Annotated in this window: 51 protein-coding genes (1 of these 51 running past the window's edge); 25 read left to right on the top strand and 26 right to left on the bottom strand. The window is 62.8% G+C overall.

Annotated features, from left to right (window positions below; all coding sequences use genetic code 11):
• Nucleotides 1–487: the end of a pyridoxal phosphate-dependent aminotransferase gene (locus tag NKH57_RS21395; RefSeq protein ID WP_352946988.1), read on the top strand. The gene continues 626 nt to the left of window position 1, outside the view; 487 of the gene's 1,113 nt are visible here — the last part of the coding sequence; the start codon falls outside the window, past its left edge; the stop codon is at nt 485–487.
• 24 nt (nt 488–511) lie between these two features.
• On the opposite strand, the gene NKH57_RS21390 is transcribed toward NKH57_RS21395, so the two are convergent.
• On the bottom strand, nt 512–1,513 hold the full coding sequence (locus NKH57_RS21390; protein ID WP_352946985.1) for a bifunctional helix-turn-helix transcriptional regulator/GNAT family N-acetyltransferase: 1,002 nt from the start codon (nt 1,511–1,513) through the stop codon (nt 512–514).
• A gap of 159 nt (nt 1,514–1,672) precedes the next feature.
• Here NKH57_RS21390 and NKH57_RS21385 point away from each other — a divergent pair, with 159 nt between their 5' ends.
• The 6 genes from NKH57_RS21385 (at nt 1,673) to NKH57_RS21360 (ending at nt 8,216) form a co-directional block, all read left to right on the top strand.
• The gene (locus tag NKH57_RS21385) at nt 1,673–1,957 is read left to right on the top strand and encodes an acylphosphatase (RefSeq protein ID WP_352947002.1); all 285 of its coding nucleotides are present in this window, start codon (nt 1,673–1,675) and stop codon (nt 1,955–1,957) included.
• 73 nt (nt 1,958–2,030) lie between these two features.
• On the top strand, nt 2,031–2,681 hold the full coding sequence (locus tag NKH57_RS21380; RefSeq protein ID WP_352946982.1) for a TetR/AcrR family transcriptional regulator: 651 nt from the start codon (nt 2,031–2,033) through the stop codon (nt 2,679–2,681).
• Nucleotides 2,682–2,747: 66 nt separating this feature from the next.
• Nucleotides 2,748–3,911: an isovaleryl-CoA dehydrogenase gene (locus NKH57_RS21375; protein ID WP_352946979.1), complete on the top strand. Its 1,164-nt coding sequence runs from the start codon at nt 2,748–2,750 to the stop codon at nt 3,909–3,911.
• 1 nt (nt 3,912) lies between these two features.
• A complete protein-coding gene (locus tag NKH57_RS21370) occupies nt 3,913–5,520 on the top strand; it encodes a carboxyl transferase domain-containing protein (RefSeq protein ID WP_352946976.1) in 1,608 nt (535 codons plus the stop codon).
• 1 nt (nt 5,521) lies between these two features.
• A complete protein-coding gene (locus NKH57_RS21365; protein WP_352946973.1) occupies nt 5,522–6,052 on the top strand; it encodes an O-acetyl-ADP-ribose deacetylase in 531 nt (176 codons plus the stop codon).
• Nucleotides 6,053–6,233: 181 nt separating this feature from the next.
• Nucleotides 6,234–8,216: an acetyl/propionyl/methylcrotonyl-CoA carboxylase subunit alpha gene (locus tag NKH57_RS21360; RefSeq protein ID WP_352946970.1), complete on the top strand. Its 1,983-nt coding sequence runs from the start codon at nt 6,234–6,236 to the stop codon at nt 8,214–8,216.
• A 104-nt stretch (nt 8,217–8,320) separates the two neighbouring features.
• Here NKH57_RS21360 and NKH57_RS21355 read toward each other — a convergent pair whose 3' ends face one another.
• Together NKH57_RS21355 and NKH57_RS21350 are read right to left on the bottom strand one after the other, a co-directional pair.
• On the bottom strand, nt 8,321–9,442 hold the full coding sequence (locus NKH57_RS21355) for an ABC transporter substrate-binding protein (RefSeq protein WP_352946967.1): 1,122 nt from the start codon (nt 9,440–9,442) through the stop codon (nt 8,321–8,323).
• Between the two features lie 502 nt (nt 9,443–9,944).
• On the bottom strand, nt 9,945–10,211 hold the full coding sequence (locus tag NKH57_RS21350) for an SEL1-like repeat protein (protein WP_023760434.1): 267 nt from the start codon (nt 10,209–10,211) through the stop codon (nt 9,945–9,947).
• 451 nt (nt 10,212–10,662) lie between these two features.
• On the opposite strand from NKH57_RS21350, the gene NKH57_RS21345 reads away from it, so the two are divergent.
• The 5 genes from NKH57_RS21345 (at nt 10,663) to NKH57_RS21325 (ending at nt 14,432) form a co-directional block, all read left to right on the top strand.
• The gene (locus NKH57_RS21345; RefSeq protein ID WP_352599258.1) at nt 10,663–11,004 is read left to right on the top strand and encodes a DUF2147 domain-containing protein; all 342 of its coding nucleotides are present in this window, start codon (nt 10,663–10,665) and stop codon (nt 11,002–11,004) included.
• 259 nt (nt 11,005–11,263) lie between these two features.
• A complete protein-coding gene (locus NKH57_RS21340) occupies nt 11,264–11,422 on the top strand; it encodes a hypothetical protein (RefSeq protein ID WP_168992200.1) in 159 nt (52 codons plus the stop codon).
• Between the two features lie 39 nt (nt 11,423–11,461).
• Entirely contained in the window at nt 11,462–11,656 is a 195-nt protein-coding gene (locus NKH57_RS21335) for a hypothetical protein (protein ID WP_352599260.1), read from the top strand.
• 175 nt (nt 11,657–11,831) lie between these two features.
• Nucleotides 11,832–13,295 (top strand): AMP nucleosidase, encoded by a 1,464-nt coding sequence (locus NKH57_RS21330; RefSeq protein ID WP_352599262.1) that lies wholly within the window; start codon nt 11,832–11,834, stop codon nt 13,293–13,295.
• A gap of 120 nt (nt 13,296–13,415) precedes the next feature.
• On the top strand, nt 13,416–14,432 hold the full coding sequence (locus tag NKH57_RS21325) for an endonuclease/exonuclease/phosphatase family protein (protein ID WP_352946963.1): 1,017 nt from the start codon (nt 13,416–13,418) through the stop codon (nt 14,430–14,432).
• A 4-nt stretch (nt 14,433–14,436) separates the two neighbouring features.
• On the opposite strand, the gene NKH57_RS21320 is transcribed toward NKH57_RS21325, so the two are convergent.
• Nucleotides 14,437–15,036: a DUF922 domain-containing Zn-dependent protease gene (locus NKH57_RS21320; RefSeq protein ID WP_352829806.1), complete on the bottom strand. Its 600-nt coding sequence runs from the start codon at nt 15,034–15,036 to the stop codon at nt 14,437–14,439.
• A gap of 140 nt (nt 15,037–15,176) precedes the next feature.
• A complete protein-coding gene (locus NKH57_RS21315; protein ID WP_352946960.1) occupies nt 15,177–16,856 on the bottom strand; it encodes an electron transfer flavoprotein-ubiquinone oxidoreductase in 1,680 nt (559 codons plus the stop codon).
• 219 nt (nt 16,857–17,075) lie between these two features.
• On the opposite strand from NKH57_RS21315, the gene NKH57_RS21310 reads away from it, so the two are divergent.
• The 3 genes from NKH57_RS21310 (at nt 17,076) to NKH57_RS21300 (ending at nt 19,549) form a co-directional block, all read left to right on the top strand.
• The gene (locus NKH57_RS21310; protein WP_352946957.1) at nt 17,076–17,720 is read left to right on the top strand and encodes a hypothetical protein; all 645 of its coding nucleotides are present in this window, start codon (nt 17,076–17,078) and stop codon (nt 17,718–17,720) included.
• Nucleotides 17,721–17,770: 50 nt separating this feature from the next.
• Nucleotides 17,771–18,646 carry a uracil-DNA glycosylase gene (locus tag NKH57_RS21305; RefSeq protein ID WP_352946954.1) on the top strand — a complete coding sequence of 292 codons (876 nt, stop codon included), beginning with the start codon at nt 17,771–17,773 and terminating at the stop codon, nt 18,644–18,646.
• Nucleotides 18,647–18,736: 90 nt separating this feature from the next.
• On the top strand, nt 18,737–19,549 hold the full coding sequence (locus NKH57_RS21300) for a helix-turn-helix domain-containing protein (RefSeq protein ID WP_352946952.1): 813 nt from the start codon (nt 18,737–18,739) through the stop codon (nt 19,547–19,549).
• On the opposite strand, the gene NKH57_RS21295 is transcribed toward NKH57_RS21300, so the two are convergent.
• Both NKH57_RS21295 and NKH57_RS21290 read right to left on the bottom strand, forming a co-directional pair.
• Nucleotides 19,550–20,452, bottom strand: a complete 903-nt coding sequence (locus NKH57_RS21295) for a DMT family transporter (protein WP_352947000.1) — start codon at nt 20,450–20,452, stop codon at nt 19,550–19,552.
• 65 nt (nt 20,453–20,517) lie between these two features.
• Nucleotides 20,518–22,824 carry a xanthine dehydrogenase family protein molybdopterin-binding subunit gene (locus NKH57_RS21290; protein ID WP_352946949.1) on the bottom strand — a complete coding sequence of 769 codons (2,307 nt, stop codon included), beginning with the start codon at nt 22,822–22,824 and terminating at the stop codon, nt 20,518–20,520.
• 154 nt (nt 22,825–22,978) lie between these two features.
• On the opposite strand from NKH57_RS21290, the gene pepN reads away from it, so the two are divergent.
• Entirely contained in the window at nt 22,979–25,624 is a 2,646-nt protein-coding gene (gene pepN, locus NKH57_RS21285; RefSeq protein ID WP_352946947.1) for an aminopeptidase N, read from the top strand.
• Between the two features lie 175 nt (nt 25,625–25,799).
• On the top strand, nt 25,800–28,121 hold the full coding sequence (locus NKH57_RS21280) for a PAS domain-containing sensor histidine kinase (RefSeq protein ID WP_023760448.1): 2,322 nt from the start codon (nt 25,800–25,802) through the stop codon (nt 28,119–28,121).
• A gap of 45 nt (nt 28,122–28,166) precedes the next feature.
• On the opposite strand, the gene NKH57_RS21275 is transcribed toward NKH57_RS21280, so the two are convergent.
• The 14 genes from NKH57_RS21275 to NKH57_RS21210 all read right to left on the bottom strand — a co-directional run bounded on the left by NKH57_RS21275 (nt 28,167) and on the right by NKH57_RS21210 (nt 43,752).
• On the bottom strand, nt 28,167–28,646 hold the full coding sequence (locus NKH57_RS21275; RefSeq protein WP_352829821.1) for an EF-hand domain-containing protein: 480 nt from the start codon (nt 28,644–28,646) through the stop codon (nt 28,167–28,169).
• A gap of 58 nt (nt 28,647–28,704) precedes the next feature.
• Complete coding sequence (locus NKH57_RS21270; RefSeq protein ID WP_352829823.1) at nt 28,705–31,677, bottom strand: bifunctional [glutamine synthetase] adenylyltransferase/[glutamine synthetase]-adenylyl-L-tyrosine phosphorylase; 2,973 nt, start codon at nt 31,675–31,677, stop codon at nt 28,705–28,707.
• Complete coding sequence (locus NKH57_RS21265) at nt 31,677–33,149, bottom strand: sensor histidine kinase (RefSeq protein WP_352829824.1); 1,473 nt, start codon at nt 33,147–33,149, stop codon at nt 31,677–31,679. Before NKH57_RS21265 ends, NKH57_RS21270 begins: the two co-directional genes overlap by 1 nt.
• A 7-nt stretch (nt 33,150–33,156) precedes the next feature.
• The gene (locus NKH57_RS21260) at nt 33,157–33,831 is read right to left on the bottom strand and encodes a response regulator transcription factor (protein ID WP_352599287.1); all 675 of its coding nucleotides are present in this window, start codon (nt 33,829–33,831) and stop codon (nt 33,157–33,159) included.
• 315 nt (nt 33,832–34,146) lie between these two features.
• Entirely contained in the window at nt 34,147–35,697 is a 1,551-nt protein-coding gene (locus NKH57_RS21255; RefSeq protein ID WP_352946942.1) for a Do family serine endopeptidase, read from the bottom strand.
• A 132-nt stretch (nt 35,698–35,829) separates the two neighbouring features.
• Nucleotides 35,830–36,297 (bottom strand): cytochrome c-type biogenesis protein, encoded by a 468-nt coding sequence (locus NKH57_RS21250; protein WP_352829830.1) that lies wholly within the window; start codon nt 36,295–36,297, stop codon nt 35,830–35,832.
• Entirely contained in the window at nt 36,294–38,285 is a 1,992-nt protein-coding gene (locus NKH57_RS21245; RefSeq protein ID WP_352829832.1) for a heme lyase CcmF/NrfE family subunit, read from the bottom strand. The genes NKH57_RS21250 and NKH57_RS21245 overlap by 4 nt, the downstream gene beginning before the upstream one ends.
• Nucleotides 38,286–38,317: 32 nt before the next feature.
• Nucleotides 38,318–38,761, bottom strand: a complete 444-nt coding sequence (gene ccmE / locus NKH57_RS21240) for a cytochrome c maturation protein CcmE (protein ID WP_352946940.1) — start codon at nt 38,759–38,761, stop codon at nt 38,318–38,320.
• Between the two features lie 8 nt (nt 38,762–38,769).
• Nucleotides 38,770–39,909: a c-type cytochrome biogenesis protein CcmI gene (gene ccmI / locus NKH57_RS21235; RefSeq protein ID WP_352946937.1), complete on the bottom strand. Its 1,140-nt coding sequence runs from the start codon at nt 39,907–39,909 to the stop codon at nt 38,770–38,772.
• 180 nt (nt 39,910–40,089) lie between these two features.
• Complete coding sequence (locus tag NKH57_RS21230; protein ID WP_352946935.1) at nt 40,090–40,527, bottom strand: RT0821/Lpp0805 family surface protein; 438 nt, start codon at nt 40,525–40,527, stop codon at nt 40,090–40,092.
• Nucleotides 40,528–40,715: 188 nt separating this feature from the next.
• The gene (locus NKH57_RS21225) at nt 40,716–42,149 is read right to left on the bottom strand and encodes an ATP-binding protein (RefSeq protein WP_352599300.1); all 1,434 of its coding nucleotides are present in this window, start codon (nt 42,147–42,149) and stop codon (nt 40,716–40,718) included.
• Nucleotides 42,133–42,798 (bottom strand): response regulator transcription factor, encoded by a 666-nt coding sequence (locus tag NKH57_RS21220; RefSeq protein ID WP_023760459.1) that lies wholly within the window; start codon nt 42,796–42,798, stop codon nt 42,133–42,135. Before NKH57_RS21220 ends, NKH57_RS21225 begins: the two co-directional genes overlap by 17 nt.
• A 72-nt stretch (nt 42,799–42,870) precedes the next feature.
• Nucleotides 42,871–43,170, bottom strand: coding sequence for a hypothetical protein (locus NKH57_RS21215; RefSeq protein ID WP_023760460.1), 300 nt, complete (start codon nt 43,168–43,170; stop codon nt 42,871–42,873).
• Between the two features lie 174 nt (nt 43,171–43,344).
• Entirely contained in the window at nt 43,345–43,752 is a 408-nt protein-coding gene (locus tag NKH57_RS21210) for a DUF3168 domain-containing protein (protein ID WP_023760461.1), read from the bottom strand.
• A gap of 609 nt (nt 43,753–44,361) precedes the next feature.
• Between NKH57_RS21210 and NKH57_RS21205 the strand changes: the two genes are divergently transcribed.
• Nucleotides 44,362–45,429: a glycosyltransferase family 2 protein gene (locus tag NKH57_RS21205; RefSeq protein ID WP_023760462.1), complete on the top strand. Its 1,068-nt coding sequence runs from the start codon at nt 44,362–44,364 to the stop codon at nt 45,427–45,429.
• Nucleotides 45,430–45,501: 72 nt separating this feature from the next.
• Here NKH57_RS21205 and NKH57_RS21200 read toward each other — a convergent pair whose 3' ends face one another.
• The 5 genes from NKH57_RS21200 to NKH57_RS21180 form a co-directional block, all read right to left on the bottom strand.
• Complete coding sequence (locus NKH57_RS21200; RefSeq protein WP_023760463.1) at nt 45,502–46,308, bottom strand: ABC transporter permease; 807 nt, start codon at nt 46,306–46,308, stop codon at nt 45,502–45,504.
• On the bottom strand, nt 46,308–47,141 hold the full coding sequence (locus NKH57_RS21195) for an ABC transporter permease (protein ID WP_352829850.1): 834 nt from the start codon (nt 47,139–47,141) through the stop codon (nt 46,308–46,310). Before NKH57_RS21195 ends, NKH57_RS21200 begins: the two co-directional genes overlap by 1 nt.
• Nucleotides 47,142–47,166: 25 nt before the next feature.
• Entirely contained in the window at nt 47,167–48,282 is a 1,116-nt protein-coding gene (locus NKH57_RS21190) for an ABC transporter substrate-binding protein (RefSeq protein ID WP_352599312.1), read from the bottom strand.
• 68 nt (nt 48,283–48,350) lie between these two features.
• Nucleotides 48,351–49,445: an ABC transporter ATP-binding protein gene (locus tag NKH57_RS21185; RefSeq protein ID WP_352946930.1), complete on the bottom strand. Its 1,095-nt coding sequence runs from the start codon at nt 49,443–49,445 to the stop codon at nt 48,351–48,353.
• Between the two features lie 90 nt (nt 49,446–49,535).
• A complete protein-coding gene (locus NKH57_RS21180; RefSeq protein WP_352946927.1) occupies nt 49,536–50,552 on the bottom strand; it encodes a LysR substrate-binding domain-containing protein in 1,017 nt (338 codons plus the stop codon).
• A gap of 84 nt (nt 50,553–50,636) precedes the next feature.
• Between NKH57_RS21180 and NKH57_RS21175 the strand changes: the two genes are divergently transcribed.
• The 7 genes from NKH57_RS21175 to NKH57_RS21145 all read left to right on the top strand — a co-directional run.
• Entirely contained in the window at nt 50,637–52,268 is a 1,632-nt protein-coding gene (locus NKH57_RS21175) for a zinc-binding metallopeptidase family protein (protein WP_352946924.1), read from the top strand.
• Entirely contained in the window at nt 52,255–53,187 is a 933-nt protein-coding gene (locus NKH57_RS21170; protein WP_023760469.1) for a dimethylarginine dimethylaminohydrolase family protein, read from the top strand. The genes NKH57_RS21175 and NKH57_RS21170 overlap by 14 nt, the downstream gene beginning before the upstream one ends.
• A 161-nt stretch (nt 53,188–53,348) precedes the next feature.
• Nucleotides 53,349–53,963 (top strand): cupin domain-containing protein, encoded by a 615-nt coding sequence (locus tag NKH57_RS21165; RefSeq protein ID WP_023760470.1) that lies wholly within the window; start codon nt 53,349–53,351, stop codon nt 53,961–53,963.
• A gap of 141 nt (nt 53,964–54,104) precedes the next feature.
• A complete protein-coding gene (locus NKH57_RS21160; protein WP_352661968.1) occupies nt 54,105–55,046 on the top strand; it encodes an ABC transporter substrate-binding protein in 942 nt (313 codons plus the stop codon).
• A 96-nt stretch (nt 55,047–55,142) separates the two neighbouring features.
• On the top strand, nt 55,143–55,940 hold the full coding sequence (locus NKH57_RS21155; RefSeq protein WP_352485862.1) for an ATP-binding cassette domain-containing protein: 798 nt from the start codon (nt 55,143–55,145) through the stop codon (nt 55,938–55,940).
• Complete coding sequence (locus tag NKH57_RS21150) at nt 55,937–56,956, top strand: ABC transporter permease (protein ID WP_352728120.1); 1,020 nt, start codon at nt 55,937–55,939, stop codon at nt 56,954–56,956. Before NKH57_RS21155 ends, NKH57_RS21150 begins: the two co-directional genes overlap by 4 nt.
• Nucleotide 56,957: 1 nt before the next feature.
• A partial coding sequence (locus NKH57_RS21145) for a phosphotriesterase family protein (RefSeq protein WP_352946921.1) occupies nt 56,958–57,671 on the top strand: 714 nt, incomplete at its 3' end.

Raw genomic sequence — 57,671 nt, 5'->3', positions numbered from 1 at the left:
CGATATCTCCCGGCCGAACGTCATCCGCATGCGCACCTTCTCGAAGGCTTATGGGCTCGCTGGCATACGCTGCGGCTATGCGGTGGCCGAGGCCCAGGTGATCCGTGACTTCGAGAAGATCCGCAACCATTACGGCGTCAGCCGCATGGCGCAGATCGCCGGCGTCGAGGCGCTAGCCGATCAGGACTATCTGAGGAGCGTGGTGGCGCGGGTGGCTGCCGGCCGCCGACGCATAGCCGGCATCGCCGAGCAGAACGGATTGAAGCCACTGGCCTCGGCAACCAATTTCGTCACCATCGACTGCGGCGGCGATGGCGCCTTTGCGCTGAAAGTGCTGCAAGGCCTGCTGTCGCGCGACGTTTTCATCCGCAAACCGATGGTGCCACGGCTCGACCGCTGCATCCGGGTCAGCGTCGGCCTCGATCACGAGTTGGACATCTTTGCCGAGGAACTGCCGGGCGCACTCGCCGCAGCGCGGGGGAACTAGGATTCGCCAGTAGGCAAAGCGCAATCACAGGGCGCGCTTACAAATCCAGTTCCAGGTCTGGCCGGTTAGGTCCTTGCCGAAACTGTGGTGAGGCTGCTGCGAGACCAGCCTGAAGCCGGCGCGCTCGTAAATCGCACGCGCCGCCACGAGGACGTCGTTGGTCCACAGCACCAGCTTGCTATAGCCGCAGGCGCGGGCCTGGTTCACGCATTCCGCGACCAGGCGTTTGCCGATACCCAGGCCGCGCGCAGACGCCTCGACATGCAGCAGCCGCAGCTTTGCCACCTCGTCGTCCTGATGAACAAGGAACACCGCACCAACTGGCTCCTCGCCACGCTCGGCGATCCAGCAGAAATCGCGGCCGGGCACGAAATTGCGGATGAAATCGGCGCCAATCTCGGCAAGCATGGCCTCGAATTCGATGTTCCAGCCATATTCCTCGGCATAGAGCCGGGCCTGCCGCTGCACGACCCAGCCGACGTCGCCGATGCGGTGCGGCCGCAGCGTCACCTCGCTGCTCTCACAGGCATCGCCTAACAATTCCCCGACCTTGCGCAAGGCGCCACCCAGTTCCTGCAATCTGTGGTCAGGCAAATTCTCGATGAGCCGTGCAGTATCGCGATCCGCCGCAGCCTGGAGCTCCGAAAGGGCTGCCTCGCCTCTTGCCGTGAGCGACAGAATCCGCCGGCGCTTGTCGGCCGGATCGGCCCGCGTCTCGGTCAGTCCCCCACTGGCGAATTTGCGCAGAATTCGTGTCAGATACGCCGCATCGACCCGCAGTTGTCTGGCAATATCGGAAGCCGTTGGGCCCACCTCCAGATGAAAAGCCTTGGCAAGAAAACCCCGCTCCCCAGCGGCCTCAGAAGCTGCCGGACGATTAAGGTGGCCGAGTTCGAAAAGTACGCGCGCCTCGGTCAACGTGAATGCGCTTTGTGTCAGCGTCTCGTCGAGAAGACCGACGGTGCGCGTGTAGAAGCGATTGAAGCGCCTGATATCGGCCACCAAAGCTTTTCGTTCGTCCAACATTTGCGTCCAACTCCCAATAGGCAGCCGCATTTTTCAAAAATTAGTGGACTGAGTCAATTAAATTGCGAAGGCCAGAGAGCACAGCTGTCATGCGCAGTTCTCAGGTTGCCTTCCCGGCGCTGTGCGCCAGATTCCAAGGAGACAGGCTTGGAGATCGTCATGGCTGGTCCTGGCAGGGAAGTGCGGGCGCGCGTCTACGGCAATGTGCAAGGCGTCGGATTCAGAATCTGGGCCCGGGACGAGGCCACAAGCCTCGGTCTTGCTGGCTGGATTCGCAATGAAGCTGACGGGTCCGTAACGACCCGGATTGCAGGCCTCGACGAGGCGGTCTCGACAATGATCGAACGACTGTGGAAAGGGCCGTCCGGGGCTTTGGTTTCCAGGGTCGACGTCGAGGAGTTGGCACCCGGGAACACATTTGTCGAGTTCAGGATTGTTGCATGATGGCGGATTTGATTCAGCGCCCTTGAATTAATTGAACGTTCGTTTTATTATTACCTCGTAAACGAGGCCGACAATGGCACGCACGACTGGATCCGATGGTGAAAAGACCGAGGCAGCCATCCGCGAGGCGGCCGTCAATCTGATTGCGCGTTTCGGCTACGAGGCGATGCCGATGCGCCAGCTTGCCGCCGAAGTCGGCGTCCAGGCTGCCGCGCTCTACCGCTATTTTCCAACCAAGGAAGAGCTTCTGTTCACGCTGATGCGCGAACACATGGAAGGTCTTACAGGCGCGTGGGAAGCAGCCCGCCCTATCGGTGCGGATCCCGCGCAGCGGCTGTCAGCCTTTGTCGAAAACCACATCGCCTTTCATGTCGAGCGTCGGCACGCCACGCATGTGTCGAACATGGAATTGCGCAGCCTGTCGCCCGAACGGCTGACGCAGATCCTGCGCATGCGGACAGCCTATGAAAAGGAGCTACGCACCATCCTGCGCGACGGCGCCGAGGCGGGCGCCTTCAGCATCGACGACACCGGGCTGACGGCCATGGCGCTGATCCAGATGATGACCGGCGTCATCGTCTGGTTTCGGCCGGGCGAACGGCTGTCGATCGCTGAAGTGACGGCGACATATCTGTCGATGACCATGCGGCTCGTCGGCGCGACGATCGACGCCTACAGCGCCGCGCGGCCCTTTGGACGCGCGAAGGACGCTGTAGCACTTTAATTTCGCGCATGATCCCTTCCCAAAATCGAAGTCGATTTTCGGGGTCATGCGGCAGGGAGGAAAAACATGTACACGAACACGCTCAGCTTCGGGCATGACGAGGAGATCGAGGCGCTGCGCGATATGGTTCGGCGCTTCGCCCAGGACAGGATCGCACCGATCGCCGCCGATATCGATCGTTCGAATGAATTCCCGGCGCATCTGTGGGGCGAACTCGGCGCGCTTGGCCTGCTCGGCATCACGGCCGACCCCGATTTCGGCGGCAGCGGCATGGGCTATCTCGCGCATGTGATCGCCGTCGAAGAAATCTCGCGCGCCTCGGCCTCGGTCGGCCTTTCCTACGGCGCCCATTCCAATCTCTGCGTCAATCAGATCAACCGCTGGGCGACGACGGCGCAGAAGGAAAAATTCTTGCCGCCGCTGTGTTCGGGCGAACGCGTCGGCGCGCTGGCGATGTCGGAATCCGGCGCTGGCTCGGATGTCGTGTCGCTCAAGCTGCGTGCCGAAAAGCGCAATGATCGCTACGTGCTCAACGGCACCAAGATGTGGATCACCAACGGGCCGGACGCCCAGACGCTGGTCGTCTACGCCAAGACCGATCCGGAGCTGAAATCACACGGCATCACCGCTTTCATCGTCGAGAACACGATGGCCGGATTTTCCGTGGCGCAAAAGCTCGATAAGCTCGGCATGCGGGGCTCCAACACCGGCGAGCTGGTTTTTTCAGATGTCGAAGTGCCGTTCGACAACGTGCTGCATGAGGAAGGACGCGGTGTCGAGGTGCTGATGTCGGGCCTCGACTATGAGCGCACCGTGCTTGCCGGCGGCCCGATCGGCTTGATGGCGGCATGCCTCGACGTGGCCATCCCCTATGTGCATGAGCGCAAGCAGTTCGGCCAGGCGATCGGCGAGTTCCAGCTGGTGCAGGGTAAACTTGCCGACATGTACACGACGATGAACGCCGCACGCGCCTACGTCTATGCCGTCGCCGCCGCTTGCGATCGCGGCCAGACGACGCGCAAGGATGCCGCCGGCTGCGTGCTGTTTGCCGCCGAGAAGGCGACGATGATGGCGCTGGACGCCATCCAGCTGCTTGGCGGCAATGGCTATATCAACGACTATCCAACCGGCCGCCTGTTGCGCGACGCCAAGCTCTACGAGATCGGCGCCGGCACCAGCGAAATCCGCCGTTGGCTGGTCGGGCGGGAAATCATGGCGGAGGGGGTATAATATGGCAGCACTTCAAACCCAGATATCCCCCTCCTCCGAGACCTTCCGAGCCAATGCCGAGCGGATGAGGGCCCTGGTCGCCGACATCGCCGAAAAAGCCGCGACCGTCGAGCGGGGCGGCTCCGACGAGACGCGTGAGCGCCACGTTTCGCGCGGCAAGCTGTTGCCGCGCGAGCGCCTCGCGCAATTGCTCGACACCGGCTCGCCGTTCCTCGAGATCGGCCAGTTCGCGGCATGGTCGATGTATGGCGAGGAGATTTCTTCGGCCGGCATGATCGCGGGCGTCGGCCGCGTCGAGGGCACCGAGGTGATGGTCGTCGTCAACGACGCCACGGTGAAGGGCGGCACCTATTATCCGCTGACGGTGAAGAAGCATCTGCGGGCCCAGGAAATCGCGCTGCAGAACAATTTGCCTTGCATCTATCTGGTCGACAGCGGCGGCGCCAATCTGCCCAACCAGGACGAGGTGTTTCCCGACCGCGAACATTTCGGCCGTATCTTCTATAACCAGGCCAACATGTCGGCGGCGGGTATCCCGCAGATCGCCTGCGTCATGGGTTCCTGCACGGCAGGCGGCGCCTATGTGCCGGCGATGTCGGACGAGACGATCATGGTGCGCAACCAGGCGACCATCTTCCTCGGCGGCCCACCGCTGGTGAAGGCGGCCACCGGCGAGGACGTCAGCGCCGAGGATCTCGGCGGCGCCGATGTGCACACGCGGCTTTCCGGCGTTGCCGACCACTATGCGCTGGACGACGACCATGCACTCGCCATCTGCCGGCGCATCGTCAAAAATCTGAATCGGAACAAGACTGTAAGCCTGAACTTACAGAAGTCGATTCCGCCACTTCATCCGGCGGATGAACTCTATGGCATCGTGCCGACCGACCTGCGCCAGCCCTATGATGTGCGCGAGGTGATCGCGCGCATCGTCGACGGTTCCGAGTTCGATGAGTTCAAGCAGAACTACGGCACCACGCTGATCACCGGCTTTGCCCACCTCCATGGCATGCCGGTCGGCATTATCGCTAATAACGGCGTGCTGTTTTCCGAAAGCGCGTTGAAGGGCGCGCATTTCATCGAACTCTGTTGCCAGCGCAAGATCCCGCTGATCTTCCTGCAGAACATCACCGGCTTCATGGTCGGCAGGAAATACGAAGCGGGCGGCATCGCCAAGGACGGCGCCAAGCTGGTGATGGCCGTCGCCACCGCCAGGGTGCCGAAGGTGACGATCATCATCGGTGGTTCGTTCGGCGCCGGCAATTACGGTATGTGCGGCCGCGCCTACTCACCACGCTTCCTGTGGATGTGGCCGAATGCGCGTATCTCAGTGATGGGCGGCGGACAGGCGGCGACGGTGCTGGCCATGGTCAAGCGCGAGGGCATCGAGCGCAAGGGCGGGGAGTGGACCGCCGAGGAAGAGGCGAAATTCAAGAAGCCGATCCTGATGAAATACGAGCATGAGGGCCATCCGCTCTACTCGTCCGCTCGCCTCTGGGACGACGGCATCATCGACCCGGCGAAGACGCGCGACGTGCTGGCACTCAGCCTGTCAGCCGCGCTCAACGCCGAGATCGAGGAAACGCGCTTCGGCGTGTTCAGGATGTGAGATGAGCAAGGCGCTGGACAGGATCCGCATCCACACCGGCGACATCACGAAACTGGATGTCGACGCCATCGTCAATGCCGCCAACACGTCGCTTCTTGGCGGTGGCGGGGTCGATGGCGCCATCCACCGCGCCGCAGGCCACGAGCTTGAGTTCGAATGCCGGATGCTGAACGGATGCAAGGTCGGCGACGCGAAGATCACCAGGGGTTACAAACTGCCGGCTCGACACATCATCCATACAGTCGGCCCCGTCTGGCAGGGCGGCGGCAAGGGCGAAGCCGAGTTGCTGGCCTCCTGCTATATCAGATCGCTCGAACTCGCCGCCGCCAATGACTGCCGCACAGTGGCCTTCCCGGCGATCTCGACCGGTGTCTACCGCTACCCGAAAGACGAGGCGACGCGGATCGCCGTCAACACTGTTAACGCGTTCCTCGACGTGACAAGCAGGCCGGAAATCGTCATTTTCTGCTGCTTCGACGAGCAAACAGCTGAACTATACCGGCATGCCGTTGCTGCTCTTCGAGAAGGCTGAACTGTATGGACCAACCAATTCATCAGCATAGACAGACTGGAATCTCCGCCTACGTCAACGGCAAGGCGGCGAAGTCGAAGCTGCCAATCTCCCCCCTTGTGGGGAAGATGTCCGGCAGGACAGAGGGGGGCGCGACGGAGCGCCTGCGTCGCTTCAAGCAAACTGTGTCCCGGGAGGCTCGATGTTCACCAAGATCCTGATCGCCAATCGGGGCGAGATCGCTTGCCGTGTCATCCGCACGGCACGGACGATGGGCGTGCGCACTGTTGCCGTCTATTCGGATGCCGACGCGAAATCCCTGCATGTCGAGATGGCCGACGAGGCCGTGCATATCGGCGCCTCGCCTGTCGGCGAAAGCTATCTGCGCGGTGACAAGATCATCGCGGCTGCCCTGGCGACGGGCGCTGAAGCCATTCATCCCGGCTACGGCTTCCTGTCCGAAAACCCCGATTTCGTCGACCAGGTGGCGGCGGCGGGGCTCATCTTCATCGGCCCGTCGGCAACCTCGATCCGTGCCATGGGGCTGAAGGATGCCGCCAAGCGGCTAATGGAAAAGGCCGGCGTGCCGGTCGTGCCGGGCTACCATGGCGAGGCGCAGGAGATCGTGCTGCTTGCCTCCAAGGCGCGCGAGATCGGCTATCCCGTGCTGATCAAGGCGCGCGCCGGCGGCGGCGGCAAGGGTATGCGGCGGGTCGAGCATCCCGATGAGTTTTCCGAAGCGTTGTCCAGCGCACGGCGCGAGGCGAAAGCCGCCTTCGGCGACGACCGCGTGCTGGTCGAAAAATATGTCGACAAGCCGCGCCACATCGAAGTGCAGGTGTTCGGCGATAGTCTCGGCAATGTCGTGCATCTCTACGAGCGCGACTGCTCGGCGCAGCGCCGCCACCAGAAGGTGATCGAGGAGGCGCCCGCCCCCGGCATGACACCAGCTTTTCGCAAGGCAATGACGGATGCGGCCGTAAAGGCCGCCAAGGCGATCAATTATTCCGGCGCTGGCACCATCGAATTCATCGTCGATGCCTCGCAGGGGCTGAAAACCGACCGCTTCTGGTTCATGGAAATGAACACCCGCCTGCAGGTCGAGCACCCCGTCACCGAAATGGTTACCGGCACCGATCTGGTCGAGTGGCAGTTGCGGGTCGCATCGGGCGAAAAGCTGCCGAAGACACAAAGCGAGATCGCGCTGACCGGTCATGCCTTCGAAGCGCGAATCTATGCCGAGGATGCGCCAAAGGGGTTCCTGCCGGCGACTGGCACGTTGCATCATCTGAAATTCCCGGATGCAACCTCCGAAGGCGCCACGGTGCGAATCGAGACCGGCGTGCGGGCGGGTGATGCGATCTCGCCCTATTACGATCCAATGATCGCCAAGCTTGTCGTCCATGCGAAGGACCGGCAGACGGCACTGGAAGCGCTTGGTGCGGCACTGTCTCGAACCGAGATCGCCGGCTCCACCGTCAATACCGCCTTTCTCGCCGCTCTGGCCGCCGATCCGGATTTTTGCACAGGCGACGTCGACACTGGCCTGATCGGCAGGCACCAGGAGATATTGACGATCGTCCCGCCACCGGGCGGAGAGACCATTGCCGCCGCCGCTGTCGCAGCTTCAGGCGCCGGAGCGTCGCCGCCATCAAACGATCCGTGGTCGTCGCTTGCCGGCTATGCGCATTTCCACAATGTGGCGCGGCGCATACGGCTGAAATTCGGCGATGACGATATCGTAGCAAAGGTTTCGGTGCGGCCGGATGGACGGTTCCAGGTGGCGCTGAATGCCCCCCATGACAGCACAAATTCGCATGATTTTCGCGCTGCACCGCGCATCGCCCGCTGGCCAGGCCACATCACCGTGTTCGAAGGCGCTGTTGGCTACACCTTCGCCGTGCCGGACCCGCTGGCTCGCGCCGATGAGGCAGCCGCAGGCGTCGGCAGCTTGCGCGCGCCGATGCCGGGGCTGGTCAAGCTGGTGCGCGTGACAAGAGGCGATGCAGTGATCAAGGGCCAACCACTGCTGATCCTCGAGGCGATGAAGATGGAGCACACCATCGCCGCGCCACATGATGGCGTGATCGCCGAGATCGCGATAGAGGGCGCGCAGGTCACCGATGGGACGGTGCTGGTGCGGTTCGTGGAGGAGCACAACGCCCCGAGCGCGGTAGCGATCTGACAGCCGAAAGCCGTCGAGGGCGCAAACGAGAAAATGGCCGGGAGGAGCCCCGGCCATTTCGCTATCCTATCCAGTCGCCAGGGCGACGATTACTGGGCGATCGGTTACTGGGCGATCGGTGCGTACTTTCCATTATGCCACTGGTTGATGTCGTAGCTGGCATTCTTGAGGTCGCCCTTTTCGTCGAAGGTGACATTGCCGACGACGGTGCTGACGGGCGTGCCATTCTTCAGTGCTTCGGCAACCTTCGCCGGATCGTCGCTGCCGGCGCGCTTGACGCCCTCGGCGAAGGCCTGGATCACGGCATAGGAGAACAGCGTGAAGCCCTCCGGCACGAAGCCGCCCGCCTTGATCTTCTCGACGGCGGCCTTGGCTTCCGGCTTCGCCTGCGGATCCGACGGGAACACGAACATGGTGCCCTCGCCTGCCGGGCCGGCAACCTGCCAGAATTCCGGCGAAGCAATGGAGTCCGGCATGATCAACTGGAACTTCAGGTTCTGTTCCGCCGATTGACGCAGGATCAGACCAGCCTCAGGATGATAGCCGCCGAAATAGACGACGTCGGCTTTCAAGTCCTTGAGCTTGGTGACGAGAGCCGAATAGTCCTTCTCGCCAGCGTTGATGCCGTCATAATAGACTTCCTTGAGGCCGCCGGCATTCATCGTTGCCTTGACGGCGTCAGCCACGCCCTGTCCGTAGGCACTCTTGTCATGCAGGACGACGACGTTCTTGCCGGCAAACTTCTTGGCGATCCATGGGCCGATGAAGGCGCCCTGCGCATCGTCTCGCGTATAAAGCCGCATGATCGTCGGCCAGCCGGCCTTGGCCGCCGCGTCGGTCAGCACCGGATTGGAAGAAGCCGGGGTCATCATCAGAGCTCCGGCTTCGGCATAGACCGCCGAGGCCGGAATGCTCGAACCCGAGCAAGCATGGCCGTCGATGAATTTGACGCCGTCGGCTACGATGCGGTTGGCGACCGACACTGCCTGCTTGGGATCACACTGGTCGTCTTCGATACTCAGCTTGATCTGGCGGCCCTCGACACCACCCGCAGCGTTGATCGCGTCAGCAGCGGCCTGCGCGCCCTGCTTGAACTGATCGCCGATGGTGGCGAGTTGTCCGGTCATCGGGCCGACCACCGCAAAAGTGATGTCGTCGGCGAATGCGACCGGCGTGCTGATCATCAGGCCGAAAATTGCCGCGTTCAAAATACCCAATTTTTTCATTGCAGTAGAACTCCTCCACTCACGCGCGGCCGTTCCGGCCGCACTTCTTCCAGAGAGCCGGGACAATTTCACCCTTCCTTGGACCTGTCTAGGCGCATTGGCGGCACTCGATTGGGCCTGCAACGCGCCGCGGCAAACAGGGCAAAAGCCGCGCCGGCCTTGTTCCGGCCGGTCGCGGCGTTTTGCCTGTCGAGCTGTTTCCCGAGCGCCCCGCGCCTAAAAATCCCGCTCGCTCTCCCCGTGTCGTGCACGACTGGACCTTGCGGCCTACCGCGTTCTCTTTCTTCAGAGCATGATCCCTGGGCAAACGGTTTCCGTTTGTCGGAGAGAACCGGATTCCACTTTGGGATCGTGCCTATACGCGATTCCGGACGGAAACCCGCTTCACACTTTCCTGGAGGTCATCGACCGTCTTGCGGGGCCTTCTGTAGTGCTGGGTCTGGCCGTCTGTGCGGTCTTGATCCCGGAGCTTCCCTGTCTTCGATAGGTCTGCAGGCAGATCTTAGTGGATGGTCATCCATTCGCGGGCTTCGCGAAGCGCCTTGGCGATCTCGACCTTCGACATTGCCGCCGACAGTTCGGAGCGCAGTTCCGCGGCGCGGACCGAGCCCTTGATCGCGGCAATGTTGAACCATTTGTGGGCGGCAACGACATCGGTCTCGCAATCGCGGCCGGTCGCATACATCATGCCCAGTTCGAAAAGAATGTCGGCCTGGGCAGTTGCCCCCATGGCGCCGAAACCTGCTTCAAGCATTTCAAAACGTGCCATTTCAATCCCCTGTTTCCGGCCCCTGTCAGGCTCCTGAGAGCTGCCTTCTTTCGTGCTTGCGGCTGCTCTTCCGATGCTTTCGAGAATGCCGTGCAGGCTTGAATCCGTCGTTAAATGGCGTGCTTAATTTGAGGAAAACAAAGCTAAAACAAGAGGTAAACGCGGAAATTCGTTAAGGATACAAAGCCAGCAATTCAGCGAGCTTGCGTCAAATTTGACAAAAATCCTCCGCTGCCAAGTCAAGACTTTGCTAACCACGGGAGACAAAGGCGCTGCGCCGGTCATTTCATTTTCTCGCCGATGGGACGCATTCGGACGCCTTCAAGAATCCGAAAGTCTTCCGCAGCGGCACCGCTTTTGTTTTGCCAGGAGCTGGATTAGCTTACGTTAGCGTAAGCGGCAGACCGGCGAGGGGCGGAGCATCCGGTCGGACATCCAAAGGGAGGAAGACATGTTTCGAAAAGTGAGCCTGGCTCTTGCGGCCACATTGATCGTGGCGGGTGCGGCATCGGCCGATCCGATCGAGGGTGATTGGAAGACGCAGGCCGGCGACACTGCGGCCATCGTTGGCGGCGGCTCGTTTTCCATCACGCTCAAGTCCGGCAAGTATGCCGGAAAAACCATCGGCTCGCTCAAGGCGGCTGGCGACAACAAATATGCCGGTAACATCACCGATCCGGCAAACGACAGAACCTATTCGGGCAAGGCGACCCTTTCGGGCAGCTCGCTCAAGATGAGCGGCTGCGTGCTCGGCGGACTGATCTGCAAAAGCCAGACTTGGCACAAGCTCTGATCGACCTATATATATATGTATATATGTATATATATATATATATGTATATGTATATATATCCTTGTGACATGAAGACGGGGCTCTAACGGGCTCCGTTTTCGTTTGTCGCGGGGCAACGCCCTAACCTCGGCATCCTGCCGAAACAGGCGCCGTCGACGCTAAATCCCGCCCATCAGTTTGAACCGCAGATGAACGACGGCATCAGAGCCGGTTCAGTTGCATCAGGGCATTCTCCGGCGTGTTGAAGGAGACCCGACCAATGCTTGCTCGCCGCTTCACCATCGTCTGCCTGCTGATGAGCCTGTTTGGAATGTTCTTCGCCATCCTCGTCGCTGAAGCGGGTCGTCCGGCCCGCGCCTGGGACGAAGCCAGTTCCAGAACCTGCCGCCTCGCCTGCCCCACCCACCTTCGCAACTAAACAAAAGAGCCAGACCTCAAAAAGAAAAGCTGAAACACCATGAACCGCATCGCCGCCACCGCACTAAAGATCCTTCGGCTCCTGCCGCGGGCGGCGCTTATCCTGGCGGTTCTGGCCGCTCCGGTTCTGGCCGTGCCGATGATGCGCGCCGATGCCGGCTCGACGATCGAAGCGCCGGCTTTGAAGAAGTCCGGGATCGGCTTTGTGCTCCTGGTCAGCCTGCAGCGCGGATAAGCACGTTTCGTGCATGTCGCCCAAAATCGCTGCGCTCTTTGGGGCGACATGCAGCGGAAAGAAAAACGACCCTTAAGCCGCCTTCGGTCGCGACACCCCTCCCAAGTGCCGATCCAAATCTCTATATTGAGTCATGGAAAAGCGAATCTACCCTCAGGCCATCGAATCTGTCGTCATGCCGGAGCCTTTTGGCCGGCAAAGCTTTGATCGCGCCGAAAAGGCCGTCGCGGCACTTCGGCTGCTTTACGACCGCAACACCAAGTTCCTGCGCGATTCCTTTGCTGAACTGGCGGCGGCGGGCGGCGACAATGGCAAGCGCTACCGGGCCTTCTACCCGGAGATCGGCGTCACCACCACCTCGTTCACCCAGATCGACTCGCGTCAGGCGTATGGCCATATGCCGACACCTGGGCATTTTTCGACTACCATTACCCAGCCCGCCCTGTTCGAAAGCTACCTTGTCGAGCAGTTGCGTCTGATCATGCGCAATCATGGCGTTGCGGTCTCGGTGTCGGAATCGACTACGCCGATCCCGCTGCATTTCGCCTTTCTCGAAGGCACCCATGTCGACGGCGCGGCGGCCGAACGCATCAAGCGGCCGATCCGCGACCTGTTCGACGTGCCGGATCTCGACGGTACCGACGACCAGATCGCCAACGGGACTTTCGAAGTGGCCTTGGGCGAACCGAGGCCGTTGGCGCCCTTCACGGCGCAGCGCATCGACTATTCGCTGCATCGCCTGTCGCACTATACGGCGACCACGCCACAGCATTTCCAGAATTTCGTGCTGTTCACCAACTACCAATTCTACATCGACGAATTCGTTGCCCGCGCTCGCGACCTGATGGCCGATGGCGGCGGCGGATATACCGAATTCGTCGAGCCGGGCAATGTCATCACCTTGGCCGGACAAAGCGCGCCCGGTCTCGGGGTCGCGCCGCCACGCCTGCCGCAGATGCCGGCCTATCACCTGAAGAAGCCGAACCATGGAGGCATCACCATGGTCAATATCGGCGTCGGGCCTTCCAACGCCAAAACGATTACCGACCACATCGCCGTGCTGAGGCCGCATGCCTGGGTGATGCTCGGTCACTGCGCCGGGCTGCGCAATACCCAGGCTTTGGGCGACTATGTGTTGGCGCACGCCTATGTGCGCGAGGACCACGTCCTCGACGACGATCTTCCGGTCTGGGTCCCGATCCCGCCGCTGGCCGAGATCCAGGTGGCGTTGCAGGAAGCCGTCGCCGAAGTCACCGGCCTGTCCGGCTACGACTTGAAGCGCATCATGCGCACAGGCACCGTCGCCACCATCGACAACCGAAACTGGGAACTGCGCGACCAGCGCGGCCCGGTGCAGCGCCTGTCGCAGTCGCGGGCGATCGCGCTCGACATGGAATCTGCGACCATCGCCGCCAACGGCTTCCGTTTCCGCGTTCCCTACGGCACGCTGCTGTGCGTTTCGGACAAGCCACTGCATGGCGAGTTGAAGCTGCCCGGCATGGCGACCGAATTCTACAAGCGCCAGGTGGCGCAGCATCTGACCATCGGCATCAGGGCGATGGAAAAGCTTGCGGAAATGCCGATGGATCGGCTGCATTCGCGCAAACTGAGAAGTTTTTCGGAGACCGCGTTCCAATAGGACGATCTGTGCGCTGCCCGAGCATCTCGTCATCTTGATTGGGCCGCATTTCTGCCGATAACCAAGCCGGTATTTTCCGACAATCCGCGCGGACCTGACCCGATGAGACGCAGTCGACACATGGCGGCATCACTGGCATTTATCGCGCTGATGATGTTCTTGGTTGCGCTGGTCGCCGGGTTCTTGGGTACCTTGCATCCGGCCTTCGATTCCTTCTCGCATTTCCGCGTCCACCTTGCCGTATTGATGGCGCTTTGCGCACTGCCGCTGCTGGCCACGACATTTCGCCTGCAAGCGGCCGTGGCACTGCTTTTTGCCGTGGCGGCCGTCGCCACGACCTTGAACACATTGCCCAATCTATGGCCGGTTCAGGCTGCCTATGAAGCCAAGGTCGAAGATCGTGCGGTCTACAAATTGCTGCAGATGAACCTGCGCTACAACAATCCGACGCCGAAGAAGGTTCTGTCGCTGATCGGCCGGACCAATCCCGACGTGATCACCCTCGACGAGGTGTCGGCGATGTGGACGACCGAGCTTGGCTATATCAGCAGTGCATATCCATACCGGATCCTCTGCCCTTATCCCAACGGCATATTCGGCGTCGCGCTGATCTCGCGGCGGCCCTTTGCCGCCGGCACCGAGGCGCGTTGCGAACGGCGCGGCGCCATGGCGACAGCGACCGTCGACTTCGGCGGCATTGACGTCGATGTCGCCGCTATCCATCTCAGTTGGCCGTGGCCACGCGAGCAGTATTGGCAGATCGGCGAACTTGCGGAATCGCTCTCCGCGCTCGGCGAGACGGCCATCATGGCGGGCGACTGCAACGCCGTGCCGTGGAGTGCTGCCGTACGGCGCGTCGCCTCGCTCGGCGGCCTGACCGTAATGCCGTCCGCCGGACCGACCTGGATCCAAATCAGGCTGCCGGACTTCGTGCGGCGCTTCGCCGGCCTGCCGATCGACCAGGTTTTCAGCAAGGGCGGGCTGACCATCCATTCTGCAACACGGCTTGAGGACACTGGCTCGGATCACCTGCCGGTGATGGTGGAGTTCTCGCTCAGGGAGGCACAACAGAAGCCGGTCGATGATCATGAAACCGCGACCGCGGCGATAGTCCAGACCGGCAGGACGCCAGGTTAAGAGATCAAGGCTTGATCAAAGCGGTGATCAGATGCTCGACATGGCCACCGTCGCGATGCTCGCGGGCGTCGAAGGCGATCTGCTTTACCTCATACGCGGCATAGGTAGCCTTGATGCGCCTCTGCGCCTCGCGGCGTGTCTTGGAGCAGGACGGGTCGTCGGCAATCCTGAGGCCGGAGATGGATGTTTCGATGGCCCGCATCATTTCCCTGGCGATGCGACCATGGGTTTCTTCGTGCGCGCGGACGCCGGCGAAGAACCGCGACCAGTGCTTCTGGAGCGCCGGCGCGGTGGCCGAGGCGAGACGCGGAAACGTGTAAAACAGATTGAGCGTGCCGTCGGCCCGCCGCAGGCGGCAGAAGCCATTGTCCTGGCCGGCGTCAAGGTTCCAATCCACGGTGTAGCCCGTCTGGGCGATGGCATGCGTCATGAAGCCGTGCTTCGGCCCCTTGCGGTCCATCGCCTTCATCAGCGCCAGGCCAGTGTTCCCGGTGATGTCATAGGTCCGCGTCTTGATCAGCACCCTGGTGCCAGCCGAGGCTATCGAAGCCGAACCGCACACAGCGCCGATCACCACAAGGCATACTAAAACCGCCAAGCGCATTGGCCATCTCCCTGTCGTCTGGGGATGGAACCACAAGCGCGCGGCAGTTTCAACAGCCCTAATATTTCACATGCCCGGCAACCCGGGCCATGACCAACATTTTGCGTGCGGCCGGCGAGACGGTCCAGCCAGCGCGTAGCTTACATACCTTGGTAGACCGGACCTTCGCCACCTTGGGGCGGCACCCAGTTGATGTTCTGGTTCGGGTCCTTGATGTCGCATGTCTTGCAGTGGACGCAGTTCTGCGCGTTGATGACGAAGCGCACGTCCTTTGCCGCGGGATCGGCGGCGGCATTGCCGTCCTTGTCGACCCATTCGTAGACGCTGGCCGGACAATAGCGTGTCGAGGGTCCGGCAAAGACATCATGCTCGGAGCGCTTCTGCAGGTCCATGTCGCCGACAACCAGATGGACCGGCTCGTTTTCCTCGTGATTGGTGTTTGACAGGAACACCGAGGACAGGCGGTCGAAGGTCAGCACGCCATCCGGCTTCGGATAGGCGATCTTCTCGTGCTTGGCGGCCGGCTCGAGCGTGGCATAGTCGGCCTTGCCATGCTTCAGCGTGCCGAAGGGCGAGAAGCCGAACAGCGTGTTCAGCCACATGTCGAGGCCACCAAGGCTGACGCCAATGATGGTGCCGAAGCGCGACCAGAGCGGCTTGACGTTGCGCACCTTCTTCAGGTCCTTGCCGATGTCGGTGTCCCGCCATGCAGCCTCGTAGGAGGAAAGCTCGTCATTGGCACGGCCGGCGCCGATCGCCTCGGCGACATGCTCGGCCGCCAGCATTCCCGAAAGGACCGCGTTGTGGGAGCCCTTGATGCGCGGCACATTGACGAAGCCTGCCGCGCAGCCCATCAGCGCGCCACCGGGGAAGGAAAGTTTCGGCACTGACTGCCAGCCACCCTCGGTGATGGCGCGCGCGCCGTAACCCAGGCGCTTGGCGCCCTCGAAGGTGCCCCTGATTGCCGGATGGGTCTTGAAGCGCTGGAATTCGTCGAACGGCGACAGCCAGGGGTTCCTGTAGTTGAGGTGGAGGACGAAGCCGACCGCCACCTGGTTGTCCTCCAGATGGTAGAGGAAAGAGCCGCCACCTGTCTTCATGTCGAGCGGCCAGCCGAACGAATGCTGGACCAGGCCCGGCCTGTGGTTCTCTGGCTTGACCTGCCAGAGTTCCTTGAGGCCGATGCCGTATTTGCCGGGCTCGCGGCCATCGGAAAGCTTGTATTTGGCGATCAGCTGCTTGGCGAGCGAGCCACGCGCGCCTTCGCCGATCAGCACATATTTGCCCATCAGCGCCATGCCCGGCGCGAAACCCGGACCATGCGTGCCGTCCTTCTCGACACCCATGTCGCCGGTCACCACGCCGGTAACGGCGCCGGCGTCATTGTAGAGCAGGCCCGCCGCGGCGAAGCCGGGATAGATCTCGACGCCGAGCGCCTCGGCCTTACCAGCCAGCCATCGGCAGACATTGCCGAGCGAGACGATGAAGTTGCCGTGATTGTTCATCAGCGGCGGCATCAGGATGTTGGGCAGACGAAACGAGCCTGCCGGGCCAAGGACGAGGAAATGGTCGTCTGTGACCGGCGTCTTGAAGGGATGCCCATCCTCGTCGCGCCAGCCCGGCAAGAGCCGGTCGATGCCGATCGGATCGACGACGGCGCCGGAGAGGATATGGGCGCCGACCTCGCCACCCTTTTCCAGGACGACGACCGAGAGTTCGGGATTGACCTGCTTGAGGCGGATGGCGGCGGCAAGGCCGGCCGGGCCGGCGCCGACGATGACCACGTCGAATTCCATGCTTTCGCGTTCGATGTCGCTCATCAACCCCTCCGCACTGGCTTATCCCATTCGGGTATCTTGCTGGCTCCTGCGCTGCATAGCGCATCAATCGGCGACAGGAAACCGGCGCATACGTGACAATGCCATTTTGGCCAAAAAGTCGCGCATTGCGGTGCTGGGCGGCTGTTTTGCCCCGTCGAGGCGCAGCGCGCCCATGTTTTTAATTGTTCGACGGCTTGCTTATCGGCCATACTTCGAACCATGCGCTTTCCTGAGCCAGCCGGCTTTTCATCGACGCGCTTTCTTTTCACGCCCGGCCGTGTCTGCGGGGCGCTCCTTTTGGCCCCTCTGGTGCTGGCCCCGGGCCATGCCGCAGCGGACGAAGTGAAAGTATGGGCGGCAGGCGCCTACTCCTTCTCCGACGAGCTTGGCGGCTTCCACATCACCGGCGCTTCAGGCACTGGAACGAGAGACGATCCGCTGGTCATCACCGAAGAGCTGAATTCGTCAACGCCGGTGACCCTGACCATCCGCACGACAAAGCCGATCCAGGCTTTCGGCCCGGCCGGCGCATTCGCCAATGGCATCATGTATGTGCGCATCGACGTGCTCAACAACAGCGGCCAGGCCTGGATCGAATTCCAGTTCGAGCTGCAGGAGATGCTGAACCAGCCGAGCGTGTTCGGCGACGGACTTTCGTTCGACCAGCGCAACAAGACGCCCGACAACATCTGGTCGAGCAATTTCGCCGATTTCGACCGCGATTTCGAACCCTATGACCGGCTGCTGTTCCGGAATGGCAAGGTCGACCCGCTGAAAACCGCCAGATTCGAATTCTTGGTGACCGACTACACGCCGCGCTGGACCTTCTATCTGGTGCAGGATCCACGCATACCGACCGGGTAGAACAACCAGCCAGCCTTGCAAATTGCCGTCATGGGGGCGAATGTGCCGGCATGACTGCCGCTTCCCCACATAACAGACCAGACATTGCCGACCTGCTGGCCTTTTATGCCAGCGTGGGCGTCGACGAGGCGCTTGAAGACCAGCCGGTGAACCGGTTCGCCGAGATCGTGCCAAAGCCGGTCGAGCGTGCGCCGACGGCAACGCCCTCGGGCAATACCGCCGCGCAGCAGCGTTCGACGACCGTGTCTCGCCCCGAAGCCGTCGACAGGGCAAATGCACCACCCGTTGCACGCGCACCGTCGGCGACGGTTCCCGACGAAGCGCAGGCGGCGCTGGCCCGCCAGTTGGCAACGACGGCAACGACCCTGGACGAGCTTCGCCAGCACATGGCGGCGTTCGACGGCTGCAATCTCAAAGCCACGGCCAAGAACCTTGTGTTCGCCGACGGCAACCCGGAAGCCGCCGTGATGCTGGTCGGCGAGGCGCCGGGCCGCGACGAGGACATCGAGGGCCTGCCCTTCGTCGGCCGCTCGGGCCGGCTGCTCGACCGCATGCTGGCGGCGATTGGGCTCGACCGGACCTCGGTCTACATCGCCAACGTCATTCCGTGGCGGCCGCCGGGCAATCGCACGCCTACGCCGCACGAAACCGAGATCTGCCGGCCATTCATCGAGCGGCAGATCGAACTGGTCAATCCGAAGGTGCTGATCAACCTCGGCGGCCCATCGGCCAAGACCTTGCTCAACACCAGCGAAGGCATCCTGCGCCTGCGCGGCAACTGGCGCGTCCACACGACGGCATCCGGCGTCGCCATTCCCGCCATGCCAACGCTGCATCCCGCGTATCTGCTGCGAACGCCGTCGCACAAGAAGCTGGCGTGGCGGGATTTGCTTGAGGTGAAGGCGAAATTGCGGGCGATTGGCTAGACGCTTGGCGGCCCTCCCTTGTGGGAGAAGGACAGGACCATACCTCGCAGGTAATTGAAATGCGCTGCCCGCCGCTCTAACCATGCCTCCATGACATCAGCCCACAATACCGCCGGCAGCCTCATTCGCGAATGGCGGACGCGCCGACGAATGTCACAGCTCGAACTCGCCATGGAGGCCGAGATCTCACAGCGGCATTTGAGCTTCGTCGAAAGCGGCCGCGCCGCGCCCTCGCGCGACATGGTGCTGCATCTGGCCGAACAGCTTTCGATTCCGCTCAGGCAGCGCAACCAGTTGTTGCTCGCCGCCGGCTTTGCGCCGAGCTTCGGCGAACGCTCGCTGACCGACAAGACGCTGGCGCCGGCGATGGCCGCGGTCGAGATCGTGCTGAAGGGGCATGAGCCATTCCCGGCACTTGCTGTCGACCGCCACTGGAACCTGGTTTCGGCCAATGCCGCTATCGCTCCGTTCCTAGCCGATGTCAGCGAGCCGTCGCTGCTCAAGCCGCCGGTCAACGTGCTCCGCCTCAGCCTGCACCCCGGCGGCATCGCACCGCGCATCGTCAATCTCCAGGAATGGCGGATGCATCTGCTCGAGCGTCTCAAACACCAAATTGACGCCAGCGGCGACCCAGTGCTGGTCGATCTGGAGCGCGAGTTGCGCAGCTATCCGTCCGGTTTGAAAGGCAGCCGGCCGGCGCCGGTCGAGCGGAATGCCATCGTGCACCCGCTTAGGCTGGCGCATGGCGATCAGGTGCTGTCGTTCATCAACACCATCACGGTGTTTGGCACACCACTCGACGTAACACTGTCGGAACTGGCGATCGAATCGTTTTTCCCGGCCGATGAGCAGACGAGGACGGTTCTGGTACGCTTGGCGAAGGAGCGGGCAGAACGGTCGTAATCAGCCTTCTGGCAAAGACGCCTTGCGGGTGCGAGTGCGCTCCAGGCCAAGCTGGCGCTCGCGCCAGATGATGAATATCCCGGCGGCAACAACGATTAGGCCGCCGACAAGCATGTGAACCGTGGCAACGTCGCCGAAGACAAGATAGCCGACGACCAGACCAAGGATCATCGAGCTATATTCGAACGGCGCCACCACCGAGGCCTCGGCATGGCGATAGGCTGCCGTCATCAGAACCTGGCCGAGGCCGCCGCAGAAGCCGGCGGCAACCAGAAGAGCCGCCTGGAGCGGCGTCAGCATCCGCCAACCGAACGGCAGCGACAAGAGCGACATGACGCTCGCCGTCACCGAAAACCACAGCACGATGGTCGCGGTGCGTTCGCTTTGCACGAGATTGCGCACCAACAGCATGGCGACCGCCGAGATCGCCGCGGCGACAAGGGCGGCAATGACGCCAAGCACCTCCTGGTCGTCGAGCGCCTGGTCGGAACTGAGCAGTGTCAATTCCGGCCATGAGATGATCAGCACGCCGACCAGGCCGACCGCAACCGCGCTCCAGCGATAGACGCGGATGGTTTCACCGAGAAAGATCGAGCTGAATACCACCACCAGCAGCGGCTGCGCGTAGTTCAGCGTAATCGCCTCCGGCAGCGGCAGCCGGGTCAGCGCGAAAAAGCCGAGCCCCATGGCGCCGACGCCGACAAGGCCGCGGGCGATGTGGTTTAGCGGACGCTTGGTGGTGAAGGCAGTGCCGAGTTTTCCCTTGAAAGCCAAAAACGCGATAATCGGGAAGATCGCGAAGAAGGAACGGAAGAAGACGATCTGGCCGGCTGGAACGGTGCCTGCGGCCTTGATGCAGGTCTGCATGCCGACGAAGACGGCCACCGACACGATCTTGAGCATGATGCCGGTGAGCGTGTTGTGCCCGCCAGCATGGTCGCTGACTGTGGGGCTGCCGTGGGCGGCTTTCACGCTCCCACAGCTTCGCGGATGGTTGCCCAGATGCGCGCCGGCGTTGCCGGCATGTCGATGTGCCTGACGCCATACGCGCGCCAGAGCGCATCGGTGACCGCGTTGAGTGCGGCGGGAGTCGAGCCGATGGTGCCGGCCTCGCCTGCCCCCTTGATGCCGAGCGCATTTGTGGTCGAAGGCACGTTGCGGGTCTCGAAATGGAAGAACGGGAAATTGTCGGCGCGCGGCATGGCGTAGTCCATGAAGCTCGCCGTCAAAAGCTGTCCGTCCTCGCTGTAGATCGTGTCTTCGATCAGTGCCTGGCCGATGCCTTGCACGACACCGCCATGCACCTGGCCGGCGAGCAGGATCGGATTCACGCTGACGCCGAAATCGTCGACGATGGTGTAGCGGACGATCTCGGTGGCGCCGGTATCCGGGTCGATCTCGACCTCGCAGATATGGGTGCCGTTCGGGTAGGTGCATTCGTCCTGCACGAACTCGCCAAAGCCTTTGAGATCATCAGGCGTCTTGGCGGCCTTGGCGATGGTGGAAAAATCGATCGAGCGATCGGTGCCGACGATGCGGGCAGTGCCATCAGACAGCTCGATGTCGCCGGCCGAGGCTTCCAGCTCATCGGCAGCGATGCGCTTGATCTTGTTGGCAAGGTCTTCGCCGGCCCGCCATGCCGACACGCCGCCGAGCGGAACGGAGCGCGAGCCGCCGGTGCCGCCGCCAGCCTTCAGCTCGTCGGTGTCACCCTGGCGGACATGGATCTTGTCGATGTCGAGATTGAGCTTTTCCGACAGGAACTGCGCATAGGCAGTGGCGTGCCCCTGCCCGTTGGTCTGGGTGCCGATTTTCAGCGTCACCGTGCCGTCGCCGTTGAGTTCGACAAAGGCCGGTTCCGATCCGGGGAAAGCGCAAGCCTCGATATAGGTCGCCATGCCGAGGCCGCGGATCTTGCCGCCGGCTTTCGACTGCGCCAGCCGCGCCGGGAACGTTTTCCATTCAGACCGTTCGATGGCACGCTCCATATGGCCTTCGAATTCACCGGTGTCGTAGAGGCGACCGGTTTGGGTGCGGTAGGGAAACTGTTCCGGCCGAATGAAATTGCGGCGGCGGATCTCCTCGACGGGCAGGTCGAGATCATGGGCGCAGGCATCGACCAGCTTTTCCAGCAGGAACGCTGCCTCCGGTCTGCCGGCACCGCGATAGGCGTCGACCGGGCAGGTGTTGGTGTAGAGGCCGGTGACCGAGACGTCGAGCGCCTGGATATCATAGACGCCGGTCGACATGGTGACGCCGATATAGGGAATGAACGGGCCGTATTGCGAGATATAGGCGCCGATGTTGGCGAGCAGGTCCACCTTCATGCCGAGGAATCGGCCATCCTTGTCCAGCGCCATCTCGGCCGTCACGACATTGTCGCGCCCTTGCGCATCGGTCAGGAAGTGTTCGGTGCGGTCGCCGGCCCATTTGACCGGGCGGCCAAGCCGCTTTGCCGCCTCCAGCACCAGCGGATATTCGCGGTAGACGAAGGTCTTCGGCCCGAAGCCCCCGCCGACATCCGGCGTGATGACGCGCAGCTGATTCTTCTTGATCTTGAACAGGCCGGCCAGAATGTACTGCATGGAGTGCACGCCCTGCGACCCCGTGGTCAGCACGAAGCGGTTCTCCTCCACGTTCCACTCGCCGATTGCCGAGCGCGGCTCCATGTAGTTGCAGACCAGCCGGTTGTTGACGAATTCGATGCGCGTGACATGGGCGGCCTTGGCGAAAGCCGCGTCGGTCTTTTTCTTGTCACCCATGTGGTAGCTGAAGGCGCGGTTGGAACCGAGTTCCGGCCAGACCAGCGGCGCGCCTTCGGCAAGCGCCGCTGCCGTCCCGGAAGCCGCGTCTTCGCTGTCATAGTCGACATCGATCAGCTCCGCGGCGTCCTGCGCCAAGGCGCGACTCTCGGCGACAACAAAGGCAACGGCATCACCGACATAGTGGACCCGGTCGCGGCACAGGATCGGGATGTCGCGCGTCGGCGCCCTGGTGCCGTCCGGCTGTTCCTGCATGACGCCGGACCTGAGATCTCCCAGATGAGCAAGATCCTTGCCGGTCAGCACCAGATGCACACCAGGCGCCGTCTTCGCGGCCTCGGTCGAACCGAGGGTGAAGCTGGCCTTGGCGACCGGTGAGCGCAGGACATAGCCATGCAGGACCCCAGCCGGCTGGATATCGTCGGTATAGCGGCCCTGCCCCTGGATGAAGGCGGCATCCTCGCGCCGCAGCACGGATGCGCCCATGCCGAATTTCGGTGTGACGACGGTCATGAGTTGCCTCGTGATGATGACGGGAGAAGAACGCCTGAAATAGGCATTGCCTTAGTTTTGTCGAGGGGCCGTTTCGTGTAAAGAGCGCGGACTTCAAATTTCTTGGACAGCGGACACAATCCGCCGCCAACGCAATCGACAGGAAAGCCACGGAATGCGCACGGACACCGGCCAGGTCTTCAAGCTCGAAGACTATCGCCCCAACGACTACCTCATTCCGCAAACCAACCTCACCTTCCGCCTTTCGCCAGACGCAACGCGCGTCACCGCTTTGCTTACTGTCGAGCGACGTGACGGCGTCTCCATGTCGGCACCATTGGTGCTCGACGGTGACGGCCTGACGCTCAAGCGCATCGAGATCGACGGCAAGAAAGTAAAATCGTCGGATCTTCTGGCGAGCCCGGACCAGCTGACCATCCTCAAGCCGCCCGCCGCGCGTCGCTTCCAGTTGTTGATTGAGACCGAGCTGGCGCCGGCGGGCAATGAAGCCCTGATGGGCCTCTACCGCTCGAGCAATGTCTACTGCACGCAGTGCGAGGCCGAAGGCTTTCGCCGCATCACCTATTTCCTCGATCGCCCCGACATCCTGTCCGTCTACACCGTGCGGATCGAAGCGCTGCGTGACGAGGCGCCACTGCTTCTGTCCAACGGCAACCCGCTCGACAGAGGCGATCTCGGCGACGGCTGGCACTATGCCAGATGGCACGATCCTTTCCCCAAGCCATCCTACCTGTTCGCGCTGGTGGCCGGCAATCTCGGCCAGCTGGCCGACAGTTTCGTCACCCTGTCCGGCCGCACGGTCGAGCTCGGCATCTATGTCGAGCCCGGCAAGGAGAAGCTGGCCGGCTACGCGATGGACGCCCTGAAGCGGTCGATGAAATGGGACGAGGAGGCGTTCGGCCGGGAATACGATCTCGACGTCTTCAACATCGTCGCCGTGTCCGACTTCAACATGGGCGCGATGGAGAACAAGGGCCTAAACGTCTTCAACGACAAATATGTGCTAGCCGATCGCGAGACCGCGACGGACGCTGATTTCGCCAATATCGAGGCGATCATCGCGCATGAGTATTTCCACAATTGGACAGGCAACAGAATCACTTGCCGCGACTGGTTCCAGCTTTGCCTGAAGGAAGGGCTGACGGTCTTCCGCGACCACGAATTCTCCGCCGACCAGCGCTCGCGGGCGGTCAAGCGCATCGCCGAGGTGCGCACCTTGCGCGCCCACCAGTTTCCCGAGGATCAGGGCCCGCTGGCGCATCCGGTGCGGCCGCGCCGCTACCGCGAGATCAACAATTTCTACACGGCGACGGTCTACGAGAAAGGTTCCGAAGTTGTGCGAATGATCCGTACGATTCTCGGGGCCGAGGTCTTTCGCGCCGGCATGGACCTCTATTTCGAGCGGCACGACGGCGACGCGGCGACGATCGAGGATTTCATCAAAGTGTTCGAAGATGCATCCGGCCGCGACCTGTCGCAGTTCGCGCTCTGGTATCATCAGGCAGGAACGCCCAACCTGACGATCAGTTCGACGCACAATCCGGCCGCGCAAGAATTCACGCTCGAAATCGAGCAGTCGGTGCCGCCAACGCCTTCCGAAAGCCGCAAGCGGCTGATGCACATCCCGCTCGCCTTCGGCCTGATCGGCGCCGGCGGCAAGGCCGTGGAGTATAGCGGCGTCGAGGGCGCCAGCATCGAGGACGGCGTCATCCATGTCCGCAAGCGCCGCCACATGGTGCGGTTCTCAGGCGTCGCCGAACGCCCGGCCGTGTCGCTCAACCGAGGCTTTTCGGCGCCGGTGACGCTGTCGGTCGAGCAGAAAGCCGATGACCAGTTCTTCCTCGCCCGTCACGACAATGACGCCTTCTCGCGCTGGCAGGCCTTCAACACATTGCTGACAGATGCGCTGATATCAGCCTTCCGCGAGATCCTCGGCGGCAAGCAGCCCGACTTCGCGGCGCGGCTGACCGAACTCGCCGGCAGCATCGCCGGCGACGAAACGCTCGAACCGGCCTATCGGGCGCTGGCGCTGGCACTGCCGGGCGAAGCCGACATTGCCCGCGACATCGGCAGAAATATCGACCCCGACGCCATCTATGCGGCCCGCGAGGCGCTGGCGCTGGCGATCGGCACCGCAAAACGTGGCGCTTTTTCGAGCCTGTACCTCAGCCTTGCCGACAAGGCAGCGTTCAGCCCTGACGCGGCGAGCGCCGGGCGACGCGCCTTGCGCAATACCCTGCTGGATTATCTGTCGCTGCAGCCGGGCGGAGCGGCCCTCGCCGCCGGGCATTTCCAGTCTGCGACCAACATGACCGACCGCGCGGCCGCACTCGCCGTGCTCGCGCATCGTCAACATGGTTCGCCCGAGGCGATCAAGGCGCTCGCGGCTTTCGAGACGATCTATGGCTCCGACCCGCTGGTCATGGACAAATGGTTCCAGATCCAGGCCAGCGTCCCGGGACCGCAAACGGTCGACACAGTGAGGGCCCTGACCAACCACCCGGCCTTCTCGATGGGCAACCCGAACCGGGTACGGTCGTTGATCGGCACCTTCTCCAGTGCCAACCAGACCGGCTTCCACCGAGCCGACGGCGAAGGCTACCGGTTCTTTTCGCAAACAGTGCTCGAGGTCGAAAAGCGCAACCCGCAGGTGGCGGCAAGGCTGGCGACGGCGCTCAGATCGTGGCGTTCGCTTGAACCTTCGCGGCAGGCCAAAGCCCGGGAGGCGCTGCTTTCGATCGCCAACGCCGATAACCTGTCGGCGGATCTGAGGGATATCGTCGAGCGCACGCTGGCTTAGACTTGGCTTGCGCCCGAGGGAGGATCGGCCGTTTCGGCATTATTTTAGTCGATTTTTAATCTTTTTTCGCCGGGCCACTGGACAAGGCGAATCACCTTTGATTCTTTACTGACGATTCGGATGTGCGGCGTTTGCCGGATCAAAGCAGCATAGGCAAATTCGGGGAGTGCCATTTATGGCGAAGGCGGACGCGTGGGGCGCGCCCGAAGGGACGGCTTTTGCGCATCGCGAGACGCGCAGCGACGGTCTTGCCGGGAATACGCGGCTCATCGCCGAACCGGCGTACCGACGACTTCTGGCCGCCGAACCGCTGCTGCGCCGATCGATACCCGTCCTCATCATCACCTTCCTGATCGTCATCGCGGCGCTGCGCGTACTGTCGCTGCTGAACGAGCGCGACGATGTCGAGCGCAATGCCAAGGCGATCCTGACGCTGGCGGCGGGCCAACTGGCCAGTTCGCTCGCCACCACCTCGGACACGGTGCCTGGCGCCATCCAGGATCTGCTGGAGACCACAAGCCGTCAGGGTGCGATGGGCCGCAGCCATGTGCTCGTCATCACCGACGGTGCTTTCAAGATCATCGCGGTGACGCCGCGCTCGACCCCATGGCAAGGCCATTCGCTCGACGGCCTCGTCGAGGGCGGCCAACCCTTGTTCATGTTCGGCGATCGCGCCGGCGTCATGGAAGTTAACATTGACGGACGGGACTGGTATGCGGCGGTCAGCCTGGCAAATGGCCAGAAGGGTGCTGCGGCGGCCCTGGTGCCACAGGACGCGGTTTTCGAAGCCTGGCGCAAGACTGTTTCGCTGAACGTCACCCTGTTCGTGCTGACGGCCGGTGTGCTGATCGTCATTCTCTATGCCTATTTCGGCCAGGCAGCGCGCGCACAGGCGGCTGACCGCATCTACCTCGAAGCGCATCAGCGCATTGACATGGCACTGGTTCGCGGCCGCTGCGGCCTGTGGGACTGGGATATGGTGCGCGGCAAGATGTACTGGTCGCGATCGATGTATGACATGCTCGGCTACAAGCCCTGCGACACGATGCTGTCCTTCGGAGAGGTCGATCAGATCATCCACGCCGAGGACGGCGACCTGTTCGAGCTTGCCAATAGAATTGTCGCACGAGAGATCGACCACATAGACCAGGTGTTCCGGATGCGGCATGCCGACGGCCAATGGGTCTGGATGCGCGCACGCGCACAAGTCATCGATCCGGAAGCGCCGGAGATCCAGCTGATCGGGATCGCCGTAGACGTCACCGAACAGCGTCATCTGGCGCTGCGTTCCGAGGCCGCCGACCTTCGCCTCAGAACAGCGATCGAGAACATCAACGAATCCTTCGTGCTGTGGGATTCGGCGCAGCGCCTGATCATGTGCAATTCCAAATACCAGCAGGACAACGGGCTTTCGGACCGCGACGTGATGCCGGGCGTCACACGAGCGGCTCTTGAAGAACGCATGCAGGCCTTTGCTTCCGAGCGGCGGCTTGCCAACACCAGCGGACTGCAAGGCGGCGCCACTTTCGAGCGGCAGCTGGCCGATGGCCGCTGGCTGCAGGTCAACGAACTGAAGACCAGGGATGGCGGCATCGTCGCCGTCGGTTCAGATATCACCCAGATCAAGCTGCACCAGGAGAAGCTGGTCGACAGCGAGCGCCGGCTGATGGCGACGATCCATGATCTCAGCCTCGCGCGGCGGGCGGAAGAGGAGCGGTCGCGCGAACTGGTCGACCTCAACCGCAAATATATGAAGGAAACCGAACGCGCCGAGGCGGCGAACCGGGCCAAGTCCGAGTTCCTGGCCAACATGTCGCATGAGTTGCGCACGCCGCTGAACGCGATCATCGGCTTCTCCGAACTGATGGAACAGGGGCTGTTCGGCCCGCTCGGATCGGAGCGCTACGAGGAGTACGCGACCGACATCAACAGCAGCGGCAAATATCTGCTGGGCGTCATCAACGACATTCTCGACATGTCCAAGATCGAGGCTGGCCAGTTCTCGCTGGACCGCGAAGAGATCGACCTCGGCCCGCTGATCAGCGAAACCGTTCGCGTCGTATCGTTGCAGGCGGCGCAAAAGGCCATCACCGTGGAAACCCGCATCGCCGACGCGCTGACGCTGATCGCCGACCGCCGTGCGATCAAGCAGATCGTCATCAACCTTTTGTCCAATGCGGTGAAATTCACCGGCCAGGGAGGCCACATATCGGTCAGGGCCCGCAACACGTCCGCCGCGCTGGTGCTGACGATCGAGGACAATGGCTGCGGCATCCCCAAGGATGCGCTCGGCAAACTCGGACGGCCCTTCGAACAGGTGCAGAACCAGTTCTCCAAGAGTCACGCCGGGTCCGGCCTTGGCCTCGCCATCTCGCGCTCGCTGGCTGAACTCCAGGGCGGCGCGCTGAAGATCCGTTCGACCGAAGGTGTCGGCACGATCGTATCGGTGCGCATTCCGGTGAAGAAAGCCGCGTCGGCGATCAGGGCCGCGGCCTGAGCAGCAGGCTCCGGCCTGCACCGCCGGAGCCTACTCCAGACAGCCTCACTGCATATCGCTGTCTTCGCCGTCGTCACTCCATTGGCGGTGGCGGCCGAAGCGGCCGCCCTTCGGCAATTCGCCCTTTTCGATCTTGCCGTCATTGTTCCTGTCGAGCATCGCAAAGATTTTCTTCTCCCGACCGGCGATGTCGTCTGCCGTCAGGGTGCCGTCGCCCTTGGTGTCGTAGCGGGCGATGATGCGTTTGGCCATCTGCTCGAAGCGCGCCTTCTCCAGCGCCTCGGCGAGCTGGGCGACGGTCAGCTTGCCGCCATTGTCGGCGACGAGTTTCTTCAGCCGAGCGTTCATGGCGTCGGAGAACTGGTCGAAGGTGATGGTGCCGTTCGAATCCTTCATCGCCTTGTTGAGTCGCATCATCGTGCCCTCGCGCATTTTTGCGCTGACATTGTTTTCGGCGTAGGCCGCGGAGCCGACAGCACCGGCCAAGGCTAGGAAGGCAAGGGCAAGTTTGGTTGTCTTTCTCATGGTCTTCTCCTGTTGCATCGTCACCCCCGATGCGGTCCGAGACAGCCGCTCGTCGCGATCATCCCGTACGAAGCAAAAGGTCGAAATCTTTCCTGACCTTTTGCGACGTCTCTTTGAGATGTGCTTCCAGCACACCGAAATCCGGCAGGTCTGTCACCGCCAGAAGCAGATCCGAAAGCCCGGGCGGAACATCGTCGCGCTCGAAGGCTCCGGTGAGGCACAGCCGCGTCATCTGGGTCAGTGCCAGATAGAGCGCATAGGCATCGCCAAGCTCCTGCCTGACCCCGGCATCGGCGAAACCCGGCGCCAGATGCGACAGGATCTCGGCCGTACCGGTGGCGCGTGCAATTGGCACGGCCGGGGCACGTAACCCGGCCTCGACCTGCCCGGTGATCACAGCCACCTGAGCGATGAATTCGAGATCGATGAGGCCGCCGGGGATCAGTTTGATGTCCCAGAGATCGCGTGGCGGCTTTTCCTTTTCGATCATGGCGCGCATGTCCGAGGCCTCGGCCATCACTTTTGCCGCATCGCGCGGTTGGCCGAGCACCGCCGCCACTTCCGCCTCGACCTCGCTGCACAGGCTGGCGTCGCCGGCAATGGCACGCGCCCGCGAAAGCGCCATGTGCTCCCACGTCCAAGCCTCCTGGCGCTGGTACTTCTTGAAGGCATCGATATGGGTGGCCACCGGACCCTTGTTGCCCGATGGCCGCAAGCGCAGGTCGAGGTCGTAGAGAACGCCCTCCGCCGTCGGCGCGGACACCGCCGCGATCAGCCGCTGCGTCATGCGGGTGTAGTAATGCGAAGGCGCCAGCGGCTTATCGCCATCGGATTCCTCGGCATCCGGTGCGTGGTCGTAGAGCAGGATCAGGTCGACATCCGAGCCGGCGGTCAACTCTCGGCTGCCGAGTTTGCCCAGGCCGAGCAGGGAAACCACGCCCCCGGCAATCGTGCCGTGGCGCGCTGCGAATTCGGTTGTCACCGCCTGCAGCGCCGCCTCGATGGTAAGATCTGCCAGGTCGGAAAAGGCGTGGCCGGCGCGCACCGGGTCGATCGAGCCGGCCAGCAGCCGCACACCGATCAGGAATTTCTGCTCGGAGGCAAATATGCGCAGCCGGTCGAGCACGTCCTCATACGGCCGGTCGCCCTCGACGAAGGCGGAAAGCCGCGCCGACAGATAGGCGCGGTCCGGCAGCTCCGTCAGCAAGGCCGGATCCAGCAAACCGTCGAAAACATGCGGCCGGCGCGTGATGATCGCTGCCAGCCGGGGTGCCGCACCCATGATTGTCGCCAAAAGCTTGAGCAGGGCCGGATTGGACTGCAGCAGGGAAAACAGCTGGATGCCGGCCGGCAGGCCAGCGAGAAACTCATCGAAGCGCAACAGGGCCTCATCAGCCCTGCGCGTCTGGCCAAAGGACCGCAACAGCGCCGGCGTCAGTTCCGTCAGCCGCTCGCGTGCCTCCGCCGACTGGGTGACGCGATAGCGGCCGAAATGCCAGCCGCGAATGACGCGGCAGATGTCGCTTGGTCGCTGAAAGCCGAGACCGTGCAAGGTCCGCAACGTATCGGGATCGTCGACATCGCCGGTGAAGACCAAATTGCCGATGCCGGTTGAGAGTTCCGGCGCGGTTTCGAAGAGTGCCGCGTAATGGCGTTCGACCTGCTGCAGCGAAGCGCGGAACGCTTGGGAAAAGGCAGCAGAATCGGCAAAACCCAGCATGCGGGCGATTCGCTCCAGCCCCTCATCGTCATCCGGCAGCGTGTGCGTCTGCTCGTCGGCAACCATCTGCACGGCATGTTCGACACGGCGCAGGAACCAGTACTGGCGCGCCAGCGCGTCACGCGCATCGGTGGTGATCCAGCCACGCGCCGCGAGCTGGCCGAGCATCGGCACGGTCTCGCGGCCACGCAGTTCCGGAAAGCGTCCGCCGGCGATGAGCTGCTGGGTCTGGACGAAGAACTCGATTTCGCGGATACCGCCGCGCCCGAGCTTTACGTTGTGGCCCTTGACGGCGATCTCGCCATGACCCTTGTGGGCGTGGATCTGTCGCTTGATCGAATGGACGTCGGCAATCGCCGCGTAGTCCATGTATTTGCGCCAGATGTAGGGCTGGAGCTCCTTGAGGAAGGAGGCGCCCGCGGCCAGGTCACCGGCCACCGGACGCGCCTTGACCATGGCGGCGCGCTCCCAGTTCTGGCCGCGCGCTTCATAGTAGCGTAGTGCGGCCTCGACTGGGATCGCCAGCGGGGTTGAACCCGGATCGGGGCGCAGCCTCAGATCGGTGCGGAAAACATAACCGTGCTCGGTGCGATCCTGCAGGATACGAACCAGGCGGCGCGTCAGGCGGGAAAACAATTCGGTGGCGTCGAGCGGATCGATCACGGCCGGCGCTTCCGGATCGAAGAAAACCACGAGATCGATGTCAGAGGAGAAATTCAGCTCGTGCGCGCCAAGCTTGCCCATGCCGAGCAGGATCCAGCCCGATTTCTTCGATGGCCTGTCGAGATCCGGCAGTTTGAGCTTGCCCTGGCCATGCGCGTCGCGCAGCAGGAAGTCGACGGCCGCACGGGTGCAAGCATCGGCAAGGTCGCTCAACCGCCGAACCGTCAGCGCCGTTTCGGCCTCGCCGGCAAGATCAGCCAGCGCGATCAGGAAATGTGCCTCGGCCTTGCACTGGCGAAGTTCGCTCATGAGCCCGGCTTCCGATACCTCCTCGGCCAATGGCGCCTGGTCGATGGTGGCGCCGATCGCTTTCAGCCTTACCTCGACCGTCTGCTCGAACAGCCCATCTAGAATCCGTGGCCGGCGACGTGCCGTATCGCGCAGGAAGGGCGACAGATCGAAGATGGCTGCCAAGAGATCCTGGCCCTCCCCTTTACGGGCCAGGAACTTGGCCAGCCTTGTCAGCCCCTCTTCGCCTGCGGCGGAGGCGATCTCGGCCATTTCTTGCCGCGCCCGGTCCTCGTCTAACGGGGCAAGACTGATCGCCGGCTTCAGCAGCCAGTCCGTCACCCTCGCAGCCGTGCTCATCAGTGATCCTCCCGTGCCGGGAAACTCATGACCACAGACAGTCCAGGATTGCCGGGCGAGAGATCAAGCCGGCCATTGTGGAACGTCATGACGGCCTTGGCGAGGCTGAGGCCAAGGCCGGAACCCGGCTGCGATCGGCTTTTTTCCAACCGCACGAAACGTTCCGTCGCGCGGGCACGGTCGGCGTCGTCGGGGATGCCGTGGCCATTGTCGATGACCGAGAGCCGAACATCCGTGCCGGCTCGCTCGAGGGCTACGCGCACAGCCGGCTGAGCGGCGTCAGTCGAATATTTGATGGCGTTGTCGACGATGTTCGACAGCGCCTGGCCGATCAGTTCGCGGTTGCCATTGACGAAAACCGTCTCCCGCACGTCGGTCTTAAGCGAGACGCCCGCCTCCTCCGCCACCGGCTCGTAGAGTTCGACGACATCGCGAACGGCCTCGGAAAGATCGACGCGGTCGATGTTCTCCGAGGAGTAGCCAGCCTCAAGCCGGGAGATCATCAGGATGGCATTGAAGGTCTTTATCAGTTGGTCGGACTCGGCGATGGTGCCTTCCAGTGCCTGACGGTAGTCGGCGGTCTTGTGCTTGCCCGAAAGCGCCGCTTCTGCCCGGTTGCGCAGCCGCGTCAGCGGCGTCTTCAGATCATGCGCGATGTTGTCAGAAACCTGCTTCAAGCCTTCGTTGAGCGTGGCGATCCTGGCCAGCATCACATTGAGGTTTTCGGAAAGCCGGTCGAACTCGTCGCCGGTCCCGGTCACCGGCAGCCGGCCGGTCAGGTCGCCACCCATGATGCGGCGGCTGGCCTCCGACACACTGTCGATGCGCTTCAGCGCCGCGCGGCCGACGAAGAACCAAATCAGCAGCCCGCCAAGCCCCATCATGCCGAGCGCCAGCATCAGGGCGCGACGGATCACGGCGCGAAAACGCTCCGGCTCACCGAGGTCACGGCCGACCAGCATGATCATCTGATTTGGCAGCCGCAGCACCAGCGCAATGGCATTGTGGCCCGTTTCGCCCTGGGCCTGCGGGTCGTTCTGCTCGGTTTGGTTGGTACCCTGCTCGGCGGGCAGATTGCGCAGACGCTCGAGCTCTCCTTCGCCAAAGCGCTGATAGGAGAACGGGCTGCTGGTCCAACCTTCGGTTTCGAGAACGCCTGGTTCAAGGCTCTGCACATTGCCGGTCAGAATCTGGCCGTTGGCGTCGGCGATCAGATAGAGGTTTGCGCCGGGCTGGCGCGAGCGCGCCTCGACCACACGGACCAGCACCGGCAGGCCGCCGCGTTGATAGGCGCGAGCCAGACCGAGCACCTCGTCATTGATGGTGTCCTGGGTCTGCGCCGTCAGCATGCGCGCCGATAGGGAGGTCATGTAGAAGACGAGCGCCACCGCGCAGAGCGCGAAGAGCAGGAGATAGAGCGCCGAAAGCCGCGCTGCCGTCGTCTTCATGATGGCTGGCACGGAAAGAGCCATGCCGCCGCTAACTGCTCTTCAGCATGTAGCCGGCGCCGCGAACCGTATGCAGGATGGGCTTGTCGAAGCCCTTCTCGATCTTGCCGCGCAGCCGCGAGACATGGACGTCAATGACATTGGTCTGTGGATCGAAATGATAGTCCCAGACATTTTCGAGCAGCATGGTGCGCGTCACCACCTGGCCGGCATGGCGCATCAGATACTCTAGCAGGCGGAATTCACGTGGCTGCAGCGTGATCTCGCGCCCCGCGCGACGGACCGAATGCGACAGCCTGTCGAGTTCGAGATCGCCGACGCGGTAGACGGTTTCGGCTTCCTTGGCGCTGGCGCGGCGGTTCAGCACCTCGACGCGGGCCAGAAGCTCGGAAAAGGCATAGGGCTTGGTCAGGTAGTCGTCGCCGCCGGCGCGCAGGCCGGTGACCCGGTCATCGACTTCGCCGAGCGCCGACAGGATCAGCACCGGGGTCGTGTTGCCCCTGGATCGCAGACCGGCAATGACCGACAGGCCGTCACGGCGCGGCATCATCCGGTCGATGACCATCACGTCGTAGTCGCCGGCATCGGCGAGCGCGAAGCCGGTTTCGCCGTCACCGGCGACATGCGCGGTGTGACCGGCCTCGGTAAAGGCTTTCTGCAAGTAATCCGCAGCCTCGCGATCGTCTTCTATGACGAGAATCTTCATAGGACTGTTATACGCGATTTCGCCGGAACGTTGAGTGGCAGACATCTGCATTGTGGCCTTTGCCAAAGCGCATCGAGATCAAGATCATCCGAAGCCGTACGCGATAAAGTCCTTGTCCCCGTTGTGGTTGCGCCAAGACCGCCGGAACGCTTTCAGCCGAAATATCAGGCTTTCAGACGATAGTGCGGCAGCGGGCGATGGGAGCCCGCTGCCGCCGGGGGAGAGCACGATGACTGACTAACGCGCTCCTCCACGCTTTCCCGTGCGGCGGCTCGGGGGTGTTTGAAACGGCCGCACGGGAAAAGTCGAACAGCGTCAGCCCTTGGCGACGGGCAGTGCGACGAAACGATTGGTGTCGTCGCGGGTTATCTGCATCAGCACCGCCTTGCGGCCGGATTTGACTGCGTCGGTCATCGCCTTGGTGACGTCGTCTGTGCCGTTCACCTCGGTCGAATTGACTGATGTGATGACGTCGCCTGGCTGGATACCACGATCGGCGGCATCGCTGTCGGGGTCGACGTCGGTCACCACAAGCCCCTTGCCGTTTTCGGACTTGGTGACGGTCAGGCCGAGATCGGCCAGAGTGTCGGGCTTGGCCGGAGCGGGCGGCTGCGGCTGGTCGGCTGATGCCTGCTTGTCACTGGTCGGTAGAGTGCCGAGATCGACCTTGACCGTTTGGCTCTTGCCGTCGCGCCACACCGTGACGTCGACAGATTTGCCGGGCGAAAAGGCGCCGATCAGGCGTGCCAGTTCCTTCGGCGAAGCAACGTCCTTGCCGTCGACCTGGGTGATCACGTCACCGGCGGTGATACCGGCCTTCTTGCCGGGGCCGTTGTCCTGGGCGCTGGAAACCAGCGCGCCGTTGTTGGACTTCAGACCGAGCGATTCGGCGATGTCGGACGTGACCGGCTGGATTTCGACGCCGAGCCAGCCGCGCTGCACCGAACCACTCTTCATCAGGTCCTGAACGACCTGTTTGGCGGTCGAAGCGGGAATGTCGAAGGCGATGCCGACGCTGCCGCCAGACGGCGAGAAGATCGCGGTGTTGATGCCGACGACCTGGCCGTTGAGGTTGAAGGTCGGGCCACCCGAATTGCCACGGTTGACCGACGCATCGATCTGGATGAAGTCGTCATAAGGGCCGGCGCCAATGTCGCGGCCGCGGGCCGAGACGATGCCGGCGGTGACGGTGCCGCCGAGGCCGAACGGATTGCCGACGGCCACCACCCAGTCGCCAACGCGGACCTTGGAATCATCCGCGAAGTCGACATAGGTAAACTTGCCGACACCATCGACCTTGAGCACGGCGAGATCGGTGCGCGGGTCGGTGCCAATCAGCTTGGCATCGAGTTCCTTGCCGTCATTCATCACCACGGTGAAGGCCGAGCCTTCCGAAACGACATGGTTGTTGGTGACGAGATAGCCGTCATCGGAGATGAAGAAGCCGGATCCCTGCGCAACCGGCCGCGGCTGGTCGTTATTGTGGTCGCGGTGGCTGAAACGCCTGTTACCGTCCTGACCGTTCTGGTCGCCAAAGCCGCGGAATTCCTTGAAGAAGCGGCGCAGCTGCGGGTTATCGGGCATGTTGTTCATGCCGTCCGGATCGTCGGACTGGTCTGAGCCATCATCGGCCGCCGGGCTGATCTTGGCCTTTACCTTGACGCTGACAACGGCGGGAGAAACGCGCTCGACGACATCGGCGAAGCCTGGCACCTGCGGCGCCTCGATGCGCACGGCGTCGGCCAGAACAGGGCTGGTTCCACTGGTCAACGCGCCGACGCCGATCGCACCGGCCACCGCGATGGACGCGACGGCAGCCATGAGACGCTTGCGGGTGACGGAATATGAATTGGGGGCAATATTCATGGTTCTCGTATCCTCTTTTCAAATGGACGCTGCGTGATCGGCATCCTCGGGAAGAGAGAATTAGAGAGGCGCACATTACAGCGCCATTTCCGACACATGAAACTTTGGTAATGTTCAGCAGCGACCGCGGCGTCAGTCGCGGCGCAATATTGCGTCCAACGATGCCTGCTCTTCGGCGGAGAGGGATTTTGTGGCCAGCGTGCGGCGCGACCGCGCGGTCAGCACGATGAAAACGCCTCCCACCAGCAACAGCAGGACTGGCGTGCCCCACAACAACGCATTGCGCAGATCGAAACGCGGCTTCAGCAGCACGAACTCGCCATAGCGGGAGACGACGTAATCCATCACCTGCTGGTCGGTATCGCCGGCGACGAGGCGCTGGCGCACAAGGATGCGCAGGTCACGGGCAAGGTCGGCGTCGGATTCGTCGATCGACTGGTTCTGGCAGACCATGCAGCGCAGGCCCTCCGACAGCGCCCGCGCTCGTGCCTCGAGCGCCGGATCGGGCAGCATCTCGTCAGGCTTCACCGCCATTGCCGTGCCGGCGAAGAACAGCGCCAACAGCAGGACGATCGAGGTCAGCGAAAGCCGTGTGCTCATGGCGGGCCCGCGGATGTTACCGCGCTCGCTTGCTTGCGTCGCCGCGACGGCGCGCCGACGCGAAGGCGCCGGTCCATCAGCGACATCGCCGCGCCCGCCATCATCACCAGGCCGCCGCCCCAGATCAACGTCACCAGCGGCTTCCACCACAGACGCACCACGACGGAACCGTCATTGCCCTCGTCGCCAAGCGAGAGGTAGAGCTGAGAGAGACCGATCGTCCTGATGCCGGATTCAGTCGTCGTCATCTGCCGCACCGGATAAAACCGCTTGGCGGAGCTGATTTCGCCAACAGGACTGCCGCTGACGCCGATCAGCTCGAAGCGGCCGCGATCCTCGCTGTAGTTCGGCCCCTGGGCCGGATAAAGCCCGACGAAACGCACCGTATGGCCGGAGAGTTCGACGGTCTCGCCGGCATGCATCGACAGGATCTTCTCGGTGCCGAAGCAAAGCGTGCCGACGATGCCGAGCGTGGTCAGGCCAAGGCCAAGATGAGCGAAGGCGGTGCCGAAAACCGAGCGCGGCAGGCCGAGCAGGCGCCTGACCACGATCCCCGGCGCAACATTGCCAAAGCCCGATTTGACGGCAAGGTCAGTGAGCGCCCCGAGGATCAGCCAGACGGCGAGGCCGACGCCCAGGGCCGCAAACACCGACGCGCCGTCGATGAACAAAGCGGTGACCAGCGTTGCCAGGAGGGCCGCGGCGAACGCCACCATCAGCCGCTGCGCGACGGCGAAAACATCGCCGCGCTTCCAGGCCAGCAGCGGCCCGAACGGAACCACCAGCAGCAGCGGCACCATCAAGGGTCCGAAGGTGAGGTTGAAGAACGGCGCGCCGACCGAGATCTTGTCGGCTGAAAAGGCCTCGACGGCAAGCGGATAGAGCGTGCCGACGAGCACGGTCGCGGCTGCCGTGGTCAGGAACAGGTTGTTGAGGACGAGCGCGCCTTCGCGCGAAATCGGGTGAAACAGGCCGCCGGCCGTCAGACGCGAGGCGCGCAACGCAAACAGCGCCAGCGAGCCGCCGATGAACAGTGTCAGGATGCACAGGATGAAGACGCCGCGTGTCGGATCGGTGGCGAAGGCGTGGACCGAAGTCAAGACGCCCGAACGCACCAGGAACGTGCCGAGCAGCGACAGCGAAAAGGTGAGGATGGCGAGCAGCAGCGTCCAGATCTTCAGCGCCGAGCGCTTTTCCATGACGATCGCCGAATGGAGCAGCGCTGTGCCGGACAGCCACGGCATGAAGGAGGCGTTCTCGACCGGATCCCAGAACCAGAAACCGCCCCAACCGAGTTCGTAGTAGGCCCAGTAGGATCCCATGGCGATTCCGCCGGTCAGGAACATCCAGGCGACCAACGTCCACGGCCGCACCCAGCGTGCCCAGGACGCGTCGATGCGTCCTTCGATGAGAGCGGCGACCGAAAAGGAAAAGCAGATCGAGAAGCCGACATAGCCGAGATAGAGGAAGGGCGGGTGGATGGCGAGGCCGAGATCCTGGAGGATCGGGTTGAGATCGCGGCCCTCGATCGGCGCCGGATTGAGCCGGATGAACGGATTGGACGTCGCCAGGATGAACAGGAAGAAGGCGGCGCCGATGGCACCCTGCACGGCAAGCACGTTGGCGCGCAGCGTCGCCGGCAGATTTGACCCGAAGGCGGCGACAAGGGCGCCGAAGAAGGTCAGGATCAGCACCCAGAGCAGCATCGAGCCTTCGTGATTGCCCCAGGTTCCGGTGATCTTGTAGATCAGCGGTTGCAGCGAATGCGAGTTTTCCCACACACTCGCCACCGAGAAATCAGAGCTTGCGTAAGCGCTCGCCAACGCCACGAAGGACAGCGCCGTCAGGGCAAAGCCGGTCACCGCGACTGGCCCACCGACCGCCATCAGGCGCTGGTTGTTCAGACGTGCGCCAAACAGCGGCACGAGCGTCTGCACAAGCGACAGCGCAAACGCCAGGACCAAGGCGAAATGTCCGGTTTCAACCATGGCTGTAATTCACTCTTGCTCTCCTGCCAGAGCTATTCACTCTTGCTCTCCTGCCAGATGCCCTTGGCCTTCAGGCCGTCGGCCACGTCCTTGGGCATATAGCGCTCATCATGCTTGGCGAGCACGCTGTCGGCAACGAAGACGCCGTCCGGGCCGAATGTGCCCTCGGTGATCACGCCCTGCTCTTCGCGGAAAAGATCGGGCAGGATGCCCGTATAGGTGACCTTGACCGATTTGTGCGTATCGGTGACCGAAAACCCGACGGTCGCCCCCTGCCCGCGCTGGATCGTGCCTTTTTCAACCAGCCCGCCCAGCCTGATGCGCTGGCCAGGCTGGACACTGGCGGTGGTCAGATCAGCCGGCATATAGAAATAGGACGCCTTCTGGCCAAGCGCATAGAAGGTCAGCCCGGTGGCGGCGCCAAGGAAAGCCAGTCCGCCCGCGATCACCGACAATCGTTTCTGCTTGCGCGTCATGTCTTGTTCTACTCCGTTGCCGTCAGGCCAAGCGAGGCGGCAAAGGCGGTGAATTTTTTCGCTTCGTCACTGTCGGCTCCAAAGACGGCAATGGCGCGACCGAGCGCCTGACGTGCCAGATCGGCCTTGCCCAGCACGACATAGGAACGAACGAGGCGCATCCAACCTTCCGGATCGCGCGGATTTTGCCGCAGCTTGTCGTCGAGGCGGGCGACCATAGTGCTGATCATCGCTTCCCTATCAGCGGGAGACATCGACGATGCAGCGTCGATATCGCCGGCATCGGGACCGTTGGTGGCGCCGCCGGAAGCGACTGCGGGACTGCCGGACCTGGCCAGCGCCTGCTCGACCGCACTGCGCCATGGCGACTCCGGCGGCAGCTTGCCCAACATTGCCCGCCAGGCTGTGGCCGCCTCCTTGGTGCGGCCCTCCTGCGCCAGCGCCATCGCCAGATAGAAGCTCGCCTTCGAATTGGCCGGGTCGAGCTCCAAGGCCGCCTCGAAGGCCTTCTGTGCATCGGCCGAGACGATGCCGCCTGCCGCACCGGCGACCGCCTCGCCAAGACCGGCCTGGCGAACGGCGCTGTCGCCATCGAGGCGGATAGCGTTGCGATAGGCCGCCGCCGCGTCGGAAAAGCGTTGCATGCGCAGATAGACTGGCGCGAGCACATCCCAGCCCCTGCCATCGGAAGGATTGGCAGCAAGATGGGCTTCGGCCCGCGCCACCAATTCGTCGACCGAACTGTCGGCCGGGTTCTTGGCCAACCGCTCGCTGAGTGGTTGCGACGGCAAATCGGGTGAGCCGAGCTGACTGTAAAGGCCCCAACTGACCAGCGGCACCGCCAGAACGGCCGCGGTGGCGACCAGCCTTGCCGTTACCGAAATTCGGCCAACGGACGCCTTGGCCGCCGCTGCCGCATTGTCGAGGCGAAGGATGCGGCGAGCGATCTCGGCGCGCGCTTCGGCAGCTTCCCCCGGCTGGATCAAGCCACGCGCAGCGTCGCGGTCAAGCTCGGATAACTGGTCGCGATAGACTTCGAGATCGTGATCGCTGCTCGACGACGCGCCCTTCGAGCTGGCGGCCAGCGGCAGCAGCACCGCCAGGCTTGCACCCAGCGTGAGAATTGCGGCTATGACCCAGAACAGCATGGTTCTTCCAATAATGGCAGAGTTCTGCCGTGCCAACACAGGCTTCCTGCGACGCTTTGACGGCAGGCGCGCCGCATGTCCTTGATCGACGTCAACCGACCGGATACCAGCCGGACCCCGTCTCAGTTTCTGTGCATGTCGTCGTTCTAAAACCGCTGCGCGGTCGAGCGACATGCACCGTCAGGTCAGCGGCGTCCAACTGCCGTTGGTGTTACGGCAAGCGGTTCCACGCGCCGTCACGCCGGCGCCGCCGGTGAAAACCGTCTGCGTATACTGGCGGCAATCCTGCGAACCGACGCGATAGGGTTGTGCCGGAACCACCTCGCCATAGCGCGAAGCCTGGGCGCCTTTCCACGTTACCTTCTGGCCGCTGGTCGTGTATTCGAGCGCCTTGTATTCAGCCTCGAGCGCACTGCGCTTCTCGGTCTCGCTGAGGCCGGCGCCGATCGACCCGCCGATGAGGCCGCCGCCCATCGCCGAAATGATCGTCGCGGTGACCTTGCCGCTGGAAGGAGGCGTCGAGGCCGGTGTCACTGCTACGGTCGGCCCCTTGCCGCTCAGGGTGGTGCAGCCGGAAACGCCCAGCAATGCGGAAATAAGCGCGACGCGAATCTTCATGCCAACAACCGGTGTTCTTGAGTTGGAGCCTGCTATGGATAGGCCGAAGGCCGCGTCATCGGAGAAGTTGGCGCTGCCATAGTATTGAGATTTGTCTGAAATTTGGCCGCTGCCGGCCAATCCGGGACCAATCGACATGCCGCCATAACATGCCCCGTTCATCAATGTCGAATGGCCGTGCCTGAACATCACTGAAGGCTCCGCAATCGCACCACCGCCTTCAATCCGCCCATGCCGGACCGTTCGAGCGCCAGGACGCCTCCATACTCGTTGACGAGGTCGGCGACAATGGCCAGCCCGAGACCTGTTCCGGGCTTTGTCTCATCCAGACGCCGTCCGCGCTTCAGCGCCTCGCGCGCCTTGTCATCTGGAATGCCAGGGCCGTCATCCTCGATATCGATCTCAAACAGGCCGGCCGGATCATCCTTGCCAGTCAAAGGCACGACCGAGACCAACACCGCGCTTTTTGCCCATTTCATCGCGTTTTCGAGCAGATTGCCGATCAACTCCTCAAGGTCCTCGCGCTCGCCTGCGAAGACGATTTCGGTCGCAGGCAACGACAGCGACAGATTTGTCTGCGGATTGAGCTTCTGCAGAACCCGCACCATGCGCTGCACCAGCGGCGTCACGGGCGTGCGGAAGACGACGCTGTCGCGCTGCGCCGCGACGCGGGCGCGCTGTAGATAGTGCTCGACCTGCTTCTGCATGGAAGCGGCTTGTTCGGCGATCAGCTGTCCCTTGGCTCCTCCAAGCGCCCGGCCCTCATTGAGCAGCACCGCGAGCGGCGTCTTCAGCGAATGGGCGAGATTGCCGACCTGGGTTCGCGACCGCTCGACGATGCGCCTGTTGTTTTCGATCAACGCATTGGTTTCGTTGGCAAGCGGTTCGATCTCGGCCGGGAACTGGCCGTCGAGCCTCTGCGCGGTGCCCTCGCGCACCATGGCAAGCGCATTCCTCACCCGGCGCAGCGGCTGCAGGCCGAGCAGGATGGCAATCGCGTTGATGGCGATCATGCCGACGCCGAACAGGCTGAGATAGGTCAGCAGGCGGCGTTGGAAGCTGGCGATTTCCTGTTCGAGTTCGCTCTGGTTGCCCATGACGCGGAAGCGCGCGGCGCGGTTCTTGGAATCGAGAACGAATTCGCTCTCGAACACTTCGAGTTGCTCGCCATCGATGCCTTCGGTCGGATAGCTGCGCTGGAAGCTGGCGTTGAAGGGCACCTCGGCGACATCAGGCGATGGGATTTTGCGCGTCATCGACGACGAGTGAAGATCGCCATGTACGCCTTCCGAGGCGGGCTCTACCGACCAGTACCAGCCCGAATTCGGCTCCGAGAAGCGGAGATCGCCGAGGTCGGGCGCACCGGTGAGCGCACCGTTGTCGGAAATACCGATGGAGCCGATCAAATTGAACAGATGCGCCGAAAGCAGGCTGTCGAAGCCGCGCTCGCTGGCCTGGCGATAGAGTGTGGTGATCAGGGTGAATATGACGACGAGCGTCACGATCGCCCAGACAGTGGAAAAGGCGATGACGCGGAACGTCAGCGAACGCGGCCACAAACGCAGCGAAAGCGGCGTCCTTGCGGTTGGTTTGAGCGGTTCCGAGTTACGCCTCCGGCTCACGCATGCGGTAGCCCATGCCACGCACGGTTTCAATCATGTCGATGCTCATCTTCTTGCGAAGACGCCCGACAAAGACCTCGATAGTGTTGGAATCGCGGTCGAAATCCTGATCATAGAGATGCTCGACCAGTTCCGTGCGCGAGACGACCTCGCCCATATGGTGCATCAGATAGGCAAGCAGGCGGAATTCGTGCGACGTCAGTTTCAGCGGCACGCCGTCGACATCGGCCTTGGACGCCTTGGTGTCGAGGCGCAACGGTCCGCAGGTCAGTTCGGACGAGGCATGGCCGGCAGCGCGCCGGATCAGGGCCCGAACCCTCGCCAGCACCTCCTCGATGTGGAACGGCTTGGTGACATAGTCGTCGGCGCCGGCATCGATACCGGAGACCTTGTCGCTCCAGCGGTCGCGCGCCGTCAGCATCAGCACAGGCATTTTGCGGCCGCCGCGCCGCCAGCGCTCGACGACGCTGATGCCATCCATCTGCGGCAGGCCGATGTCGAGCACGACGGCATCGTAGGGCTCGGTGTCGCCGAGGAAGTGGCCTTCCTCGCCGTCGAAGGCGCGGTCGACGACGTAGCCGGCATCGACCAGTGCATCCGATATTTGCCGATTGAGATCCTTGTCATCTTCGACGACGAGTACGCGCATGCGGAGTTCGATACCTGTTGAAGAGCTAGGGTCAGATATAGGCCGATTCCGGCGGCCTGGGAAACGGAAGGGTCAGTTCAGTGGAACGACGATTTCGGAACGGCGCGGACGTTGTCCGTCCTTGCCCGGAACGAGCACGACGATGACACAGACAGGCTGGCCGCCGCGCGTCGATTGCGAGGCCTTGGCCAGCGTTCCGCCATTCTGTTCGGCCACTTGTTGACCGATCGCGTAGCAATCGGACGCCGCCAGTACAATCGGGCTGGCCTGTTCGGGCGCGACGGCCGGTATCGCCACAGCCTGCGACGCAAACAGCCCGGCAGCGCAGAGCGCCAGTGTCGCGGTTCGGAGGTGGGAGCGAAGCGTTTTCATGGTCGAGTTTGTAACGCATCGGTGCTGAACGTGAAATGAACGGTGAACGTCGCCGAAAACATCCTCGCTACACCCCTGCAACGCGAGACAGTCAACCTGGGATTTCACCGCCTCAAACCGTGATTTCCCGCGAGGCTCCAGTCTAGACTCCGTTTCGACCATATTGAAAGCGTGTCAGGCGCTTTCCTGCGTTATCGCGCGAAAACGCAGCAGCCCGTGATGCACGAGCAGGTCCTCGTCATGGCGGACCTCGGTGAATTCGAGCGAGAGTCGTGTCTGGCCGTGGGGGCCAATCTCCAGCACCGCATTGGCGAGCCGCGCCTTGATGGCGTCCATGATGGCAAGCGTTTCGGCTTCCCCCTTGGCTTTCGACCAGACATGCAGCGTGACCAGTTGGTCGTTATTGTTCTCCGCGCTCGTATCCCAGTCAAACGCAGAGGTCTGGCCACAAGTCACGTAGGGAAAAGCGGCATTGTCGGTTGCTCGTTCGAGCAATCCGGCGCCGCCCAGCAAGGTCGACAGTGAGGCATCGCTTTTGAGCCTCAGAAACAGTGCCTGCTGCAAATCGCCGGGCGCGGTCATCGTCCTCTCCTCTAGCCTTTGCGCTGCCGACCATTGCCTTTCGGAAGCCTGCCTGGGTTCTGCATACTGTGTCAGATATAGCCATTCGACGCGCGGAGGCGATGGCGATTCGTCATCGGATCGATGAATGCCGATACGACTTTGCCAACAACGTCGTCAGGGGCGCTGCGCGGCGTTGCGATCTAGGCAGGATTGGCCGCGTCTCGGTGAGGTTTGTTTTGTCTGACACCATCTGGCCACGCGTCTGGACATCCGTTTTCGGATAGCGGCTTGTTCCAGCCGCATTTGAAGGCCAGTATCGAACGTGCCTTCAAGGCGTCCGTTGCGGTCTACCGTGACCGAACGTGACACCATTTCCGTCGAGCTTGGTCGATACCCGGAGCGTCGGAGCTTTTGCTGGCCGGCGGCACCCTTGACTCAGTCAGCACCGCGGTCACCGCGATCCTCGAAGGCGATGGCGGCTTTGCATGAAGTCGCGAACGAGTGACGATCCGTCCCCGACGAAAAGGCGAGTGCTTTTCCTCGGGAAACTCGCGGAGCGAGCTTGAAGACGAGGCAGCCCACGAGCGGGCTTCGCCGAAACCAAAGCAAGATGCGAGGTCGAATGCGATGCAGTCTACCCCCCACAAAATCCCGGTTTCCATCATTATTCCGAACTACAATTACGCGCGTTTCCTTGAACGCAGCATCGACAGCGCCCTGGAGCAGGACCACGACGATGTCGAAGTGATCGTCGTCGACGATGCATCGCAGGACAATTCCACGACCATCATGAAATCCTATGGCGACAGGATCCTTGCTTGTCCGCGACGAAAAAATGGCGGGCACGCGGCCGCCTTCAACACCGGCTTTGCTGCGAGCTCCGGCAGAATCGTCCTCTTCCTCGACGCCGACGATTATCTTTATCCGGAAGCCGTCTCCAGGATCGTCGACACCTGGGACGAGGCAACCGCCCAGGTGCAATCCAGATTGCACATTGTCGATGACCGGCAACGCATCAAGGACGTCTTTCCGCCGCCGGAGCTGCCCTTCGACAGCGGCGATGTCATGCCGAAACTTCTGCGCAAGGGGCGCTACCAGACGACCGTAACCAGCGGGCTGGCCTTTGACCGGACGACCCTGGAATCGATCATGCCGATTCCGGAACCGGATTTCCGCCAGGGCGCCGACGGCTATCTTGCGACGCTGGCGCCGCTCTATGGCCAAGTCCAGTCCATCGATGAATGTGTCGGCGCTTACAGAATCCACGGCGCCAACCATTCGGTCTTCGGTGAAAAGCTCGCCGAGCGGGCACGCTGGCGGGTAGAGCACGATTTCCACCGCATGGAGGCGCTGTCGGACCAGGTATCGCAGGCCGGCCTGACCGTCGTGCCGGCAGAAATTGTTCGCCATGATCCTGTCCACCTGGAAGAACGGCTGGCATCGCTCTGCACGGACAGGCACCGGCACCCCGTCGCCGACGATTCCCGCCTGGCGCTCGCGGCGGCGGGCGCTGTCGCCAGCCTCGAAATGACGGCGTCCCTGCGCCGCCGCGCCGTACTTGCCGCCTGGTTCCTTTCTGTCGGCATGCTGCCGCGACAAATGGCCATGGCGGTGCTGTCGTGGAAGCTCGACGCATCGTCCCGACCGACATTCCTTGCTCGCCTGTCCAGGACAATACGCCGCGCGATGGGGTAGCCCCAAGCCCTTGTGCAGGACGGGAGGGTGCGCTGCCCCGAAGGTCCCAAATGAGCCTGCGCTGCGCTTTGCCTACTGCGCCCCGCGCTGCCTGACCACGACGCTGCGCACCGCCAGCACCAGCACCGTGATGATGATCAATATCACCGAGAGTGCGGCGATTGCAGGGTCGATGTTGTCGCGCAGGCCCATCCACATCAGCCTGGGCAGCGTGATCGCGTTGACCGAGGTGATGAACAGTGTGACACCGATTTCTTCCCAGGACAGCACGAAGGACAAAAGCGCCGCGGTGATGATGCCGAATTTGATGTTGGGCATGATGATCCGGGTGGCGCGCTCCCAGACCGAGGCGCCAAGGCCGCGCGCGGCAAGATCGATGCGGCGGTCGAGCTGACTGAGCGAGACCAGCATCAGCACGGTGGCAAAGGGCACGGTCATCACCGAATGCGCCATGGCGACACCAAGCCATGTGTCATAACCAAAGAACGAGCTGAAACCTGAGATCGAGGTGAGCAGGAAGTAGAGCGTGATCGCCGAGACCACGGGCGGCACCACCATGGGCAGCAGCACAAAGCCGACGAGTGCCGCCGTGAACCGCGGCTGGAACATCCAGACCCCGAGGCTGAAGCATAGTGCCAGCACGGTGGAAAAGGCGCTGCTGACAATACCGATGCGGATGCTGAGCAAGATCGATTGGAGCCAGCGCGGATCCTCGACCAACGACCGGTAGTGGCGCAACGACAGTTCACCTGACGGCATCGCCAGCATGCGGCTCGGCGTCAGCGACACCGGGATGACGGCAAGCAGCGGCAGCAGCAGGAATAGCGCCACGAAAGCGGCGATGACTAGCGAGGCGGGACCGGGGCGATAGGTCGGCATCAGATCAATTGCTTCGGTCTGACATAACGGAACAGCAGCGCCATCAGCGCGCCGACGAACAATACCAGGACCACGCTGATGGCCGCCCCCAGACCCCAGTCCGGGCTCTGGAAGATCCTGAGATAGATGAGCTCGGCGATCATGACGCTGCGGCCGCCACCAAGGATCGCCGGCGTGACAAAGAAGCCGAGCGAAAAGACGAAGACGATCATCGCCGCGCCGATGATGCCGGAGCGCGTCATCGGTACGAACACCGTCCAGAAGGTGCGCATGCGGCTGGAGCCGAGGCCGCGCGCGGCCAGCAGCACGCGGTCGTCGAGGCTGCGCATGGCCGATGCCAGCGGGAAGACGGCGAAAGGAATGAGGAAATGCGTCATGCCGACGATGACGCCGAATTCGTTGCGCACCAGCGCCAGCGGTTCGGAAATGAAGCCGATCGCCTGCAGCCAGGTGTTGATCAGGCCGCGATTGGACAACAGCGCCACCCAGCCGAAGGCACGGGTCAGGACGGAAATCCAGAAGGGAACGAGAATGCAGAACTCGGCGATCAGGCGCTGTGCCGGGGTTCCTCGCACCCAGACGACGGTGATGGCGTAGGCAGCGGCGACGGAAACCACGGTGACCACCGCTGCGATGCGCAGCGTGCGGATGAACACCGACTGCACCAGATCGTCGGTGAGCAGCGCCTCATACTGCCCGAGCCCCGGCGTCGGCAGCGTAAAGCTCCATTTGACGACGCCGAAGAACGGCCAGGCATAGGCAAGGACAAGAAACAGGAGCAGCGGCGCCATCAACAGCGCCGCGCCCATCCTGTCGGAGAGATAGGACCTCATATGAACCAGATTATCCCGGTCTTGGTCAGGCCGAGATGATCTTGGTGTATTCGTCGAGCGCTGCCCCGTAATTCTTGGCGTACCAGTCCATGTCGAGCGCGATCTGCTTCTTCATGTTCTCGGGATCGACCGGGTTGATGCGCTTCTTGTCGGCGGGAATCAGCGCGTCGGCAGCCGGATTTGCAGGGCCCTGGCCGAGCTTGTCGAACATGACCAGCTCCTTTTGCGGGTCCTGGGTGCTGGCGATGAACTTCATGGCCGCTTCCTTGCCGCCAGGATTGCCCTTGAGCACGGCGAGCGCACCGGGCGAGATCAGGCCCTGGTCCCAGATGAACTTGATCTTGCCGCCCGAGTCCTGCTCGATCAGTGACGCGCGCGTCGACCAGACGATCGCCATGGAGGCCTCGCCATTGAGCAGCACGCTCTGGCTTTCGGCACCGCCGCCCCAATAGGCTACGACGTTTTCCTTGAAGGCGGCGATCTTGTCATGCGCGCGCTTGAGATCGAGCGGATAGAGCGACGCCGGCGCGATGCCGTCGGCCAGCAGGGCGGCTTCCCAGCTCGACACGCCCCATTTGTAGAGCGAGCGCTTGCCGGGGAATTTCTTCACGTCGAAGAAATCGGCCATGCCGGTCGGCGCGTCCTTGCCGTACTTCTCGGAGTCGTAGGCGATGACATAGGAGAAGAAATAGGTCGAGGCGGCGTATTCCCAGCCAAAGCCTTCGCGCATCTTCTTCTTGTCGACGATCGTATAATCGATCGGCTCGAGTGCGCCCTGGGCACCGAGCGTAATGGCCGAGAACGGGTCGACGTCGACGAGGTCCCAGGTCGGCGCGCCGCTCTTGAACTGCGCGGCGATGGCGCCTTCGGTCGGGCCCGAGCCATCCATCTTGACGGTGATGCCGGTTTCCTTGGTGAAGGGCTGGCCGTAGGCGGCGTCGTAAGCCGTGATGGCGTCACCGCCCCAGTTGACCAGCACCAGTTCCTTCGCCGCGGCAAAGGCACCGGTCGAGCGCAGCATCATCGGCGTGCCGGCCAGCACGAATGCTGCCAGCTGCGTGAATTGGCGGCGCGAGATTTCGCCGCGACCTGCCCTGGCGGACAGGCTCTCGACGGCTTGTTTCTTGGTATCATGTGTCATGTCAGTTCCCCTTTTTTGTCGTTGATAGTACCGCAAAGTGGTGGGCACTTGTCTCGCCACACCGTTCGTCATTGTCCTCCATGCGGAAGGAGGAAACCCTTTTCAGCCGGCCAGGTGAGCCAGACGGAGTTGCCCTTGCTGAGCGCGGCCGCCGCTACCTCGTTCGGCACCGAGACCGTGACCTTGGCGCCTTGCCGTGTCGTCAGGTCAAGCCGCGTTGCCGCGCCGAGATAGGTGGAGTTGGTCGCTGTCGCGGCGATGCCGTTCTCACCGGCTGCCGCCTCCCTTGATATCGACATGTATTCGGGCCGGATCGCCAGGATCGCATCGCCGCGCACCGCCTCGGCCTTGCAACGCATGGAGACCGCACGGTCTTCGCAGAGGCCGGTCGAGCCATCGCCTGCCGGGTGGACGCCCTTCAGCGGCAGCATGTTGATCTCACCGAGGAACTCGGCGACGAAACGGTTGTCCGGCCGGTCGTAGACCTCGTCGGGCGCTCCGACCTGCAGCAGTTTGCCATGGTTGAAGATGGCGACGCGCGACGACAGCGCCAGTGCCTCGCTCTGGTCGTGGGTGACGAAGACGAAGGTGGTGCCGGTCTCCTGGTGCAGCCGCTTCATCTCGGCCTGCATCTGGCCGCGCAGGCCCTTGTCCAGTGCCGAGAACGGTTCATCGAGCAACAGCACGCCCGGCTCGAACACCAGCGCGCGCGCCAGCGCCACGCGCTGCTGCTGGCCACCGGAAAGCTGCGCCGGCAGCTTCTTCTCGTGGCCCTTGAGGCCTACGCGTTCGATCATCTCGCCGACCCGGCGCTTAATGTCGGCCGCCGATTTCTTGCGCACCTTGAGGGGAAAGGCGATGTTGGCCTCGACGCTCATGTGCGGAAACAGCGCGTAGCCCTGGAACACCATGCCGGCAGCGCGCTGCTCGGCCGGCCGGTCGGTGATGTCGACGCCATCGCTGAACAGACGGCCCTCGCTCGGCTGCACGAATCCGGCAAGGATCATCAGGAATGTGGTCTTGCCCGAGCCGGACGGTCCGAGCAGGGTCAGGAATTCGCCGCGGCCTATATCGAGCGACAGATTGTCCAGTGCACGGAATGAGCCGAAGCTTTTGCCGATCCCAATTGCCTTGATCTCTGCGGCCCGGCCGGGTTGCTGCATCCTGCCTGTTTCCTCGCTTCAGGGGAAATCGTAGGGCAGCGCGCGGCCTCACCGCAACCGAATAGTTTTCGCCTGATCGGCAAATTTGATTCATCTATCCAATCGATGGCGCCCGTGATCGGATATACCTTTGGCGTGACGCCCGTGGTCAGCCATGCCCTTGGCGTGGCGCCCGTGGTCAGCCATGCCCTTGGCGTGGCGCCCGTGGTCAGCCATGCCCTTGGCATTGCTCTCCGCGAGCTTCGACCGCAACCATCCGGCAAAGGCGTCGAGCACCGGATGCGCGGCCTTGGCGTGTTCGGAGACCAGAAAGTACGAGCGCGGCGATTTGATCGCGATATCGAATGGACGCACCAGCCTGCCTTCGGCCAGCGCCTTGCCGCTGGTCAGTTCGTCGCCCATGGCCATGCCCTGGCCGGCGATCGCGGCCGAGAAGACAAGATTCATGTCGGAAAAGAAGATGCCGCCCTCCGGGTCGGGGTTCTCGACCTTCGACAGCGCCAGCCAGCGCGCCCAATCCTCGGTATCGCCGAGATGCAGGAGGTTGGCGCGCAAAACGTCGGCTGGCTTCGAGAATCCACCGACCTTGTTGAGCAGCGTCGGGCTGCAGAGCGGCGTGAACGAAATCTCACACAGAAGCTCGACCGCTCGGTTCGGCCAGTTGCCGACGCCGAAGGCGATGAAGGCATCCGCGTCGGCATTGCTGACATCATCCAGTCGTCGCGGCGTCAGGATGCGCAGCGCGACGTCGGGATACATCTGCCGGAACTCGCCGATATGGGTGCAAAGGAACAACGAGGCGAAGCCGGGCGTGCAACTGATGCTGAACGAGCCGCCGACGCCGGTGCCGGCATGGCGTGTCACCGCGTCGCCCAGAACGGTCAACGCCTTGCGCACGTCGCTGGCGTAGCGCTGGCCGCGCGGCGTCAGCGCGACGCCCTTGCCGATGCGTTCGAGCAGGTCGAAGCCGAGGTCGCGCTCCAGCAGCCGAAGCTGGTGGCTAACGGCGCTGCGGGTCAGGTGTAACTCGTCGGCGGCGCGCCAGACGCTGCCGTGACGAGCGAAGCTGTCGAGCGCACGCAGCGCTTGTGTCGATGGTATGCGCAAGAGACCTCAGGTGAACCGAATTTGCATGAGCCGGAAAAACATATCACTTTTTGACGAACCGCTTCACTGCTTTCTTCTCCGGCCATGGAGAAAGCGGTCACTACTGCGGCGCAAGCAACGGCGCTTACCTGTCTTGACGACATCCGGCCACTGTTGTCGGCGTGGACGCGCACCATTTTCGACTTCGGCGAGACTGCATGGCGCGAGTATCAATCCTCTGCCTGGTATGTGGAGAGACTGAAGCGCGAAGGCTTTTCCGTCGAGGAAGGTTCCGGCGGCATGCCCACAGCCTTCTGCTCGCATTGGACAAACGGCGCCGGGCCGACCATCGGCATGTATGCCGAATACGACGCCGTGCCGGGCAATTGCCAGGATGCGGCGACCGTCCGTCGCCCTCGCCCGGGCCTCGGCGAACATGCGGGTGGCCACACCGATCCGCATTCCGGGTTGGGCATTTCGAGCCTCGGCGGGCTATTGGCGACCAAGGCGGCGATGCAGCGCCACGGCATACCGGGCACGCTGCGCTTCACCGGCGAGCCGGCCGAGAAGGTGCGCGGATCAAAGCCGATCCATGCCGCGAAGGGGTATTATGACGGCCTTGCCGGCATGATCTCCTTTCATCCGTTCTACATGCTGCCGCTCTGCAACACCGCGCGCTGGGACACGCATTGCGGCGCGGCTTACGCGATGATCTATCGCTTTGTCTGCGACCAGCCGGAGCGCTGGGCGCGAGCGGCGGGCGGCGCAGCGCCCATTCCGCAGGCGCATTCGGCGGTGCGCGCGCCCGGTGCCAACGATGCGCTCATGATGATGTACATGACATCCAAGGCGCTGCGCGATTCCATGCTGCCGCACCAGGGTGGCTGGTCGATCAGCGAGGCGATCCTGACCGCCGGCCAGGCGACGGCCGACAACCTGCCGGCAGGGTTGGCCGAGATCCAGTACATGATCCGCGTGCCGACACTGGCGATGGCCGAGCAGGTCACCGCCGTGCTCGACCGCAATGCCGAGGCCTCTGCCAGCATGAGCGGCTGCCGCCATGAGCGGCACTGGGTGTCGAAGTCGCGACCGGGGCTGGCCAATCACACCATGGCCGAGATCGCTTATGAAGCGCTGTCGAGCGTCGGGCCGCCGCGCTGGGACCAGGACGCCAAGGCAGTCGCGCGCGAGATACAGGTCAATGCCGGGCGCATGGCGAGTGACGAGCCGTTCATCGAAGAACTCGAACGCCTGATCGAGCCGCAGGCGGCGGAGGCGATCCTGCGCCGCGATCTGCCGCCCTCGCAGGTGAATTCGACCTCCGACGATTACACCGATATGAGCTGGCATGCGCCGACTGCGCGCTTCTATGTCGCCCGCCCGGCGCTGCGTTCGGAGACCGGCTATCCCTATCCATCATGGGTCATGAATGCGCTGGGCGGCATTCCTGCCACCATCGACCCGATGGTCGTCTGCGCATCGAAGACCATCGCACTGGCAGCCCTTCGCCTGCTGGAGGACAAAACCGCCCGCGGTGCGGCGATGGACGAGTTCGTCACCCGCACCGGCGGCGGCATAGGCGGTTCGAACTGGATCGCGCCGCTCTGCGACTACGAGCCGCCGATTGGATTTCGCTGGCCGGAATACGTCACCACCCCGCGCGGGCGGGACTGGTGGATCCCGAACAATCAGACACCCCAGGCCACTTCACGAGGAGCACCCCATGACCGTTCATGATCGAATTGTCGCCGAGCCGTTTTCGCTGCAGCGTCGCAACCCGGCCGGCGGCACCAAGCCGCTGACCGCCTGGGGTTTTGCCAACGAGACCGACGTCTTGACCGATGTCCTGCTCGGGTCGCCCAATTTCCTGCGTCATCTGTCGACCAGCTCGCTGTCGCGCAAGCATCTGCGCGAGGCGCCCTGCAACGTCCAGATCGCGCAGGCGCAGCACAAGGACCTCGTCGCTGCCTATGAACATTTCGGCGTCAACATCCATTGGCACGAACCGACACCCGAACTGCCGATGCAGGTCTATTCCCGTGATTCCAGTGTGATGACGCCTTATGGCGCCGTCATCACCGCAATGGCCAATTGGTGGCGGCGCGGCGAGAACTACGCCGCCATCCGCACCTACGAAAAACTCGGCATCCCGATCTACGACATGGTCACGGCAGGTACGTTCGAAGGCGGCGACTTCAACGTCATCGAGGATGGCGTCGTGCTGATCGGCTGCGGCGGCGCCCGCACGCAAGAAGAAGGCGCTCGCCAGGTGCAGGCCTGGTTCGACAAGGAAGGCTGGGAGACCCGCATCGCCTTCATCGACGAGTACTATGTCCATATTGACCTGATGGTGGTGCCGATCGCCGAAAAATTGACCGCCGTTTGCCTCGCCTGCACTGAGCCCGGCATCGTCGACTGGCTGAAGGGCAAGGGACACGAGATCATCGACGTGCCGTTCCAGGATACGATGGCGCTCGGCTGCAACTTCATGTCGCTGGGCAAGGACCGGGTGATCGCGCCGACCTCCAGCCAGACGCTGATCGGTCAGCTCAAGGCACGCGGCTTCGAGGTCGCGGCCGTCGACATGAGCGAGATTTCCAAGACCGGCGGCGGCATCCACTGCATGGCACAGGCGCTGAAGCGCGAACCGGCCTGAGCGGCGGAGCCCATTCGCGAGCATTGAAACGGCGGGGGCGGCGCTTGCCTGGGCAGGTCGCTGATTGCGATCCAGCCATTCCTCCATTTTTCATAGGATGGACATCGTACAGGATCAGTTTTACGAGTCGGCCCGACCAGAGGAGATGTTCGCGCCCCCCAATGAACAAGATCGATACCCAGAACAGCAAGCGTGACGAGCGCTCGACCGCCACCAGCCTCTTGCGGCTCGGCACGCGGCTGAAGCTGTCCCGGCAGACGCGAGGGCTGACCTTGAAGGCGCTCGCTGCCGCCGCGAACTGCTCGGAAAGCCTGCTTTCCAAGGTGGAGAACGGCAAGGTCTCGCCCTCGCTTCCCATGCTTCACCGGCTCGTCGAGGTGCTCGGCACGAACATTGGTTGGATGTTCGAGGAATCCGATGGCGACGAAGGCATCGTCTTTCGGGCTGGATCGCGGCCGTTGATAGCGCTCGATCCGCTTCGGCGCGGCGAAGGTATTTCGCTCGAGCGTGTCATTCCGTATTCGCCCGGCCATCTCCTGCAGTGCAACATCCATCATATCGAAGCGGGCGGTGAGAGCGCTGGCCCGATCCAGCATGCCGGCGAGGAAGTCGGCTATCTCCTGGAAGGTGCGATCGAATTGATGGTCGGCGAAAAAACATTTCGCCTGGCCGCCGGCGATTCCTTCGTCTTCAACTCCGAACTGCCGCACTGGTACCGCAATGTCGGAGATGAACGCGCCAGCATTTTCTGGGTGAACACGCCAGCGACATTCTGATCCGGCGCATCCCCTGATTCCTTTCGTTGACGCTAATTCAAGTCACTTGACAAGAAATCAAGCATCTTGAATTATGCCCTTGCGCTCAGTCGCCAGGTGAGCCCGATCAAGGGCCTTTTCGTAAAACCAAGGGGAACCGGAATGCGTCTTACAAAGATCCTTTCAAGCTGCGCCGCAGCCATCGCCATGACCCTCGCCCTCGGCTCTGCTTCCGCCATGGCCGAGACCTATGCGCTGGTGACCATCAACCAGCAGGCCCTGTTCTTCAACCAGATCAATGACGGTGCAACAGCTGCTGCCAAGGCCGCCGGCGTCGACCTCGTCATCTTCAACGCCAACAATGTACCAAGCGCGCAGAACGACGCGATCGAAAATTACATCACCCAGAAGGTCGACGGCATCATTCTCGTCGCCATCGACGTCAACGGTGTGAAGCCGGCCATCACCGCGGCCAAGGCTGCCGGAATTCCGGTCATTGCCATCGACGCGCAGATCCCGAATGGCGACAACGTCGCCTTTGTCGGCGTCGACAACACCAAGGCCGGCGAGGATATAGGCAAGTTCTACGCCGAATACGTCAAGACCAAGCTGAACGGAACCGCCAAGATCGGCGTTGTCGGCGCGCTCAATTCGTTCATCCAGAACCAGCGGCTCGACGGCTTCAAGAAGGCCGTCACCGACAGCGGCCAGAAGGTAACCTTCCTCGACACGGTCGACGGCCAGAACGTACAGGACGTAGCCCTGTCCGCCGCCGAGAACCTTATGACCGCCAATCCCGACATGACGACTCTTTATGCAACCGGCGAGCCGGCTCTGCTCGGTGCGGTTTCCGCCGTCACCAGCCAGGGCCGCACCGGCGATGTCAAGGTGTTCGGCTGGGACCTGACCAAGTCGGCGGTGCAAGGTCTCGAAGAGGGCTGGGTGGTGGCCGTCGTCCAGCAGGATCCGGCTGGTGAAGGCAAGGCAGCGGTTGAAGCCTTCGGCAAGCTCAAGAAGGGTGAGAAGATCGATCCGATCATCAATGTTCCGATCACCATCGTGACCAAGGAAAATGTCGGCCAGTTCAAGGGCATGTTCAAGTAGTATCCTCCCCGGACCGCCGGGCCGCGCAATCCCCTGGGGGTTCCCGGCGCGGCCCGACGACCGATTGAACTTGTTGGCTTGAGAACTGGAACCGTGATGAGCGATGGCGAATCCTACCGCGTCAGGATGACCGGTATTTCCAAACGATACGGCCCTATCCAGACGCTGGACGACGTTTCGCTGGACCTGAAGCCTGGCGAGGTGCTTGGCCTGGTCGGCGACAATGGAGCCGGCAAATCCACCTTGAGCAAGGTTCTGTCCGGTGCGGTCATTCCGGACTCCGGCACCATCGAGATCGACGGCAAGGCTGTCTCCTTTTCCTCACCCGCCGATGCCCGCGCCGCACGGGTGGAGATGGTCTATCAGGACCTTTCACTCTGCGACACGATTGATGTGGCGGGCAATCTCTTCCTCGGCCGCGAGCCGCGCCGCCGCGTTCTCGGCGTCCCCTTTCTCGACAACAAGCGCATGCATGATCAGACGCGTGAGATGCTCGACCGGCTCGGCATCGTCATCGCCGATACCAGGCTCAAGGTCGAAAACCTGTCCGGTGGGCAGCGCCAGTCGATTGCCATCGGCCGCGCCGCCTCCTTCGATCCATCGGTGCTGATCATGGACGAACCGACGGCGGCCCTTGCGGTGGCAGAAGTCGAAGCGGTTCTGGAGCTCATCCGCGCCGTCAGCGCCCGCGGCGTCAGCGTCATCCTCATCACCCATCGGCTGCAGGATCTGTTCCTGGTCTGCGATCGCATCCAGGTCATGTATGAGGGTTGCAATGTCGCCGAACGCAAGATCGGCGACACCAGCATCGAAGAGGTCGTCAACCTCATCGTCGGCCGCAAATTCACGGCGCGTTCGGCCCGCGCCAGCCGTGATGAGGCAGCGCAGCCATGAATGTCACGTCATCACCTGGGGATATCAGCGCCTCGCCGCCCAAACGCGTCCACAACACCACCTGGAAGGACATGGCGATAGCCAATGGCAGCGTCGTCTCGATAGCGCTGTTCTTCCTCGTCGTCTGCGTGGTCTTCTCGCTGGCCACCGGCTCCTTCCTGACGGCGCCCAATCTGCTCAACATCGTGCGCCAGTCGGCGCCGCTGCTGATCGTTGCGGCAGCCATGACCTTCGTCATCACCACCGGCGGCATCGACCTTTCGGTCGGGTCCGTGCTGGCGCTGACGGCGACGTTGTCGGCTGTCTTGCTGCAGTTCGGCCTGCCGTGGCCGCTCGTCGTCGTCGCCATGCTGGCACTCGGCGCGGCGATCGGGGTTTTGCAGGGCTTCTTCATCGCCTATGAGCGGATACCGGCCTTTATCGTCACACTTGCCGGACTCTCGATCATCCGCGGCGTGGCGTTGCTGATCACCGGCGGCTATTCTATCCCGGTTGAGCCGACCAGCTTCTTCGTCAACATCGGCAGGGCCTGGTTTCTCGGCGTGCCGGTACCGGCACTGCTCGCCCTTGTCGTCCTGATCGTCGCCTATCTCGCATTCAACCAGACGCCATTCGGGCGCTATGTCACCGGCATCGGGGCCAATGCCGAGGCCGTGCGCCGCGCCGGTGTCGATACGCGCTTCATGACGCTGTTCGTCTATGTCCTGTCAGGCATGGCGGCGGCGGTGGCCGGCATTGTTCTTGCCGCCCGGCTCGGTTCCGGCTCGTCGAATTCCGGCCAGGGTTTCGAGCTCGATGTCATCGCCGCCGTGGTGCTTGGCGGCACCAGCCTGTTCGGCGGGCGCGGCACGATCATCGGCACCGTGCTCGGCGCGTTGACCGTCGCCGTTATCGGCAACGGCCTGATCCTGGCGCACATGTCGCCCTTCCTGACGCCGATCGTCACCGGCACGATCATCCTCGTCGCCATCTGGCTGAATTTCCGGCTGTTCAGGGGCGCAACGCGGAGCCGCTGACATGGATCATCTGTTCGACGACAAACCAAGGGAACGGGCGCCCATCGGTATCCGCTCCGGCACCGTGATGACCGTTACCGGCCCGGTCGCGATCGCCGACATGGGCGTGACGCTGATGCACGAGCATATCCTGATCGATGGCGCGAAATCGTGGAAATGCCCCTGCCATCCCGACGAGAAGAAGATCGCCGAGCAGCCGGTCAGCATGGAGATCATCGGCGAGTTGCGGATGAACCCTTACATGAACCGCGACAACGTCTCGCTCGACGATAGCGATCTGGCGCTTTCGGAGCTGGCGAAATACCGGGCGCTCGGCGGCCACACGTTGGTCGATGCGACCAACATCGGCATTGGCCGCGATCCGGTGAAGCTGGCACGCATCGCCCGCGCGTCGGGGTTGCGGATCGTCATGGGGACAGGTTTTTACCTGCAGCACACCCACCCCGACTGGCTGAAAGCGATGGACGTCGACGACGTCACCGAATTCCTTGTCAACGACGTCGGCGGCGGGTCGACGCAACCCGAAATCATGGCCGGCATCATCGGCGAGGTCGGCGTCAGCAAGGATTTCACCGACGAGGAACGCAAGTCGCTGCGGGCGTCGGCCCCCGCGGGCCGGCGAACCGGCGTGCCGCGGGCCCTTAAACAGGCCCGCGGGGTGCGGCGGGCGCAGGACGTGCGCGCCGGGGGGGAGGCGGAAGGCGCCGCTCTCCGG

This window comes from Mesorhizobium sp. M1050 (assembly GCF_040318715.1).
Lineage (GTDB): Bacteria > Pseudomonadota > Alphaproteobacteria > Rhizobiales > Rhizobiaceae > Mesorhizobium.
Note: the sequence above shows the minus strand (reverse complement) of the source record. Positions and strands in the feature narration are given on the sequence as shown.

Bases quoted from the DNA above. Each gene is read 5' to 3' on its own strand.
- NKH57_RS21390 (WP_352946985.1), bottom strand. From the start codon at position 1,513: ATGTTGGACGAACGAAAAGCTTTGGTGGCCGATATCAGGCGCTTCAAT.
- NKH57_RS21385 (WP_352947002.1), top strand. From the start codon at position 1,673: ATGGCTGGTCCTGGCAGGGAAGTGCGGGCGCGCGTCTACGGCAATGTG.
- NKH57_RS21380 (WP_352946982.1), top strand. From the start codon at position 2,031: ATGGCACGCACGACTGGATCCGATGGTGAAAAGACCGAGGCAGCCATC.
- NKH57_RS21375 (WP_352946979.1), top strand. From the start codon at position 2,748: ATGTACACGAACACGCTCAGCTTCGGGCATGACGAGGAGATCGAGGCG.
- NKH57_RS21370 (WP_352946976.1), top strand. From the start codon at position 3,913: ATGGCAGCACTTCAAACCCAGATATCCCCCTCCTCCGAGACCTTCCGA.
- NKH57_RS21365 (WP_352946973.1), top strand. From the start codon at position 5,522: ATGAGCAAGGCGCTGGACAGGATCCGCATCCACACCGGCGACATCACG.
- NKH57_RS21360 (WP_352946970.1), top strand. From the start codon at position 6,234: ATGTTCACCAAGATCCTGATCGCCAATCGGGGCGAGATCGCTTGCCGT.
- NKH57_RS21355 (WP_352946967.1), bottom strand. From the start codon at position 9,442: ATGAAAAAATTGGGTATTTTGAACGCGGCAATTTTCGGCCTGATGATC.
- NKH57_RS21350 (WP_023760434.1), bottom strand. From the start codon at position 10,211: ATGGCACGTTTTGAAATGCTTGAAGCAGGTTTCGGCGCCATGGGGGCA.
- NKH57_RS21345 (WP_352599258.1), top strand. From the start codon at position 10,663: ATGTTTCGAAAAGTGAGCCTGGCTCTTGCGGCCACATTGATCGTGGCG.
- NKH57_RS21340 (WP_168992200.1), top strand. From the start codon at position 11,264: ATGCTTGCTCGCCGCTTCACCATCGTCTGCCTGCTGATGAGCCTGTTT.
- NKH57_RS21335 (WP_352599260.1), top strand. From the start codon at position 11,462: ATGAACCGCATCGCCGCCACCGCACTAAAGATCCTTCGGCTCCTGCCG.
- NKH57_RS21330 (WP_352599262.1), top strand. From the start codon at position 11,832: ATGCCGGAGCCTTTTGGCCGGCAAAGCTTTGATCGCGCCGAAAAGGCC.
- NKH57_RS21325 (WP_352946963.1), top strand. From the start codon at position 13,416: ATGGCGGCATCACTGGCATTTATCGCGCTGATGATGTTCTTGGTTGCG.
- NKH57_RS21320 (WP_352829806.1), bottom strand. From the start codon at position 15,036: ATGCGCTTGGCGGTTTTAGTATGCCTTGTGGTGATCGGCGCTGTGTGC.
- NKH57_RS21315 (WP_352946960.1), bottom strand. From the start codon at position 16,856: ATGAGCGACATCGAACGCGAAAGCATGGAATTCGACGTGGTCATCGTC.
- NKH57_RS21310 (WP_352946957.1), top strand. From the start codon at position 17,076: ATGCGCTTTCCTGAGCCAGCCGGCTTTTCATCGACGCGCTTTCTTTTC.
- NKH57_RS21305 (WP_352946954.1), top strand. From the start codon at position 17,771: ATGACTGCCGCTTCCCCACATAACAGACCAGACATTGCCGACCTGCTG.
- NKH57_RS21300 (WP_352946952.1), top strand. From the start codon at position 18,737: ATGACATCAGCCCACAATACCGCCGGCAGCCTCATTCGCGAATGGCGG.
- NKH57_RS21295 (WP_352947000.1), bottom strand. From the start codon at position 20,452: ATGCTCAAGATCGTGTCGGTGGCCGTCTTCGTCGGCATGCAGACCTGC.
- NKH57_RS21290 (WP_352946949.1), bottom strand. From the start codon at position 22,824: ATGACCGTCGTCACACCGAAATTCGGCATGGGCGCATCCGTGCTGCGG.
- pepN (WP_352946947.1), top strand. From the start codon at position 22,979: ATGCGCACGGACACCGGCCAGGTCTTCAAGCTCGAAGACTATCGCCCC.
- NKH57_RS21280 (WP_023760448.1), top strand. From the start codon at position 25,800: ATGGCGAAGGCGGACGCGTGGGGCGCGCCCGAAGGGACGGCTTTTGCG.
- NKH57_RS21275 (WP_352829821.1), bottom strand. From the start codon at position 28,646: ATGAGAAAGACAACCAAACTTGCCCTTGCCTTCCTAGCCTTGGCCGGT.
- NKH57_RS21270 (WP_352829823.1), bottom strand. From the start codon at position 31,677: ATGAGCACGGCTGCGAGGGTGACGGACTGGCTGCTGAAGCCGGCGATC.
- NKH57_RS21265 (WP_352829824.1), bottom strand. From the start codon at position 33,149: ATGGCTCTTTCCGTGCCAGCCATCATGAAGACGACGGCAGCGCGGCTT.
- NKH57_RS21260 (WP_352599287.1), bottom strand. From the start codon at position 33,831: ATGAAGATTCTCGTCATAGAAGACGATCGCGAGGCTGCGGATTACTTG.
- NKH57_RS21255 (WP_352946942.1), bottom strand. From the start codon at position 35,697: ATGAATATTGCCCCCAATTCATATTCCGTCACCCGCAAGCGTCTCATG.
- NKH57_RS21250 (WP_352829830.1), bottom strand. From the start codon at position 36,297: ATGAGCACACGGCTTTCGCTGACCTCGATCGTCCTGCTGTTGGCGCTG.
- NKH57_RS21245 (WP_352829832.1), bottom strand. From the start codon at position 38,285: ATGGTTGAAACCGGACATTTCGCCTTGGTCCTGGCGTTTGCGCTGTCG.
- ccmE (WP_352946940.1), bottom strand. From the start codon at position 38,761: ATGACGCGCAAGCAGAAACGATTGTCGGTGATCGCGGGCGGACTGGCT.
- ccmI (WP_352946937.1), bottom strand. From the start codon at position 39,909: ATGCTGTTCTGGGTCATAGCCGCAATTCTCACGCTGGGTGCAAGCCTG.
- NKH57_RS21230 (WP_352946935.1), bottom strand. From the start codon at position 40,527: ATGAAGATTCGCGTCGCGCTTATTTCCGCATTGCTGGGCGTTTCCGGC.
- NKH57_RS21220 (WP_023760459.1), bottom strand. From the start codon at position 42,798: ATGCGCGTACTCGTCGTCGAAGATGACAAGGATCTCAATCGGCAAATA.
- NKH57_RS21215 (WP_023760460.1), bottom strand. From the start codon at position 43,170: ATGAAAACGCTTCGCTCCCACCTCCGAACCGCGACACTGGCGCTCTGC.
- NKH57_RS21210 (WP_023760461.1), bottom strand. From the start codon at position 43,752: ATGACCGCGCCCGGCGATTTGCAGCAGGCACTGTTTCTGAGGCTCAAA.
- NKH57_RS21205 (WP_023760462.1), top strand. From the start codon at position 44,362: ATGCAGTCTACCCCCCACAAAATCCCGGTTTCCATCATTATTCCGAAC.
- NKH57_RS21200 (WP_023760463.1), bottom strand. From the start codon at position 46,308: ATGCCGACCTATCGCCCCGGTCCCGCCTCGCTAGTCATCGCCGCTTTC.
- NKH57_RS21195 (WP_352829850.1), bottom strand. From the start codon at position 47,141: ATGAGGTCCTATCTCTCCGACAGGATGGGCGCGGCGCTGTTGATGGCG.
- NKH57_RS21190 (WP_352599312.1), bottom strand. From the start codon at position 48,282: ATGACACATGATACCAAGAAACAAGCCGTCGAGAGCCTGTCCGCCAGG.
- NKH57_RS21185 (WP_352946930.1), bottom strand. From the start codon at position 49,445: ATGCAGCAACCCGGCCGGGCCGCAGAGATCAAGGCAATTGGGATCGGC.
- NKH57_RS21175 (WP_352946924.1), top strand. From the start codon at position 50,637: ATGGAGAAAGCGGTCACTACTGCGGCGCAAGCAACGGCGCTTACCTGT.
- NKH57_RS21170 (WP_023760469.1), top strand. From the start codon at position 52,255: ATGACCGTTCATGATCGAATTGTCGCCGAGCCGTTTTCGCTGCAGCGT.
- NKH57_RS21165 (WP_023760470.1), top strand. From the start codon at position 53,349: ATGAACAAGATCGATACCCAGAACAGCAAGCGTGACGAGCGCTCGACC.
- NKH57_RS21160 (WP_352661968.1), top strand. From the start codon at position 54,105: ATGCGTCTTACAAAGATCCTTTCAAGCTGCGCCGCAGCCATCGCCATG.
- NKH57_RS21155 (WP_352485862.1), top strand. From the start codon at position 55,143: ATGAGCGATGGCGAATCCTACCGCGTCAGGATGACCGGTATTTCCAAA.
- NKH57_RS21150 (WP_352728120.1), top strand. From the start codon at position 55,937: ATGAATGTCACGTCATCACCTGGGGATATCAGCGCCTCGCCGCCCAAA.